The sequence below is a fragment of the Acinetobacter sp. ANC_7511 genome (genome assembly GCF_056779975.1).
Genome location: NZ_JBWYIY010000002.1, coordinates 115,343 through 173,013 on the forward strand (window position 1 = coordinate 115,343; position 57,671 = coordinate 173,013).

Here is a 57,671-nt window from a genome sequence, read left to right on the forward strand (position 1 = left end):
ACCGAGCTTTCAAGCAAGAGCGTGTGCTTTTGAAATTGGTATCCATAACAGTACTTTGGCCATGGCGATTGCAATCACGATAATGAATAGCAGCGAAATTGCGATGCCAGCAGCTGTTTATTCAATCTTTATGTATATCTTCGCTGCTATTTTCGGCATGTTGCTGAATCGTTTTGCACCATTAGACCATCCGGCTGAGTTAACTCGAAACCACTCATAAATTAACTGATATTAGTTGAGTTAACCAACTCATCTTAAAGGCACTGTAATCGTGCCTTTATTTATGCTTCAGGTTTTATCTGCATTCTTAAAGCGAATACAGTACAATGCTAACTCTCGTATTGCATATTTAGGTTTTTTTACTGTGAAGTGGTTACAAATCCATATTACTGTCGATCAAGCACAAGTTGATTTTACTGAAACATTATTATTATCTCTTGGTGCAGTCAGTGTGACGCTAGATGATGCAGAGGATCAAGCGTTATTAGAACCACTTCCAGGTGAGACTCCACTTTGGAACAAAGTCATCGTAACGGGTATTTACGCTCAAGAAGATGATGAAGAAATCGATGTCGTCGCACTAGAAACTTTCATTAAAGACCAGATGCCTGAAGCGCCTTTACGTTCTGAGTTTATCGAAGATCAAGAGTGGGAACGCACTTGGATGGATGCATATGAGCCAATTCAAATTGGTGAAAAATATTGGATCGTTCCTGAATGGATGGAAGCACCTGAAGCGGATGCGGTCAATATTAAATTAGATCCAGGCTTAGCTTTTGGTACGGGTAATCATGCTTCAACATTCCTCTGCCTACAATGGTTAGGTAAAACCGATGTAAAAGACAAAATCGTCATCGATTACGGCTGTGGTTCTGGCATTCTAGGTGTTGCTGCCCTATTGCTTGGTGCAAAAAAAGTATATGCGACGGATATTGATCCTCAAGCTGTACTCGCTACACAACAAAATGCTGAATTAAATGGCGTGCTCGAAAATTTATATGTCGGCCTACCTGAAGAATTTAATCAAGCACTCGGTGAGGAAAAGGCAGATGTATTTGTCGCAAATATTCTTGCTGGCCCACTGATGGCACTTGCTGAGGAGTTTTCAACACTCATTCAACCTGAGGGTGAATTCGCACTAGCCGGTATTATTGAAGAGCAAGTTGATGATGTTTCTCGTGTTTATGCTGAATTTTTTGATATATTAGACAAAGAAAAGCGTGATGAAAATTGGTACCGTCTTTCTGGGAAACGCCATAAATAAGTAGAGCTTAATTTAAGATATGAGTGATAAACAAACCCGCTGCCCAAATTGCTCCACAATTTACAAGGTATCAGTCACCCAGTTAACTGTTGCCGAGGGTATGGTTTGTTGTCCTAAATGTTCTGCTGAGTTTAATGCGCTTCTACATCTATTCAATCCTCAACCGAAAGTGATTGAACCTTTAATCACAGAAGTCCAAGACAGTACAGCACCATCTGAAGATGTGATTGAACCCAAACAAGAACAACACCTATTGGATATTTTCGATCGTAAAGTTGCAAATTCAAACATAAACTTGCGTACCTATTTAAATAACTTAAATACTTTCAATCATGATCCGATTACCAACTACCCTTCTTTAAATCTTTCATCATCAATCCATGCCAATAGCCAATCGAAACCAAGAACTAGGCTTTATATTGCGACATGGGCGATCGTAAATACAATTTTAGCGTTATTACTGGTTTTTCAATTTTTATGGTTTAACCCAAATGTATTGCAACGCTCACCTGCGCTAAATCAGGCATTTATATCAGCATGTAATTTATTTAATTGTGACACGCTCGATGAACGCTATACCCATATAAAAGTACAAGACCTCAATATTGAGTCAACATCAGCGATATCTACTGTTTTTTCAGGTCACTTGGTGAACCAATATAGCAAAGGGTTAAAACTGCCTCTGTTGAAAATAAGCATTTATCAACAAGGGAAGCTGATTTCATCCTCTATTAAAGCACCCAATGAATATTTAGTAGAAAGTTTGCATGGAATTACACGAATTCCTCAAGACAGTCCATTTGGTTTCAAATTTAGTATAAATTTTTCCCAATCTGAGTTTGACAATTATAAATTGGAAGTTATACGACCATAAGATCAAAAAAAACGATAAAAAAATTAAAAAAAATGTAGTTTTCTTGCTCACTTTTTCATAGACAATGGTATGATACGCGCCACGAAAGCTTTGTACCGCAAACTCCTCGCAATTTCTCAAAATAAATACAGTTCTGTTCATGTGCTTAATTTTTTTATTCAGCGCATCAGGGATGTTTTTTGTTTTATGTGGAACCGTAACAAATATTAAACTATTGTTACGCTTATTTTTCACTCAATTGCTCTAGTTGTGGCAAGCTAATTGTTCTTGTTTTAGAGTCGACCGTTTTAGGACCTAAAACGGAGCTCGTTTTTTTATTTTGACCACAAAATCACTTTTACCCTAAGTGATTATTGATTCTCGGATTAACTCGCATGAATAGCAAATCTCCTATTTTTACTGCACAATCTGATGTCGCTCTTCGTATTCACGTAGATCGCGCAGTTCGCCATTATTTTGCACAATTGCAAGGCGAGCAACCATCTCAAGTTTATGACATGGTTTTAGCAGAAATGGAGAAACCTCTTTTATCTGTAGTGTTAGAATATACACGTGGCAACCAGACTCGCGCTGCTGAGATTCTAGGCCTTAACCGTGGTACTTTACGTAAAAAGTTGAAAGCTCACGGTTTAATGAGTGAATAAATGATAAAATGCTTGCGGCTTCCGCGGGCATTTTTTTTACCTGCTATTTAGCTTTTTTGTTTTAATTCTTGATAACTGTGACTAAATCATGACTATTAAACGCGCATTAATCTCTGTTTCTGATAAAACAGGCATTGTTGAATTTGCCCAAGACCTTGTTGCTCTAGGGGTAGAAATTTTATCTACTGGCGGTACTTATAAGTTGTTACGTGACAACAATATTGCTGTAGTCGAAGTTTCAGAGCACACTGGTTTCCCAGAGATGATGGACGGACGTGTAAAAACACTTCATCCGAAAATCCACGGTGGTATCTTGGCTCGTCGTGGTCTAGATGAAGCTGTGATGGCTGAACACAACATCGATGCGATCGATTTAGTTGTGGTAAACCTTTATCCATTTGCTGCAACTGTTGCAAAACCTAACTGCTCACTTGCTGATGCGATTGAAAATATCGACATCGGTGGTCCAACGATGGTTCGTGCTGCTGCGAAAAACCATGCGTCTGTAGGTATCGTTGTAAATGCATCTGACTATGCGACTGTAGTTGCTGAGCTTAAAGCTGAAGGCTCACTTTCTTATGCAACTCGTTTTGACTTAGCAGTTAAAGCATTTGAACATACTGCTCAGTACGACGGTATGATCGCATCTTACTTAGGCGCTCGCGTTGGTAAAGAAGACGGTCAAGCTGATAAATTTGCACGTACATTCAATACGCAATTAAATAAAGCTCAAGATTTACGTTACGGTGAAAACCCACATCAATCTGCTGCATTCTATGTTGACCCTGCTGCAACTGAAGCTTCTGTTTCTACTGCTAAACAGTTGCAAGGTAAAGAATTATCTTATAACAACATTGCCGATACTGATGCAGCACTTGAATGTGTTAAATCATTTGCAAAACCTGCATGTGTAATCGTAAAACACGCAAACCCATGTGGCGTTGCAGTCTCTTTAGACGGCATTAAAGCTGCATATGATTTAGCTTATGCAACTGACCCAGAATCTGCATTCGGTGGCATCATTGCATTCAACCGTGAATTAGACGTTGCAACTGCACAAGCTATTGTTGATCGTCAATTTGTTGAAGTGATCATTGCACCAAGCGTTGCTGAAGGCGTATTAGAAGTGACTGGTGCGAAGAAAAACGTACGTGTACTTGTATGTGGCGAATTACCAGCAATTGACGAACGTGCTCCACAAATGGACTACAAACGTGTAAACGGTGGTTTACTTGTTCAAGATCAAGACTTAGGTATGATTACTAAAGATGATCTTAAAGTTGTGACGAAACGTGCCCCAACTGAACAAGAAATTGATGACATGATCTTTGCTTGGAAAGTTGCGAAATACGTTAAATCAAACGCGATTGTGTATGCTAAAAACCGTCAAACGATTGGTGTGGGTGCAGGTCAAATGAGCCGCGTAAACTCTGCTCGTATTGCTGCGATCAAAGCTGAACATGCAGGCTTAGTCGTTGAAGGTGCAGTAATGGCATCTGACGCATTCTTCCCATTCCGTGATGGTATTGATAACGCCGCTAAAGCAGGTATCAAATGTATCATCCAACCGGGTGGTTCAATGCGTGATGAAGAAACGATTGCTGCTGCTGACGAAGCAGGTATTGCAATGGTGTTCACTGGCATGCGTCATTTCCGTCATTAATTAATGGTTCGTGTCATGATGACTTCTCATAAGTCACCTATAACACTGATAAGAGATTTTTAATCTTGCCTAAAGTCCTCTTCTATTCATTTAGTTGAGGACTTTATGTCATTTTCGATTCATGGAGTATGAACCGATGAATATTTTAGTTTTGGGTAATGGCGGTCGTGAACATGCGTTAGCATGGAAAATCGCTCAAGATGAAAAAGTAACTAAAGTTTTTGTTGCACCGGGTAATGCGGGCACAGCAACTGAACCAAAATGTGAAAATGTAGCACTTAACATTTTAGACAACCCTGCCATTATCGACTTTGCAAAAAATAATGCCGTGGATCTGATTGTTGTCGGTCCTGAAGCACCGCTTGTAAATGGTGTAGTCGATGCTTGTCGCGCGGCAGGTGTGAAAATATGGGGTCCTACCCAATTTGCAGCGCAATTAGAAGGCTCTAAAGCATTTGCCAAGCACTTCTTGAAACGTCACAACATCCCAACGGCTTTCTATGACGTGTTTACGGAAGTCGATGCTGCTAAGGCATTTGTTGAGAAAAATGGTGCACCGATCGTAATCAAGGCAGATGGTCTTGCTGCGGGTAAAGGCGTAATTGTTGCGATGACCAATCAAGAAGCATTTGATGCGATTGATGACATGCTTGCAGGCAACAAATTTGGTGATGCAGGTTCACGCGTTGTCATTGAAGAGTTCTTGGCAGGTGAAGAAGCATCTTTCATTTGTATGATTGATGGCGACAACATTTTACCTATGGCAACTTCACAAGATCACAAACGTATCTTTGAAGGTGATCAAGGTCCTAACACTGGTGGTATGGGTGCTTACTCTCCTGCTCCTGTTGTAACGGCTGAAGTTTTTGAAAAAACCATGAATGAAGTGATGCGTCCTACCGTTGAAGGTATGAAAAAAGACGGTCACGTTTATACAGGTTTCTTATACGCAGGTTTGATGATTGATGAACAAGGTCTGCCTAAAGTAATCGAGTTTAACTGTCGTTTTGGTGACCCTGAAACTCAACCGATCATGATGCGTTTGAAATCATCTTTAGTTGATTTAGTTGAAGCAGGTATTGAAGGTAAACTTCCTGCAGAAGCTGAATGGGATGAGCGTAAAACTGTCGGTATCGTGCTTGCCTCGAAAGGCTATCCTGAAACATCAAGCAATGGCGATGTAATTTCAGGTTTAGATACGGAAATGGCAGATGCGAAAGTGTTCCATGCAGGTACGAAAGCCAATGAGAATGGTGACATCGTAACTGCTGGTGGTCGTGTACTTTGCGTGACTGCTCTTGGTAATACCATTGGTAAAGCACAAGCAAAAGCGTTGGAACTTTGCCAAAAAGTGACTTTCGATGGCGTTCAATACCGTAAAGATATTGGCTACCGTGCGATTGCTCGTGAAAATTCTTAATATTAATTTAGATTAATAAAAACCCCGCTAAGTGCGGGGTTTTTTGATATATTCAATTAAATATCAAACAAATACTTTATAAAAATGCGCTTTAATTTATTTAATCAACCATCTGAAGAAATACAATATTTAGGGACACCTCATACGCAAGATTGCATTGAAGCAATTGCCTTAGTTCTACAATTTGAAGAACAAGTTGAACGAGCACTTGTTTTAACTAATGATCACAATCATTGTTTTTTAATTAAAGGTTATCGAACTGTTTATCTCATTAGATATGGCTTTAGATCAGATTATATCTCAGAAGGTTATAAAGGTTTTGTTAAAGCTTTAAAACTATTGCAAAGGCATAAAATTGAAATCAAAGAGCTGCTTATATCAACTAAAGAATTTGAAATCATTAGGCAAAATGCGTTAAGTGATAGTGACGTAGAGTCTTTCTTAAATAGTTCTTATAGACGGACTAACACAATTTATGATTACATTAGCAATTTAGATTTTATGCTTAATGAACCTTTAAAAATAAATGACTATTATCCTAGCGAATTGCCATTAAATTTAATTGACAAGAGAATTATAGATTTAGCTTTTAAGTTTAAATTAGATGCTGATGCATCAATAATGACTGCGTATACTCGATTAGAAGATATTATTCGAGAAAAAATAAATTCGCAAAAATTCTCTAGCTCACTAATGGAAGATGCATTCTGTTCAGACGTAAAAAAAAATAAGTTATCTCCCTTCAAATGGGAGTCAGAAAATGAAGAGTCATCTACGGCTATTGGCAGATTATTTGTGAATACTTTTAAAGCCTATCGTAATCGAAGAGCACACAGTGAAGTAGAAAAATCACTAAATCAACTACAAAGAGAATTTTTACTCATCAATGAACTTTATTTACTAGAAAGTGAAGCGGTCCAAAGATAAAGATCAATCAATATGAAAAATTATATTGAAACCCTTGCCTGATCCTCCGCCAATGGCAAGATGCTGACACCGCCCCATTTATCCAAATTTATATAGCTGCTTGAGTTATAATTTATGATCAAATCCTATCTCTTTTCACGGCACATAAAAACATCCCTCATCTAATATGAGGGATTTTGGACTATTTAGATTCTGACTTTGGATGCAGCTTTACCATCATCTTAGAATATCCACGAACAAAATTAGACTGAACAATTTCAGGTGTTTCAAGCACTTCAATTCTGTCATAACGTTTGAGAATCTCCTCCCAAAGAATAGTCAATTGCATCTCAGCCAAACGACTACCCATACAGCGATGAATTCCATAACCAAATGATAGATGTTTTTTCACATTTTCACGATCAATACGAAATTCATCCGCTTTTTCAAACACAGTTTCATCACGGTTAGCAGACGCATACCACATAACAACTTTGTCACCTTTGCGGATATACTGACCTTTATAAATTAGATCTTGAGTCGCTACACGGCGCATATACGCCAATGGTGTCTGCCAACGAATAATCTCACTAACCATATTAGGCAACAGATCAGGATTATTCTTCAGCTTGTCTAATTCCTGAGGGAACAAATGCATTGCATAAACCCCGCCCGACATCGAGTTACGAGTCGTATCATTCCCGCCTACGATTAATAATGCCAAATTCCCCAGAAACTCTAATGGCCGCTGAATCAGATCCTTTGTTTCATCACTCCGAATAAGCATACTCATCAAGTCAAAGCTTGAAGCCTCACCTGCTTCTATACGTGCAGCCTTATCATGCCAAAGTTGTGACAAATCTCTCACCATCTCTTTTAGACCATCAAAAGTATTTTCAATGGTCATCGTGCCGCCTGTCGTACCTGGGGATGAAGATGCAATTTCAGACCAATAGACCAATTTACGGCGTTCTTCGTAAGGGAAATCTAGCAATGTTGCCAACATTCTTGAGGTCAGCTCAATTGAAACTCGATCTACAAAGTCGCAAGCTTCATTTAAAGGCAAGTGATCAAGTACGTCTTGGGTACGTGTCCGAATCAAGCTTTCCATGTCTTTTAAGTTTTTAGGTACAAAAACCCCCTGCACAGCTTTACGCTGAATATCATGCTTCGGTGGATCCATCGCAATAAACATTTCAAGCTCTAAACCTTGCGGTTGCTCACCCAACATAATGATCGGTTCTGAAGAGAAGAGCTGATGATTTTTATCAACGTACATGACATCTTCGTACTGTGTTATCGACCAAAAAGGACCAAATAAACTGTTTGATTGATAATGTATCGGCGCATCTTTCCGTAATCGCTTAAAAGTATCCTTCCATACACCTTGCTTGTATAAAAAAGGGCTACTGACATCAAGCTCTTGTAAGGGGCAAACATTTGGATCTGGAAGTTGAATTTCTTCAATTTGATCAAAATCAGGATTCTTAAATAGGCTACTTTTTAATTTATGGTATACATGGGCAGCTTTGATGTGATTTTCTAAGGGAATATAGCGAGCGCTAAAATTCACCAAATCTACTCGAACAGCATTCATTTTTTTGACTAAATTATTCATGACAATGTGTCCTATGTGATCTCATCTTTAAATTTATATTCAGCCTTTATTCCATTAAGCTGATGATCTGTGTTTGAGCATAGAATTTAAAAAATACAGAATCAGGTCATTTTTTGACATTAATAAGTCATTTTTTGACATTCTTTTAATTCAAATTAGCAGCTCTAATGAGGCTAGATTTAAGAAAGATCAATATCACGCTATCTGGACTTGAGTATGATGTCTAAAGGAATAGAACATAGCAATCAGGACGATAATGCAATTCGGGCATTGATTCCCTGCGCATATGTCAGAATTATTGCGCAACAATTGGGAGGTGGGCTGCGTGTATTCCCAACTTTATTGAATGGCACATGTCTGACTGCTGAATTTATTCAACAGGAAGATTCCCGGATTTCAGCATCTGATTTTATTCGTATATTTGACAATGCATTGAACATGGCAGATGTTCCCGACTTCGGTTTAGAACTTGGACATCGCCTTAAACCAACGACTCATGGCGCAATGGGCTTTTTGATGCACAGTTGCCCAAACCTTTATGCTGCACTTGAAGCGATTCAACATTATCTACCTACTCGGATTGGATTTGCAGAAGTCATTCTCGAAATGCGTGATCAGCAGATGAATTGTAAAATTCAATTTAATATCGATTGCTCCACCCTTGTATATCAAAGCATGATCGAGTCTTGCATGGTGGTATTTAAAGAGTGTGCTGAATTTATTTTAGGTAAGCCATTAACTGAGGCGAAGTTGCTTTTTAGCTATCCTAAACCTGTTTACCATGCTGCTTATACAAAAATTTTTCAATGTGATTTCGCATTTTCACAATCTTTTGATGGCATTCAGATACCTTTATCTGTGTGTAAAATCCCGAATGCTTCAGCAAGTCAGGAGAACTATCTCATTGCAAAAAAACAATGTGAAAATGTACTTAAGGATCTTCTTACACCCCAAAATACTTACCAATTTCGTGTAAAAAAAATACTGATTGAGCATTTATCAGATCCCAAAAATGAATCTGAGATTGCCGCTTCATTATTCATGAGCAAACGAACCTTAGCTCGTCATTTAGAAAAAGAAGGTTTAACCTTTAAAGAGGTCAAAGATCAGGTGCTTGCACAGCAAAGTGCTTATTTTCTTGAGCATACGCAACTCACGATTGAAACAATTGGTATGCTTCTTAATTATCACGATGCCTCAAATTTCAGACGAGCATTCAAGCGTTGGTTTGGTATGCCCCCTAGCCAATATCGGCAGAAATACAATAATGATCTTACCAAGCAAATTTCTAAATTAAATTAAATCCATATTTTTCATATTGATATATTAAATCATTATAAGGTGTTCGGCTGATAACGGGTCTTTCTAATTTTAAACACTCAAATTATAAGTATGATATTTAAAGTTTATTTATACATTCTCATAAATTGTATATGACGCTTTATGCTAAGCTAGTTCATTAACATCACTATATTGAATAAAAAAAAATTGTTATCATCAACCAACTTTTTTGTTATCAATGCTTAAATAATTGATAGCTAAATACCGAATTATCTCTAACAGATGAATAGCTTGAAGTGCTCTTGAAACAAGGACAGTTCATTTCACTATTCACCTCACTGCATATGTAAGTTGAAGATCGTTTCAACATACTCAGGAAATATCATGAAGAAAATTCTTGGTTTAGTTTTGGGCCTATCAGTGGGTATCGCTGGATGCTCAAAACAAGATGCTCCAGAAACCGCTGCAAACAACACGAATAAAGATTCAGTTCAAACCATTACAATCGCTTCTACAGGTTCAGATGCAGATATCTGGAAGTTCATTGCAAAATTGCCAGAAACTGAAGCTGCAGGTTTAAAGTTAGATGTTAAAAACTTTACTGATTATGTTTCAATGAACACTGCGGTAGCCAATAAAGAGATTGATATCAATGCCTTCCAATCATATGCGTATATGGTTGCATACAATGATGCCAATACTCAAAAAATTGCGCCATTATCTACGACTTATCTTGAGCCAATGGGGATTTACTCAAGCAAAGTTAAAAATTTAAATGATTTCAAAACAGGTTCGACCATTGCAATTCCAAACGATGGTGCTAATGAATCACGTGCCCTTTTATTATTGCAATCTGCTGGTTTAGTAAAGTTAAAACCTCAATTTGACAATGTCAAAGGCACTACTTCTGATGTAACTGAGAATCCTAAACAAATCACCATCAAACCGATTCAAATGGCAACTGCGGTACGTGTGAAAGATGAAGTGGATGCCATTGTATTAGGCAACACCTTAGCAATGGAAGGTGGTTTGAACGTATTAAAAGATGCGATCTACTACGAGCCAATCGATCAAAGTACAAAAATGAATGTGAATGTACTGGCTGTAGCTGAAGGCCGTCAGAATGATCCTGTATTGCAAAAGGTAGGTCAGCTATATCATACAGATGCGGTTAAGCAATATGTGAAAGAGAACTTTGGTGGCACTAAAGTTAATGTTGATAAACCAACGACATATCTCACAGAAGCTCAATAACTCTAGACTTCTGTATTTTTAACAGGCAAATTTAATTTGCCTGTTTTTCATTTTTAATAGTTCTTGACGTTATGATTGAATTTAAAAATATTAGTAAACATTATCAGCTTAAAGGCCAAACTATTCACGCCTTAGACAATATTAATCTGACGATTCCAGATGGAAGTATCTTCGGAATTATAGGCTATAGTGGTGCAGGTAAAAGTACACTGATCCGTTTGATCAATTTACTAGAAAGACCCAATCAAGGTCAAATGATCATCCACGGTCAAGATTTCACTGCTTTGAGCGCTTCAAAATTACGTCAAGAACGCGCCAATATTGGTATGATTTTCCAGCATTTCAATTTACTACAAACCAAAACCGTTGCAGCCAATATTGAAATGCCAATGAAACTCCTTGGCTGGAGTAAAGCTGAGCGTCTAAAACGCTTAGATGAGCTACTTGAGTTTATCGATTTAAAACATAAACGCGATGCTTTTCCAGATGAGCTTTCTGGTGGTCAAAAACAGCGTGTAGGTATCGCTCGGGCACTTGCCAATCATCCAAAAATTCTACTCTGTGACGAAGCAACATCAGCGCTTGATCCTCAAACGACAAAGTCTGTACTTGCCCTTTTGAAAAAAATTAATCAAGAGCAAGGAATCACCATTGTTATGGTTACGCATGAAATGGATGTTATTGAGTCGATTTGCGACTTTGTTGCAGTTATGGAGCAAGGCAAAGTGATTGAACACGGCAGTACTCTCGATATCTTTAGTCAACCTCAACACCCGACGACCAAAACATTTATTCAAACTGTTTTACAGCAGCAGTTACCTATCAATATTTTAAATAACTTAGAAAATCAAAATCACCACAGTATTTATAGCTTGCAGTTCTTAGGTACTTCAGCACAAGAAACTGTTGTACAAGCTGCCATCAAACGATTTGATATTAGTCTCAATATTTTATTTGCCAACATGACCGAAATTAATGGCGCTGTGATTGGACAAATGTTTGTGCAATTACTGGGTGATCCAGACATTATTCAAGAAACCATCAGCTTTTTCCAACAACATGGCGTTAAAGTTGAGCAATCAGGAGTACGTGCATGAGAGATATGATTGTTCAATGGCTAACAGAAATTACTGAACCTTTTTGGAAAAGCTCACTTTCAATTGATCAATTTGTGACAGCCCTGCAAGAAACTTTTCATATGGTTTTCTTTGCAATGCTATTCGGTACGATTTGGGGTTTAATTCAAGGGATAACCCTACTTGTTACACGACCAAACGGGATTTTAGCCAATCGTGTGATTTACTATGGATTAAACCCTATTGTGAATGCATTACGTTCCCTCCCGTTTATTATCCTCCTGATCGCGGTTATTCCACTGACAAAAATGATTGTGGGTACTTCTATTGGGACATGGGCAGCTATTGTTCCTTTAACCATTTATGTAGGACCTTATATTGGTCGTCTGGTTGAAACTTCACTCCTTGAAGTCAATGAAGGTATCGTGGAGTCAGCGCAAGCTATGGGCGCAACACCCCTGCAAATTATTTTCAAATTTATTCTGCCTGAGGCACGTAGCTCTCTCATTCTCAATTTAACTACAGCTGCAATCAGCTTAATTGGTGCAACAGCCATGGCTGGCGCTGTCGGTGCAGGTGGCATTGGTGATCTTGCGATCTCCTATGGTTATCAACGCTTTGATACCAGTGTCGTTATACTCACCGTTATTGTGCTTTTAGTATTAGTTCAATTGGTGCAAATGTCAGGTGAAAAACTCGCCAAAATGCGATAGTAAATTTAAAAAAAGATCTCAACTGAGATCTTTTTTAATATCAATCCATCCAGAGTGAAGCGATTTTTTCCATTAATTGCGCACGTAACGGCGCAGTTGGATTGCATGGATTACGCTTTGCTTCATGCTTATAAAACGCTTGCCATTCGCGTATCATTTCCAAACTAACACCTTGAGCTTTAAACTGATGGATGTCTTGCTTAGATACACTTTCTAAGCGTGCTTGAGCACCTTCTGGCCCTGTTGCCCAACCAATAACTCCTTGCCCAAAACTCGGAAGGCTCATTTGGTTGGGTGTTTGAGGAACCGCTTTACGTTCGATTGTCTCATTGACCTTACAGCTGCTTGGACGCTCGTATAATTGAGACTTTTGCAGTTGACCAACTTGAGAGTTCTGCATACAACCAAAAAGAACAATCGAACTCATCACTGCGCTGATGCAAGCACTCAATCTCACTTTTATCATCATTTACTTTTTACTCGAAATTAGTTCATCAGATCAGACAATCTTAAGCTAACAACAATGCACCTCATCAAATTCGAAATCAATATTTACAATACATCGCTGTTTAAAATTTGGGTGAATTTTACAATTTGATAAGCTTGATCTAGGATGAGATCAAATAAGTCACATGCTTTAGGATCGTTTAGGATGCGTTATCAAGTTCGCGTAATTGATGTTAACAATGCACTACAAAACTATATATGGATTATTGAAGATACTGAAACCCAAGAAATTGCAGTGGTAGACCCTACAGAAGCCAATTTGGTGGTCAACTATTGTGACTCGAATGGTTTAACACTTAAGCAAATATGGCTTACCCACTGGCATAAAGACCATATTGGTGGTGTACCAGAGTTAATCGCGGAAAAAAATATTGAAGTTTATGGTCCACGCGAAGAATTATCTAAAATTCCATTTATCAGCTGTCCACTTAATCATGATGATGAATTTTATTTTAATGACTTAAAGCTTGACGTCATCGCTGTTCCTGGCCACACCTTAGGTCATATCGCAATATTTGCAGATGAAATCGACAGTTTATTCTGCGGAGATACCTTATTTGCAATGGGATGCGGACGCCTTTTTGAAGGAACGGCTGAACAAATGTATCAATCACTTAACCGACTGTCAGCACTCCCTCCAAGAACTCAAGTCTACTGTACCCATGAATACACGCTCTCAAATGCTCAATTCGCTTTACAAGTAGAACCTGAGAATAAGGCACTGCAAGAACGATTTGAGCAAGTTCAGAAACTTCGAGATCAAAATCAAATAACCTTACCTTCCACCATTGAAATTGAACTTGAGACCAATCCTTTCTTGCGCGTCAACAGTGCTGAAGAATTTAAACGTATTCGAGAAATGAAAGATAATTTCTAAATTTAGCATTATCTATTCAAATTACAGGTGTTTATTACTGAGCGACATTCGCTCAGTTTTTTTATCCCTTTCAGATAAAATTTTCTATTCTTTACTTCAACACTTCATAAAAAATTGATCAAATTTCTTCTTTCAATCGCATGAAATATATACATTTTTATTAAATTACAATAAATTTACATTAATTTATGGTCAAGCCCTTTAAAAAGACCATCATTAACCTTATTAATATTTCATTAGTCAAAGGAGTTGTCTCATGAAGAAAGTGGTCAAAGCAAAAAATTTAATTGCATTCAGAATTTGGTTAGAAAAATTAGGTTATTCCGTTCGAAATTTAAAGGATAACCAAGGCTTCACTTTCAGCTTTAAAAAAGAATATGGTTTAGTGACATGTGACTTATCTGGAAATACTCTTGCAATGCAATTAGGTGAAGAATTCGAGGATCACTTAAAAGCTTAATCTCACCTTAATTCAACGGAATGAATACTAAATAGATCATCTAAATATTAACATCGCCTCTTTGTAGGCGATTTTTTTATATTTATATATTTCAGTCTGTTTTTATATAAAAATATAGGCAATAAAAAAGCAAGGTATCAAACCTTGCCTTAATATGGTGGGGACGGAGAGACTCGAACTCTCACACCTTGCGGCGCTGGAACCTAAATCCAGTGCGTCTACCAATTTCGCCACGTCCCCTTTGAATACTCAATCATATTACTGAGCTTCATAAAACTTGGCAGAGGATCAAGGATTCGAACCTTGACGAACGGTTTTGGAGACCGTCATGCTACCATTACACCAATCCTCTATTTCACCTACTTCGGTCGTTCCACCTAGTAAATTACTTGGTGGGGACGGAGAGACTCGAACTCTCACACCTTGCGGCGCTGGAACCTAAATCCAGTGCGTCTACCAATTTCGCCACGTCCCCGATGGCTGTGTATATTATAGAGATCATTATCTCATGACAAGCCCTTTTTTTGAAAAACCTTATTGTTTGACTAAATATAAAACAATTATCCATTTTACTGGTTTTTCTTTAAACAAATTCGCTTAATATCTGTTTTAATTGATAAATATTGTCCAATCTTTGTGATTTATTTTTCATCAACATCTGCTGGAGTACTGGTGTTAAGTCAGAAAAAGGCCTAATAATTTCAACTTTTAATTGCTGACAATGCCATTTTGCCCAATCTATATAGCTTTTTTTACGGATTGAGTACTGATTTAACCATTCTAACCAAATAATACCGAGTGCATATATATCTGATGCTTGTGATTTTGACTCACCATGAAACAACTCAGGCGCCATATACCTCGGTGTTCCATGCGTAGAAACTTGAGGATGGCACTCAAAGTGAAACATCTGTTCAAAATCAATTAATTTGGGTTGACCATTCAATATTCTAAAATGTTCTCTTTTGAGATCTGCATGGACCAATCCTTGCTCATGAATCGATAGTAATGCATCTAGACTATGTAATAATAAATTGACCACATTTGAAAACTCATTGTGTGGGAAGGTCTGCATTTGAATATAGACAGAATTTTCTACTTCAAATAACGGCGCCGCATTTTCTATCAGAATCAATGATGAAGAATCATGTTTTGATATACGTGTATTGAATCTTCTGTTTTCGTCATACACGATCTCAAACGGCACTAAGATCTTTGAAGAGCGAGTACTGAGTGATTGGTAGTGTTTTATCTCATTGTCAAACCACTGCTCATGCTGTGAACTGATACCCTGCTGTTGTCGCTTAACCCAATACGTTTGGTCGTCTATTTCGATACAATAAATTAGACGACCATACTGCTGACTTTGTTCAGAATTAACTGGTTGCCTGAGCAGAGGCTGAATGGTTTGCCACTGTAGATTTTTTTTCAAGAGATTCATTTTGCTGTTTCAGTTGCGTCAGCATATCCAAACAGTGTTCAATGGTTTTTCCTATACGCGCATGTGTTTCAATACTGGACAGTTTTGACCAAGTTGCCCGTTCCCCTTCTCTTTGAAGGACTTTAAACAAATGAGGTCGCGGATTTTGTAACATATAATGATAATGTCGCAGACTATAATTACCTACAATATTTAAATCACCATAATAACGCTGATCAACAATACCATAACCGTGATCCAATAGTCGTCTAATCGTCGGCACACTGCCCATTCGGTCACGAGTGAAATTCATGACATCCATCGCAATCGTTTTACCATGTTTACGCACTAAACGTTGCGGCCAGCTGAGCAGATCTGTTCTAAAACGCTCCGCATCACTTTGCATGAATGGCACAATATGTGGATTCACCTGACTGGCAATGGTGTAATTAATATTGTAGAGGCGAGCCATTTTCTCTTGTGGGAAATCACTTCTTACACTGCCATCCACCCAACGAATACTTGCCAAGTATGGTGTATGCACCCCATCATAACGCTTACTGGTCAGTCGAACTGGAGGAAATAAGATAGGAACGGCGCATGATGCCAATACTGCACTCCATACCAGTAAATCTGGCGCAGTATATTTATTCATGATACGAGCATCTTCCTGAGCGACATCATAAGGTGCGACACTGATATTAATATCAAGTCCAGACTTTTCATACGCTTCTTGAAATGTTAAGTCCCCTAAATTTTCCACTAGAAATTTCTTAAGATATCGCACATCAGCAATACCACCATTTCCTCTAAGCAACTCTTTTAAACTTCTGAAATGGAATGCCTCGCTATAAAAGCTCTCTCCTGTCAGCAGCTGATCAATATCTTTTTGATCAGAAACGCCTAACATCGCCGTCATTAACGCACCAGCACTCGAACCTGATAAAACTTTCGGCATCAAATCTTGTTCCATCAGCGCCTTACACACGCCTGTATGAAACAAACCTAATGAGGCCCCACCCGAAAACATCATTGCTGGTTGACCATAGGTCAGTTGACAATTTTTAAAAAAATCAAATTTTTCTTGATGTGTCAAACCTGAACATTCATCCGAAGCGATATAAATTAAACTCTGTGAAACCTCTTCGATATAGTCCTCAATAAGTTTTTTAGTGCCAATATATGTTTGTGTGAACAGCATAGGATGACCAATATTGGCGACATCATGACTCAAGCCTTCTCGCAAAATATAGATAAGATCAAACACACGATGATTCAGCTTGTAACGGCGTAAGAGATTTAAACGATGCGATATAATTTCAGCATCAAAATAGGGTGAAGTATTATCAAACTTCCATTCCTGAGCGCCCGTCTCCTCATCCAGCTTTAAGGCAATGTCTCTCCACTCTTCATAGCTCTCCACACGTTCAAGCTCATGTTGCATTTTTTTAATTCGATACGCTTGATGCGGATTAATTTGACTACGAGTGCCTAAAATCATTGAGCTAGTCCTTTGATTTTTATTAATTCAATTAGTTTTGTTCAGTTTTTAAACTATGCAAAAAAAGCAGAAAATAATCAACTTAATAAAATTTATTTCTTGTATCGACCAGTCACCATAGATTTATCCCTTAGATCAGTTCACTTCGCTGTCGTCATCATGTAGATTAAACTTGATTTTATTGAATTGTATTTCACAAACAACTATGGCGACTCTAGAACTACCAGATCAACTGTTAACAAAAATTTCTCAACTTATTGACCAACTTAATCACACATTATCTGAACCGAGTCAGGAAATTGATTTCTCAGCACTAGGATACAAATGGCAAAATAAACGGCTGATCCCCATTCAAAAACCTAAAATAATTCATCTTGATGATTTAAAAGGTATCGAAAAACAAAAAGAAAAAATATTGCAAAACACTGAACAATTTTTACAAGGTTTACCTGCAAACGATATTTTATTGACTGGATCTCGTGGAACCGGAAAATCATCTATCGTAAGATCTTTACTGTCAAAATATGCTGACCGTGGTTTACGCATCATTGAAATTGAGCGTGATAATCTGTCAGACCTACCAGAAATACAAAAAATTATTGAAGGTCGTCCCGAAAAATTCATCGTGTATTGTGATGACTTAGCCTTTAATGCTGAAGACGAAAATTATCGTAGTTTAAAAAGTGTGTTAGATGGTTCACTAGAGTCAGGTTCTGGCAACTTTATTATTTATGCGACCAGTAACCGCCGCCACCTACTCCCAGAATTTATGCATGAAAACACCCCGATCACTAAAGTGGACGTGCCTCAATATACTGAATTACATCCGCAAGAAGCGATCGAAGAAAAAATCTCATTGTCTGATCGTTTTGGTCTTTGGCTTTCATTCTACCCGATGGATCAAAATCTTTATTTAGAGATTGTAGAGCACTATTTAAAAAAATCTGGTATTGAAATGACACCTGAAGTACGTGCTGAAGCGCTACGTTGGTGCCAAGCCAGAGGTCAACGCTCAGGTCGTTCTGCATTCCAATTTTCAAAACATTGGATCGGCTCTACTCAATTAAAGCGTGATTAAGCATTTACATCAGCTTCTGCAATAAGAAACTAAGATGGAATAACGTCTTAGTTTCTCGACTTTCACTCTTTAAGCTAATTTATTAGCTTTTATTACGATAAAAGTTAATAAATTATTCATGAATAATTATAAAGATAAAATTAATAATTTAACTCAGTGCTCTCTATCAACATCAAAAAATCTTAAATAAAAAAATCTCAAATATTACTTTAAATTATTGTTTTAAATAAAATTTATTAACCAAATAAGAATTAAAAAAATAATTTAAATTTAATACAATATAACATAACAACAATTTCTTGTTTTTCAAAGAAATTAATGTAATCCAAACTTAACAATTCAAAAATAGTATGAGGGACGCAAATAATTATAGAAAAAGGCTGCATCCATGCTTCAAATTAAAAAATATAGTAACCAACATACACAATTCCCAGAAGTTCAAAATATATTAAAAACGCTTCATCAAGCGATCTTCATGACACCAGAGGGTTGTGATTTGAATGACATTGCTCAAGCCTATGCCCCTGATGATGCTGCAAGCAAACGGGTTTTGATCTATTTTGATGAAGAAAAACCTGTTGGATTTTTATGTATGCAACGTTATGAAGTCAAAAAGAATGACAAGACAATGAATGTTTTTCGTGGTCAAGCAGGTCTTCTTAGCGCCTATCGAAAATCAAATCTGTTAAAATTCCAATACATTTATTTCATTATTTCTCAAATGCTCCGCCACCCAGCACCATCGTATTTTTTTGCTGTGTGTTTACATCCCTCAAGTTATCGTGCAATTACACGATATGCTTTCAAAAAAAATACATGGCCTACTCGCTTAAACCTCGATAACAATACAGAAATGCAAGACCTTTGCACCCTATTCTCTCAGCAATTCAATTATCAACTTTCAAAATCTGGCCATGTTTTTATTTATAACGATGGCCTTGGAGGAACACGCGGTTGTAAGCATGAACACGATAACATGAATGAGGATGCTGCATTTTTTTTGAATCACAATGCCGGATATATCAATGGTGATGGTATGTTAGTGATTGCTAAAATTACTGTCTTTGAGGTGTTTTACCGTTTAACTTGTCACACTTTGGGTAAAATGAATCGCAATAAATATATTCAATGGACAAAACAGCGACAACAATAGTCCCGCTTTAAACGCATCTAGCACATATTGCTCACCACAATGTTGCTTAATCATCGGTAAGAATGCATCACAGGACAGTACACCTGTGGTGCTAATTGCTGCTTGTGGTTGATGTCTTCCAAAAAGCTGTAGAAAAATGATGGAAAACATCCCTCGAATCATATCCACAATTAAAGCTTGAACTGCCAATAAGGGATTTAGTTTTTGTGAAATCATCGCAGCAGACAGACTTGCCCAACCGAATCCAGAAAGCAATACAGCACTTTCCTTCCAAATTATCAGCATAAAGCAGGCAAATATTGTATTTGCCAAAACCATTATGATTGGGAGTTTTAAATCATGCCATTGCAATGTTTTGATATTAAAGGCTGATATAAAAACTCCGATCAAAAATAGAATAATGTAGATAAGAACGTTTTGAATACTTAAAGCTATTTGCTCATCTATTAAATCCATTCGATAAGTGAAGATTCCTCCCACAAAAACCAAACTAAGCAAAAGATACACTGTCAATATTTTAATGATATCCTTAATTTGGATTGTTTTACGTTTGCTGTTTTCCTGCTGTTTCTTCTTATAAAATAGTGAACTAAACCAGTAAGTAAATGTGCATACCCCGAGTGCGAGAATAACTAGCTTGCTCAAAACAGCTCTAGGATTTTCTAATGCGAGTAGGTTTGGCGCTGCGTAAACAGTGCAAAAAAATATAAATAAAATCAGGGCTAAAAAAAATACTTGTTCAATGTACTTGTTGGGATGAAATTTACGACCATATAGATAGCCAAAAATGATGATGATAAGATCCAATCAGACTTCCAAAATTATTTTTATACGTATCGCTTAGATTAATTCATAGATATAAAACTTATATGACAAAATGTTTCTTATAGAGCATCGTCATGTCTAATCATTTGTGTCTGCTAGATTTTAAGTCTAAAACTTAATTTCGCCCCGCTATCGTCCATAGTCTAATTCGTTGTTTTGATTTCTAATACAGTTCAATTTCAATCTTTCACGTGTTTAGCACATCTCTTTAAAACAACTAATCACATTTTTAAAATATCACTCACAATTCTATAATCGTTTTTCATTTGAGATCACCTAATATATTTTTAAAACTACAAAAGAGAATGTGATGGCTTACAATCATAAAGACCTCGATAACATCCCACGTAGAAGCTCTCGTGTTAACTCTCAAAGTTTTGATTACTCTTTGGACTTTAAAAAAATTAATTTCAGAGAGAGACCGGAACTCTATCGAATTGGTCGTGGTGAACAGGGTGTATTACTCGTCGAACCCTACAAATCTGAAATTCTACCTTTTTGGAAATTTGCAGATGAAGATAAAGCTAGAGAGAGTTCTAATAAGATTTATCAACTCTTTCTTGAATATTTAGCAGTCGATGATTTTGTCGGTGCAGATATGGCTCGTAAATTTTTACAAATGGGTTATACCCGAGCGAGACGTTATGCCAACCATAAAGGTGGAAAAAAATATAAAGGTCCTGTACCTAATGACAAAAAAGGTTTAAGTGGTGCTCACGGGCGTGAAGAACTACCTCGCCAACAAGAAGACGCTATTAAGGCTGCAGCAGCACGAATTTTTAAAGTGAAATGGGATGAAGCTAAACAGCATTCCCACTATATTGCATTAAAAGAACGATTTAAAAACTCAATTGCGAGTCAATAAATACATTCTCACACCATTTATAATACAAATAAAATTATTTGTTTAGTTTTTATTTACAATAATAAAATAGACAGTACAATAAAGTTTGCCAAAAAATGATCGCCATTTTTAGCATTTAATGATAAATAAATCACAAATAATGAGCATGCGCCATGATAACTAAATTTTTAAAATTGAGTTTAATCCTCTCGATGACCACTTTAACAACGACAACTTTTGCCCAACAACACACCGTTTCATTGGGTTATGCTCAGTCTGAAATTGAAAATGCGTTTGATATTCGTGGTGTTCACGCTCAATATCGCTATGAACTCGAGACTCCTTTAAGCGTTATGGCAACAATGTCGTATCAAACTGGTGATGAAACTTGGATTGAACCAGGTGAACGCCAAGATACAGATGTAAAGCATTTTTCTTTGCTAGCAGGCCCTGCATATCGTCTTAATGAGAATTTCAGTGTTTATGGTGTTGTCGGGATCGCGCATTCAAAAGTTGAAAGCTCATATCGCGCCTTGAACATATACGAAAACATGGATCTAAGTGAAACAGCGTTTGCATATGGTGTTGGTATTAATATTAATCCTGCTCCGCAATATGCGATCAATATCGGTTATGAAGGTACTAAAGTTGATGGGGCTAAATTTGATGGGTTCAACATCAGCGCAGGTTATCGTTTCTGATTCTGCTTGAATACATAGAGAATTAATAAGAGGCTTTTTGCCTCTTTTTTGTCAAAATCATTGGATAATGTTTATACATTATTTGGATAGCGATAAATAGACAAATCCTATATAGCTAGAGTAAGTCTTATTATTCTACTTAGGATGTTTCATGCAAAAAAGAAAACTTGGACAAACTGATTTATTCATCGCACCCATCGTATTCGGAGGAAATGTATTCGGTTGGACGGTTGATGAAAAACAAAGTTTCAAAATTTTAGATGCACTGTATGAGCGTGGATTTAACACCATTGATACAGCAGACTTCTATTCCATTTGGGCACCAGGCAATCATGGTGGCGAGTCAGAAACAATCATTGGTAATTGGTTAAAACAAAATCCAAGTAAACGTGAAGACATCGTGCTATTTACTAAAGTCGGTTTAGATATGGGGATTCCCGGCCATCAAGGTTTATCTGAACGATGGATTATGCAAGCAGTTGAAGACTCACTTAGTCGTTTAAAAACAGATTATCTTGATCTTTATTTTGCACACTGGCCTGATGAAAACACACCTCATGAGGAAACATTATCAGTATTTTCAAAGCTCAAAGATCAAGGAAAAATTCGCGCCTATGGCACTTCTAATTTTTCAGCTGATCAATTAGACGCTTCTATTCAAGCTGCACAAAAGATTGGTGTGCAACATTATCAGGTTCTTCAACCTGAATATAATCTTTACGATCGCGATGTATTCGAACAAACACTGCAACCCATTTGTGAACGCCATCAAATTGGTGTAGTAAGTTTTTATAGTCTGGCTAGTGGATTTCTATCTGGGAAATATTCGTCATTAGACAATATTCAAGGGCGTCAACGTGCAGATACGCTTGTAAAATATTTTGATGAGCGAGGCTTAAACCTTTTAGATAAGCTCAGAGAAGTGGCATCGCGCCACAATGCGGCACCTGCTGAGGTAGCTTTGGCTTGGTTACTTGCGCAAAAGCATATTTCAGCACCAATCGCCAGTGCAACAAACCTTGAACAAATTACCCAATTTTCAAATGCAGTTAATCTTCAACTCTCACCAGAAGACATGCAAATTCTTTCAATAGTGTAAATATAAAAAAAGAGGCTATAAGCCTCTTTTTTCTCGTGACCAAACATCTATGCTTCAGTAGGTTTTTTGAGTTCCGTCATCGGCCAACGTGGCGTCGTTGTCACGGCTAAGCCATCATGCTGTCCTGCTTTTAAGCGTTGATATCCAGCAAAAGCAATCATGGCGCCATTATCCGTACATAAAGCTGGTTCAGCATAATATACTTGAGCTTTTATTTTAGCTAAATCTGCTTCAAGACGTTCACGAAGACGCTTATTGGCACTCACACCACCAGCAATGACCAAACGCTTAAGACCAGTTTGCTTTAATGCTTTAACTGATTTTTTGACCAATGTATCAACAATAGCCTCTTGAAAACTCGCAGCAATATCAGCGTCTCGGTTTTCATCACCTAATTTTTTCATTTGGACAGAAACTGCTGTTTTTAAGCCACTAAATGAAAACTCCAAACCTTGATGCAACATAGGACGTGGAAATTCAAAAGCAGTGGCATCACCATGTTCAGCAAGTTTAGAGATATTTGGACCGCCTGGATAAGGCAACCCCATCATCTTAGCAACCTTATCGAATGCTTCACCCGCTGCATCATCGATCGACTCACCTAAGATTTCATAATGACCAATATCATATGCCGCCATTAATTGTGTATGCCCACCCGAGACCAACAAAGCGACAAACGGAAATTCCGGTGGAGTAGCTGATAAAAGAGGCGCCAACATATGCCCTTCCATATGATGCACACCAATCGCTGGTTTATTTAACGCAAATGCAAGCGTACGACCAAATAATGCTCCAGTCATGAGTGCACCCATTAGGCCTGGACCACGTGTATAAGCCACCGCATCAATCTCAGATTTTTTGATTTGACTTTCTTCAAGCAATTGATTGATTAAAGGAATTAATTTACGAACATGATCGCGGGATGCCAATTCAGGTACCACTCCACCATATTCAGCATGCAATTTAATCTGACTATATAACACCTGTCCTCTTAAGCCGACTTCGCTGTCATAGAGTGCGAGACCAGTTTCATCACACGACGTTTCTAAGCCTAAAACGATCATTAAATTGCCTTTAACCCATTTCAAAATATTGCTAAAGCTATTATAGACTTGTGATATGAGATGTAAATGAGTAAAATACTGACCTTCACTTGTGACTCAGCGCAATTCGGCGCTTAGTCTTATCCATAAACTAGAGGATTCTTCATGCCACAAGTTAAATTGAAAGAAGGCGAACCAGTAGACGTAGCTATCCGTCGTTTCAAACGTTCATGCGAAAAAGCGGGTGTTTTAGCTGACGTTCGTAAACGTGAATTCTACGAGAAACCAACTCAAGAACGTAAGCGCAAAAAAGCTGCTGCTGTTAAACGCTACCAAAAGAAATTGGCGCGTGAATCAGTACGTACTACTCGCCTTTACTAAGATTAATTTGTGATTGACTGCTCGGATATATAAATGACTACTTTAAAAAACCAAATTACTGACGTTTTGAAAGCAACAATGCGTGCTAAAGAAATGGATAAGTTAACGGTGATTCGTAGTCTCCAAGCAGCAATTAAGCAAATCGAAGTCGATGAACGCGTAGAACTAGATGATAGTCGAGTTCTCGCGGTCATTGAAAAACAAATCAAGCAACGTAAAGAATCGATTAAAGCTTTTGAAAGCGCTAATCGACAAGACTTAGCTAGTAAGGAACAAGCCGAAGTTGAGGTTTTATCTCAATTTCTACCAGCAGCTATGACTGAGGAAGAACTTGATTCAATTATTGCGCAAACGATTGCTGCGCAACAAGCTACTAGCATGAAAGATATGGGTAAGGTGATGAATTCTCTACGTCCGATCATAGCCGGACGTGCCGATCCTGCACAAGTTTCGAGTAAAATTAAAGCTCAACTTTCTTAACTTTTCGTATTATGTTTGATTTGGTCTATTTAATAATGTCATTAAATAGTCCAGTCTAAATCACGTATCCCCGATTTTATTACAACAATACTTTTAGTTTTTCACTTTCTGATTATTTAAATTCACATTGAATATTATATCTTTGTAAAATCTGCATTTCTTTAGATCGCTTAACTTTCTCAACAACATCCTGTTTACTCATTCTAGAGTAGGAAAATGGTAAATCCTTTCGATATTTATCCACCACCTGATAAAAACCATCGACATAAGTTCCAACAATGACACAATATCTTTGAGTCTGATCAAGGCTAAAATGTGTTGTATTTGGTGCTAGCATTTTTAGAAAATGCCTCATATCGGCATTATATTTTTGTGATACAACTTCAATTTCTTGTGTAAATTTAACAGGAAGTGTTTCCGCATGAGTGAACACACCTGCTCCAAACAACATCATAAAAAATAGTGGCAATTTCATTATTAGATTCAATCACATAATTTAAAATATTTACTCATTCATCATTCTAAAAGAATCTAATCACTAAGAATGAATAGTTTCAATAAAGTTAGGTTTGTATTCCTGGAAAAACTCTTCATAAGGTGGCGGTATTTTCCCTTCAACCACAGAACCGAGCCTTAAACGTATAATTCCTGGTAAATCAAGTCGATGTGAATATAAAGGACTTCCACATTCACCACAAAATACTCTTGCCTTTAACTCGGTATGAAAATAAGACTTAAGCACATCTTCACCAGAAATTAACTCGAAGTTTTCAAGCGGGATCGGGCTATTCCATGCAGTAAAACCGCCTTGAGCCAACTGACAGTGCTTGCAATAGCACAAGATACTTTTCTCAAGATCACCATGATAAATATATTGCACCTTTTCACATAAGCATTGACCTTTTATCATTTAAACCTCTTATAATTTTTGTTGACGCTCATCCTGCATCATCCGTAGTCTTTGATTGATGACTGCACTCATAGAGTTATTTTCCTTGGCTAAACGCTGAGCATGAATGAGTGAGCGAATCGCATTCTCTTCCGCCCCCTTCCAATATTCAACTTCAGCCCGATATCGCAATACATTTACAGTACGTAAAGGATTTTTAATATCTAAATTTGCCGCTTGTTGTCGAATGAACCATGCTTGCGTATCACGATTATTGATTTGGATAAATTTATTCGCCAACCTTTCAGCAGCAACAAAATTTCCCTGTCGAATATAAATTTCAGCTAATTTATAACTTAAAGCACGATTTTCAGGTGTTATTCGTTGACGCACCAATATCGTTTCCTGCGCAGAATCAAATTGATTGGTCGCCAAGTAGATATCTGCTTGAATAAGCGCGATAAGTTGATGATTTGGCTGGATTTTCTTAGCAAGTTCAATTTCTTTTTGTGCTAGATCAAAATCACCACGCTTTAAATAAAAAGCAGACAGTGCAATTCTTCCAGCCAATGCATTTGCTCTCACCACTCCCTTTAACTGTTCCTCATTGGTTTGATTGGTCACAACTGCGGTATACCACTTGATCTGATCAAACTCAGAGAGTGTGTTGCTATACGGAACTTTAGGAAGTTGATCTGCTCGTAAACGTGCCTCACTCATGCGCTGAGTAGTCAAAGGATGTGTTAACCAAAAATCAGGAAGATAACTAATTTTTGGAGTCGCACGATTCATGGTTTCAAAAAACTCAGACATACTGTACGGGTTATATCCGGCACGATACATCAATTGCATTCCAATACGGTCTGCTTCACGCTCTTGATTACGACTATAACTTAACTGTCGATCCACCAATGCAGCCTGCGTTCCCATCATCAGTGCAGCACCTGCATTACCATCAGCTTGTGATGCAATTGCAGCACCCACAATGATACCAGCGAGTGCAAGCAATCCTTGCCCTTTAAAAGCCTCTTGAGAACGGCTGTAGTGTCTTTGCGAGACGTGTGCCACCTCATGAGCAACCACACCCGCAACTTCATCCATATTCTTTGCCGACGTAATTAACCCACTATTCAATGCAAATAAACCACCAGGTACAGCAAAGGCATTAATTTGTGGATCATTTACAATCACCAAAGCAATTGGTTGACCCAACTGTGTTTGCGCAATAATTTTTCGGAATACAGCCATAAATTGATCTTCCAACCAAACATTGTTTAACACTGGAAGTTGTTGCTGTACTTGACGATAGACTTTTTCACCGATCATTTTTTCTTTTTGTTGATCGATAAATCCAACACCACTATTAATATCAGGCACTTCAAATTGAATTTTATTGGCACTGTAGAGTTCATCAGCCACCGCTGAAAAACTCGAACTCGCTATCAATAAAGCCAAAATGATCTTCTTCAAACCTGTATTCCTAAACGTGTACTCCATCGACTATAACATTGAATAATGTGAAGATTAATGATGAACTGTTACGTTTATTATCATTCTCAAAAGACTTTACTTATTCACAATATATTGAGGCTCATCCCCATCTAAGGCTTTTACCAGATTATCATAAGCAAGATTTGCCATTTTCATTCTGGTTTCTGCTGTCGCCGAACCTACGTGCGGCAATGTCACTACATTTTCCAATTGAAACAATGGTGATTCTTGGAGCGGCTCTTTCTGATAAACATCTAAACCAGCACCAAAAATTTTGTGATTTACAAGCGCCTCAATCAAGGCCGACTCATCCACAACTGATCCTCTGGCAATATTCACAAACACAGCATGTTTTTGCATTTTCTCAAATTGAGCTTGACCGATTAGCGCTTTCGATTGCTCATTTAAATCGACTGCAATGACGATAAAATCAGACGTTGAAAGTAAAGTATCAAGATCACAATATTTCGCCTTTAAAGGCTCAGCTCGCTCTATACATGGCTTCCGGTTATGGTATTGAATATTCATATTAAACCCGTAAAAACCACGTCTAGCTATCGCAGCACCGATATGACCTAAACCAATGATACCGAGCGTTTTCCCATAAATATCTTGACCAAATTGTGCTACACCGGCGGTACGTGTCCAATTCCCCTGCTTTGTCCAAGAATCTAAATGTGTCACTTTACGAGCCGCTGTCATCAATAAGGTAAAAGCCAAATCAGCGGTCGTCTCTGTCAACACATGAGGCGTATTGGTCAACCAAATACCCTGTTGTTTTAGATATTCAACGTCGTAATTATCGTAACCCACACTGACCGACGAAATAATTTTAAGTTTTTTTGCAGTCTTCAAGTTGTCTTGATTTAAACGACGCCCAGCGCCTATCATCCCATCTGCATCCGCAACTTCTCTTAAAAGTTGCTCATTAATGTCACCCTGTTTCGGATTAAGTTGAACGACCTGATATTTCGATTCTAATTGATTTAATATTTTCGGATCTATCTGACTAAATACCACAACCTTTTTTTTCATAAAACTCCCTCTTTAGATCCAGTATCGATTTAATTTTTAATTAAGTTCCACAAGCGACGTTTTAACAATGGCTGCTCAATCATGTCTTGTAAACTTGCAATCTGCATATGCTGCGTCGTTGATATATGCGGCAAATACCCTAAGCTCAATATTTTTTTATCAACAGATAATGCATCGATAAAACCCTGTATAAATACTTCAGCACCTCTTCCATCTTGGAATTGTGCGAAATTAAATGGCCATTTTAAATCGTAAAACTGTGAACTCACACTACGCTGGATATTCACCCATAAGTTTTCTTGTTCTGTGGTGAGCACTGTAGCATCTAGCAGAATAGTATGTGTTTTAGTGATCATCGCTTGAATTTCAAAAGCATCGATTACAAGCGGTTGACGCTCAACAACCTCATCTTGAGACTGTTTGTCATTTTCCACAAACTCTCGAGGAAGCTGCACACCGTCTGGATTACTTTTTAACTGAGGCGAAGAATCATGTTTATTTAGCTGTTCAGCTTGTGAAGCTGGTTTTGTGATGAACTGTTCTGATTGAGCTTGCGCAAATTCAGGAAAAGATACATCTGTTGGATGATTTTCTTCAACTTGATCGCGATATAAGGAAGGTTTGTAATGACGTGTTTGTGCCGTATTTTGTGGAATCCATATATCGATTCCCATCACAGCTAAGAGGCTTCTTTGATGCTCTAACATATTCACATTCATTACAGATGGACTGGCATGAGGGCTGGGTATTCTACCCACTTTTTTAATCTTTTACTGAACTTTTAATCCGCAAACAATCATAACTTAATTTCATTTCTTACGCATTAATATCCTTGCAGCTTTTAAATTCAGAATGCATCGATAGCTAAACAATAATGACGCTATTTTTCTTATGCATTTGATCCACAATTTCATCACTTTCAAATCCAAGTCGCCAATATAATAATTCAAGTACATCTAACTCATCTTGTGTAATGATTCGATCATTCCATAAACATAATTCAGCAACACCCAAAATACTCAACCGATCTCTCAGCAACAATCCAGCAATATCATTAAGAATTTCACCTAAGTCGATAGGTTCATCTGAAATTTCTTCATAAAACTCAATTTCATCACGAGTTAAAATTCGTTCTAAGATTTGGGTTCTAACTTCAAGCTGATTAGCAGTATTTAACTGCTGAACATGTAATAACGCATCTATTAGCCTAACAATTTGCGGCTTAGCATCCTCAATTGAGGTTGGACGATGTATTGGCAATAAATCCAGTTGAGACTTCACCCTTTCAATCAGCAAAGCATCCAAAAGTCCAATTTCACCATCTTCTTGAATAATTTTAGCCAATTTAGTAATAAACTGACGCGCACTTGTAGCAGGCATATTTCCCAACTGCTTACATGCCTCATGAAAAATTTGAATATGCACTCGTCCATCTATATTTAACAGTGAGTCGACAATTGCACGACTCACAGGTGCATCAGAAGGAATAAATTCACGGTATTGCCGAATCATTAAAATCGCAACCATCACTTCACGCGCACCAGTCGAAGTTTGCAAAGCCCTTTGAATGAGTTCTGGACGTTTCATCTGCTGTCTAACTTCACTATTTAAGGGTTTGATGGCATCCTTAATTGCAAAGCTGATCGGTGATAATCTTAATAATGGAAGTGGCTGTGGTGACATCCATGGATTATATTCTTCAGCAATAGATTCCTCTAAAGAACGCATTAAACTAAATAGTGGTTGATTGCGTAATTTTTGTAAATTTTCTAATTGAATATCCTCAAGTAAATTCGGATTTAATTCATATATACGATCTTGAATACAAGGTTGGATATTCAACCAACTTTGAGGACTAAGTGAGTTAGCAAAGCACATATGAGAAATAGCTTCAGAATATTCACTATGAATCTGTGATCCTGCGTGATGAACATAGATTCTCAATAAGGTTTGAATATTAGCATTACTACTCAATAATCGTCTTGTCATTGCATCGTTATACAATGTTCGACTACCCAAAGTGATATATTTCATCAGACGCGTAATAAAGACGCCTAAACTACCAATTAACCATATGACTCCACCGATCGCCACAAAAGTTGTTTCCAAACTATCTCTCAATTGATCCCGATTACGTCGAAATCCCTGCTTCGCGATTTTGCTGCCCCATTGGCTAAAGGTAATTAACCCACTGTATAAAATTTTAAGACGAGTATTTTCTCGAGTTTCACCCGATAAAATTTTATGGAATTCATGACCCAACAATCCATAAAGCTCTAACTCATCAAGATTTTGTAGCGCCCCCCAAGTCAGAATAATCACAGTATCTTTGGGATGAAAACCCGCAGTCAGTGCATTAACCCCTATTTCATCGGGTAAGACATAGAGTGTAGGTGTATCAATTGAGAAACGATGTGCTAATTTTTCAGCAAGCCTAAGCGCTGTACTTTCTTCTGGAGTACTTTCAATAAAAGTGAGTTGTCGTGCTTTCAATTGTTTTGCGAGCGTATGACCACCAGAGCGGAAGACATAAAACTCATAAACGACAGAACCACCAATAATGCTAATCAATAGCACCATCATATATGGACTGAGAAAATGCCACCAAATGGACTCAGAAGGATCAATATAATGAACCAACAATCCGAGCGTCGTGTTTAAAATGATAATTGCGAGCACAATAACAATTAAACATACGCTTAATGACCACAGCATATTTTTGTTTTTAATTAAGTAACCACTCACATCTTTCAATGTAAAATTTCCTCATTACATTGTCTTGTGATCATAAATTAAAAAAGCGGGAAATACCCGCTTTTTCAAATAGAAAACTATAAATTAATTTTCTTTAATACCACTCAGATCAACTGAGGCTGCATCAATATTTAGATCGATATAACCATCTTTGATTTTCTTGGCAGAGTCATTACGCTTGCGCTCTAAACCATCGAGATACGACTCATCAATGTTACCCGCAACGTAAATACCGTCAAATACTGAGCAGTCAAAGTCAGTTAACTCAGGTACTTTTTTCGTACGAACAGCTTGCTTTAAATCTTCCAAATCTTGGAAAATCAAACGATCAGCACCAATCATTTCACGAATTTCTTCAACATCACGATTTGAAGCAATTAATTCGTTTTTAACTGGCATATCAATACCGTAGACATTCGGGTATTTCACCATTGGTGCAGCAGATGCAAAGAAAACTTTTTTAGCACCGGCGTCACGCGCCATTTGAATAATCTCATTACACGTTGTGCCACGCACAATTGAGTCATCTACAAGCAATACGTTCTTATCTTTAAACTCTAATTCAACTGGATTGAGCTTTTGACGTACAGACTTTTTACGCAACTGCTGACCCGGCATAATGAAGGTACGACCGATATAACGGTTTTTCATGAAACCTTCACGGAATTTCACACCGAGTGTATTGGCAAGTTCTAAAGCGGATGTACGCGAAGTATCTGGAATAGGAATGACAACATCAATGTCATGGTCCTCACTCCATTCACGCAGGATTTTCTGCGCCAACTTCTCACCCATTTTCAAACGTGCTTTGTATACCGAAATTCCATCAATGATGGCATCTGGACGAGCAAAATAAACATACTCAAAAATACATGGGCTATGGTGTGGGTTAGCCGCACATTGCTTCGTGAATAGATTACCGGCATCATCAATAAAAATTGCTTCACCTGGCATCACATCACGTTCAACTTTAAAACCAAGCGCTGTTAAAGCAACTGATTCGGAAGCAAGAATATATTCAACACCATCATCGGTATCACGCGATCCCAAAATTAAAGGTCGAATACCATTTGGATCACGGAAGCCAACTAAACCATGACCTGTGATCATCGCAACAACAGCATAACCACCTTTACAACGCTCATGCACACGAGTGACTACATGGAAAATATCATCCGCAGTTGGTGTAAGTTTGCCGCGTTTTTGTAATTCATGTGCAAAAACGTTTAATAACACTTCTGAATCTGAATCAGTATTCATGTGACGTAAATCTGTTTTAAACAGATCATCATGAATCTCGTCAGCATTGGTTAAATTACCATTGTGCGCTAAAGTAATACCATAAGGAGAGTTTACGTAAAATGGTTGTGCTTCAGCGCTACTCGATGAGCCAGCTGTTGGATATCGCACATGACCAATTCCGTAATTACCTAACAATGCACGCATATGACGTGTATGAAATACGTCACGCACCATGCCATTGTCTTTTCTCAAAAAGAGACGACCATTATGGCATGTCACAATCCCTGCAGCATCTTGTCCACGATGTTGTAACATCGTTAATGCATCAAACAACATTTGGTTAACAGGTGATTTACCAGCTATACCAACAACTCCACACATAGCAACCTCGCAGACAAGCTAGGATTAATAAAAAGGATTATTCGTTGAATGAGATGACGAATCATCTTGTTCAGAAGATGATTGACGAGAAGAATCTGATGATTGATTCGACTCTTCTGATTTCATATGACTTAAAGCTTTTGACGCTGTCTCTTTGGTGTACTCAGTCGCTAAAGGCGCGTAAGGCAATAAAGTTTGAATAAACTTAGATTGTTTCCAATGTGGAGAGCTCTCTACAAATGAACCAATCCCTTGCATAGTAATGAGGACGATTAAGAGACCTTTAAAGGTGCCAAATGCACCACCTGCCAATCGATTTAATGGACCAAGCTTTAAGCTTTTCAGCAACCGATTTAATATTGCAGTGACGATCCAAGTCAACACAACAATAATCAGAACAATAAAAGCAAATGCCGCTATTTTTTGAACCACAGGATCTTGACTGAGTGCGGACATTGAAGGCGCAATTTGACCCGCAAATTTTGCACCCATAATGAGTGCAAAAATCCATCCTACCAAGTTCGCAAAGGCTTTAACGAATCCTTGACGCAAACCGTTAAGCCCTCCAATGAGCAGAATAATCAGTATAAAGATATCGATGGTATTCATAGATTAGGTCATAGCTTGTACGCAATCTTTAATCAGTTTTGGCCCTGTATAAATTAGACCACTGTAAATTTGAACCAATTGCGCACCCGTTTGCTGTTTAGTCGCGGCTTGATCACCACTAAGAATACCACCAACACCAATCAATGGGATTTGACCTTGAAGTAATTTTGAAAATGCAGATAGACATTGTGTACTTTTTTCAAATACAGGCGCACCAGATAAACCACCTGCTTCATCACCATGCGCTAAATTTTCTACACCCTCACGTGACAAAGTCGTATTGGTCACAATCAGACCATCAATTTTAAATTGAATTAATTGAGATGCAATAAATTCAATATCTGACTCAGTTAAATCTGGGGCAACCTTTAATACCAGTGGAACATAGTGTTGATATTGTTCAGCAAGTTCAAGTTGACGATTTTTTAAAGTTTCAAGAAGTTCTGTTAATGCATGTCCACTTTGTAAACTACGTAAGTTCTTGGTATTCGGAGATGAAATATTAACAGTAATATAAGATGCATAATTATAAACTTTTTCTAAACAAATTAGATAATCAGTTACAGCATCTTCAACTGCTGTATCGGCGTTCTTACCGATATTGATGCCTAATACACCTTTATAATTTGCTGCTTTAACATTCTCAATCAGCTGATCTACACCATCATTATTAAAACCCATACGATTAATAATCGCTTGAGCCTCTGGAAGGCGGAATAAACGCGGTTGAGGATTACCAGACTGAGGTCGAGGGGTAATGGTTCCAATTTCGATAAAACCAAAACCTAAACTCGCAAGTGCATCAATATATGCACCATTTTTATCTAAACCTGCAGCCAAACCAACTGGGTTTGGAAATTGAATACCCATACAAGTCACTGGCTTTGGGTCTATTTTTTGACGCATTATGCCAAACTTGTATGTCGATTTAAGCATTGATAATGTCAAATCATGTGCACGCTCAGGCGCCAATGAAAATAGAAATGGACGAGCAAGCGAATATAACATATCTCAAAAACTGCGGTTTTTTAAGTTGCCACATTATAGGCTGAGTATGCCCAAAACGCTATGCCTGTCATAGGTTTATTTTCACCACTTACTGTACTGATGCTGTTAATTTAATCGCAGCTCCAGACTTAATAAGTTCCAATTTTTCAACACTTAAACCCATTTGAACCAATTGGGTAAGAAAATTTGCGAGGATCGCGTAGTTTTCATGCTCAGCACTGATCATTAATTTATTATCGCTTGGTTGTGTGACCACAGATAATCCTGCTTGTTGTGCCACACGCTGAATTTTATCCGAAGGTGTTAGGCTCAAATCTGTTGAAGATTTCATTGTCATCACATTGGATTGCATCCACACCAATGTGTCTTTCAGTTCATTCAATCTTTTTTGCTGATTATCTGCTGCTTCGTGCATTTTCCACAAAGCAGATCCAATCAATGCGACGACAACGATAATCGTTGCAGCGATGACAAGTACACGCTCACGCACACTCAATGACGATAAATAGTCATCAATCTTTTCAAATAATTGATCAAATTGATTTTGAAATTTTTCTAAAGTTTTCATTATTGTACTTTCACCAAACCAACGACCATTTTATCCTGAGTTTGCACATTCCCAAGTTCAGCTTTGAAGCCTTGCTGATTCATTTGCTGAATTAGATTTTGTAATTTTTCGGATGAGTCCGCCACCAAATCCATACTTAAACCAGATGCTTCATAAGAAACACGATTTGCGATAATTTGATGTTGCATTAAAATCGGACCTACACGGCTGATTAACTGTAAGACCTCAGTATTTGCAGGTTTACTCATCCGCAAATTACTTTCAAATTGGCTTCGCAAATTTTGCTCATTGAGACGACTATTGGGTCCAAACCAAGATTGATATTGCTCTACCGCAACCAAAGCCGTTTGATCAGATACTTTTTTTAACTTTACCCAACGCACTAAATCATAACTGAATTGCACTACAAGCAAGCCCACAAGCAGTGCTGCACATGCTTTCCAATAGCCTGAGATTCCACCCTCTGTGTTTTTTGCTTTAGGCAAAACATTGAATGGATGATTCTTTAATTTTTTTTCAGCTTTAAATACATAATTAAAGCTTTCCCGCTCATTTTGTTCCGTTGCATGAATCAAACTCATCATCTGATCATCATTTAACCGATCATGCAAAATATGTATAGGCTTTGGCAATAGATCCAAAAACAATGCTAAATCATCAATCGCAAAACCTTGATTTGATCCTGTTCTCGCCAATAAATGCCCATGAATATTAGCTAAAATAGTTTGCCCCTGTTCTGGCACTGGTAAGACCAAAAAATCGGGTAATAGCGCAACCACTTTCACCGGAATCAAGTTCAGAGCATGTTGCATTGTTTGGACTTGGTATTGACTGATCCCCATTACTGACAATTGGTCTGGTGCCTCAAATTGAGTAAGCACTTTCATCTGATCAATGGAGTGAATGGTATATTCTTCAAGTAAATATTTAGCGCCTTCGCTTCCAATTTGCTTGAATTGAGCTTTGGGCATATTTTGTTGAATAATTTGTACATCATGGCTTGAAAAGAATACAACAGCTTCTTGTCCATGATACGGTTGAGTATCTTGAATCAACTCTTCTAGCGTTGTTGATGAATTCCAATTTTCACCATTTGACCAGAGCCAAACCCCATTCGACACTGGCATCCATAAATACAACATTAATTTTATTCTGCCGTTTTATTCATTAAACACTTATGGTTATTAAGCTGACGGTACAAAATGTTTTAATTTTGTGGAAAGTCCCGCAGCAATGACTGTCTGATCATAAATCCGCGCTTCAGCAAGCGAAAAAGGATTAAAAAATTCAGACGTAATAATTTCTTCAATATATGCCACAACATTCATATGACATACAACCACAATATTCTCAAAAGGTAGTTGAGATAACCACTCAACTGCAACTTTAGCATCATCGTCAGGTTTAATTTTATCACATACTAAAACTTCAACATTTGGAAAGAGTTGCTGTATATGTTTTAAAGTTTCCTGCGCCCTGAGCAAAGTACTCACTACAAATATATCAGGTGCTACTACGTCTTTTAAAAAGTGCGCAGTTTGTTCAGCTTGAATATGACCCCGCTCAGTCAGTGGTCGTTTCGAGTCATTACCATTAATTGGTGGAGCGGCTTCACCATGACGAACTAAAGTGAGTTGCATTTGTTTTCCCTAAACCATGTGTCATCCATCATATCTAAACATTATGACAATGATGATAAACCATTCATTAATCTTAAACTTTATGATGCGGCAATACGAATTCAACATCACTTCGATGACCATTCTTCATCAAAGATAATGCAATATGTAATGGTGGTGCACCTTCATAAATCACTTCATAAAGTGCTGTGGTGATTGGCATATAGACATCAAGCTCTTTGGCTCTTGCATTCACTTGCACAATGGTATTAATCCCTTCAGCCGTTTGCCCCAGTTCCGTCGTTGCCTGCTCTAAGGTTTTACCTGAACCTAAAGCAAATCCAACTTGATAATTTCGACTTAAAGGACTATTACACGTTGCGAATAAATCGCCAACACCAGACAAACCTAAGAATGTCAGTGGATTTGCGCCTAGCTGTACAGCAAAGCGACTCATTTCCGCCAACGCACGTGTCAAAATCATACTTTTGGTATTTTCGCCAACGTTGTAGGCTGCAGCCATCCCCATTGCGACAGCATAGATATTTTTAAGTGCGCCTCCAAGCTCCACGCCATGTACATCATCGCTTCCAAATACACGAAATAGTGCACTGTGTAATGCTTGCTGCACTGCATATCTCACCAATTCAGAATGGCTGGCAATCACTGTTCCAGCAGGCATTCCTGACATAATTTCTTTCGCTAAATTTGGGCCCGAAAGGACGCCATAAGGCACTTCTGGAAGCTCTTCACGAATAATATCACTCATGAAACTAAAGGTTTTAGCTTCGATCCCTTTTGTGAGTGATACAACCGCCTGAGCAGTGATAAAGGGCTTGATCTGTTTGAGTACATCTCGGAATGAATGGCTCGGAATAGCGACCAAAATAATGTCTCGATCTCGAACAGCCTTTTCAAGATTGGATTCTGCTTTTAATGCTGGCTCAAGGTTGTAATCCGGCAAATATCTTGAATTAACATGTGTTCGATTGATTTCATTCGCAATTTCCTCATCACGAATCCAAATCATGGTGTCACAACCATTTCGCACTGCCGTATTCGCCATGGCTGTACCAAAACTACCACCACCAAGAATCGTAACACGCAAGGCTGTTTTATGATCAATTGCAACTGGCTCGACCAAATCTGAAAACTTTAATTCCGACATTCTTTTAAATCCTAAACATTCTTTTTCTAATCGTTAAATTTGCAATGTTGCAATTACGGCTGCCAAAAACTGACGAATGCATCTGTTTCAATCTCAGCGCGTGGTGCAATCGCCTTAAAAGCAGTCCCTACATAAATGATACCTGAAATTAAATCATGCGTTTGTAGCCCTAACTTTCTTTTAAATAGATCCGACTCCACAACAGCACCACTGCGCCACATGGTATTGAAACCCTGAGCTTGTAAACTGAGCAAAAGATTTTGTATTGCAGCACCTGAACTTAAAGTTTGTTCAAAATATGGAACTTTCGCATGATCATGAAATCGTGTTACAGCGATAATCAGCATAGGTGCACGCATAGGATGCTGACGTGCGCGTTCAATTTGAATTGAATCAGTTTCACCAAGGTCTGCTACTGCTTCACTGAGTAAAACTCCAAATGCTTCTCGTTGCTCTCCTTTCACAATAATAAATTGTGTCGGTTTCAGACGATGATGATCAGGCGCGGTTAAAGCGGCTTTAAAAGCTAATTCTAATTGTTCTGCGTTAGGATGAGGTTCTACCAAATGACCAACGGATTGACGCTGATGAATATTGTCATGCACTACTTGAGAAAATTGATCTGACATTTGAAGACTAATCTTTAAACTAACACTATGTACTTAAGCTTAGCATAAACATTGAAAACTACTCTACAGTTATACTTATACACGAGACATCCAGCATGATTACAATCAAACAGAAATCAGGTATTTCACTTCAAAATCGATACAAAACATGCTTAATTCTTTGGAATTTAAGCCCTAGCATACATGACTGAGCTCCAAACTTAATATTGCAACGCTAGAGGAAAAATAAAATGAAAAAATTAATGACATTGGCTTCTGTAGCTACTGCAACAATTCTCCTGAGTGCTTGTGCATCAACACCTACTGAAACACTTGCTATTCAAAAACCAAACAATCAATATGAAGTGTCAGGATTAGGCAAAACCCAAGTTCTTGCAAAAAATAATGCAATTTCTGCCGCGAACAAAACTTGTGGTAAGAATTCTGCGCCTGTCTTAATTGACGAAAAAACTGAATATAACGGCGCACTAAAAGGTGTTGTGGATGAACAGACTGGTAAACTCATTACTGCAGCTTCATCAGTTCTTGGCTCTGTGATCGGCACTAAAAATACAATCGAAAAAGACACTGACTACCAAACAACAATCACCTTCAGCTGTAATTCATCCCGCTAAAATTTCCTATAAAAAAAGTCCCTTTGATGGGACTTTTTTTTATTGAGCAATTAGCAATAACCATCTAAACGTGTCAATGGAATCTTTTGACCAATCGCTTTTTCTATCTCAGGTAAATAAAAAGCATCATCTTCTGACAAGAAACTGATACTCACCCCTCTTGTTCCTGCTCGACCTGTACGACCTATACGGTGTACATAATCATCAGACTGCTCAGGCAGAGTAAAATTAATCACGTGTGACACACCATCCACATGAATACCTCGACCAGCCACATCAGTTGCGATCATAATGTTGTGTTTGCCATTTTTAAACTGATCCAACATCTTTAAACGTTTATCTTGCGCGATTTCACCAGATAACATCACTACTTTGTAACCATCATGCTTAAGATGATCATACAGCTTACGGACCTGATCACGGCGGTTTGCAAATATCATGACTTTTTCAATTGGCTCATCACGCAATATTTCTTGAAGCAATTTGTATTTATCTGATTTCCCAACCACATAAACACGTTGCTCTACGTCAGCATTGGTTTTTTTCTCAGGCTCAATTTCGACAGTAACAGGTTCAAATAACCATTGTTGAGCAAGATTGAGTACATCATAACTAAACGTAGCAGAGAACATTAAAGTTTGACGTTGTTCTTTGCGTGGAGAGAATCGCACAATGCGTTTAACAGAAGGAATAAATCCCATATCCAGTAAACGATCTGCCTCATCAATGACTAAAAATTCAATTTGATCCAACCAAATTTCTTTTTGTTCAGTAAAATCAATCAAACGACCTGGTGTCGCGACAAGAATATCTACGAAATTTTCATCCAGTTGTTTTTTTTGCTTATCGAAGTCTACACCACCCACCAAAGTCACAACATTTAAGTCGGTAAACTTAGTCAGATCACGTGCATCGTTTTCAATTTGAATCGCAAGCTCACGCGTTGGTGCCATAATTAGAGCACGGGGTTCACCACGATAACGCTGTGTTTGTATCGGATTGTTCAATAAATCATTAATAACACTAATTAAGAATGCTGCGGTTTTTCCTGTGCCTGTTTGTGCACGTCCAATTGCATCATGCCCTACCAACGTATATTTCAATACTTTCTGTTGAATGGGGGTCATTTCATTAAACCCTAAAGCATCAATCGCTTGCTTAAGTTGCGGATGTAAATTAAGGGTTTCGAAACCTGATGACATATAAGGGGCTCTACAATCAATATTTGATAATGGTCTATAGTATAAACAAAAAACGCCCCAATTTATCAAAATTGGAGCGCAACCTAATTTTCAGTGAAAAGTAGGATTAGTCTAAAGGCTGAACTTCTTCAGCTTGAAAACCTTTTTGACCTTGTACAACGCTGAATTCTACGCGTTGACCGTCACGAAGTGAACGGTGGCCTTCACCTTGAATAGCACGGAAATGAACGAATACGTCATCACCGCCTGCGCGTTGAATAAAGCCAAAACCTTTAGTATCGTTAAACCACTTAACAACGCCTTGTTCGCGAGCTGTCATAAGTTAATCCTCAGTTGGTAAGAAAAGGGACCACCCGGTGTTGCAAACAGCAGAGCAAACAAATTTTAAAACATTTTTTATTTCAAAGCTTGTAATCATTCTGTAAAACTATTAACAAAATCCCGGTTATATCCATTATAAATAAGGCTTAGAGAACAAATTTCTCTACGCAATCCTTAAGTACGCATTGAGCTTAACATGGGTACAACACAATTAATAGAAAAATTTTAGCTAATTATCTAACTAAAACTTGTATATTAATCACACAAATTTAGTGCAAAAATTGCACTTTATTTGAACAGTTCATCTAAATCATTTAATTTTATTCTTAAGTCACACTTTTGCTAGAATAATGACCAACTTTATTATTCAATCTCGTGTTTTACTATGTCTCAAGTGTTAATCGATGCGATGGGTAAACCTTGCCCTTTACCTTTACTGCTACTTAAGAAATCGATGAAACAAAATAGTGCACCTCAGCAATTTTTATTAAAAGCTTCAGATCCGAACAGTCAAATCGATATTCAACGTTATTGTCAGCTACATAAATTGACATGCGCATTTAAACAAGTTTCGGATTCTGAATTTCATTACGTGATTGAATCTTAGGTGTTTTCATCTAAATTAATCATGGATAAATATTGTATTTAAATTTACATTTCACTACCCAAATTCGCTTAATTCTGTATGCTATAAGGATTAAGATGAATGTAATTGGTTTTTTAAACTATTTTCCTATAAGGAGTACTCATGACTGACAGCAGCAATCAATTGATGCCCCTGTCATTGTCTGCGCCCGGGGTCAATTTAGGTGCTTACATTAGTACTGTAAACCAGATCCCTATTTTGACAGCTGAACAAGAAAAAGAGTTAGCTGAACGTTATTTTTATGACCAAGATCTAGACGCAGCTAAAATGCTGGTGATGTCCCACCTTCGTTTTGTTGTGCATATTGCCCGCAGTTACGCAGGTTACGGCTTACCTCAAGGCGATTTAATCCAAGAAGGTAATTTAGGCTTGATGAAAGCCGTAAAACGCTTCGATCCCAATATGGGAGTACGCTTAGTTTCTTTTGCAGTACATTGGATTAAAGCTGAAATCCACGAATATGTGATTCGTAACTGGCGTATTGTTAAAATTGCGACAACTAAAGCTCAACGTAAACTGTTCTTCAACTTAAGAAGCTTAAAAAAATCGAGCAAGAAATTAACGCTCGAGGAAGCACAATCTATTGCGGCTGATTTAAATGTAACAGCTGAACAAGTTCTTGAAATGGAAGGTCGTTTAACAGCTTATGACGCAGCCTTCGAAGCTCAATCCGATGAAGATGATGAAAGCTCAGTTCATGTCGCTCCTGCGCTTTACTTAGAGGATAATCGTTATGACCCTGCTCGTTTAGCAGAGGAAGAAGATTATGAATCACAGAGCACCTCTGCTTTACATGAAGCAATGGATCAGCTGGATGATCGTTCACGCAATATTTTACAGCGCCGCTGGTTAGATGATGATAAGTCTACGTTGCATGAACTAGCAGCCGAATATAATGTTTCCGCTGAACGTATTCGCCAGCTTGAAAAAAATGCCATGGACAAGATCAAGATCGCCATGTCATCAAATTAATACGATTACAAAAAAAGAGCTATAAGCTCTTTTTTTGTATTTACGCTATGCAAGTTTAAAAAAATCGTACGTCATGTATGCTATCGTATGACGCAATTTTCGATTGGGAATAACCTGATGTGGATCTCAATATCAGCCATTAATTTAGCGCTTGCCGTAATGCTAGGTGCTTTCGGCGCTCATGGCCTTAAAGCTCGTGCAACCGAAGCCCAACTGACATGGTGGCAGACTGCAACTGATTATTTCTTTTATCATGCAATTGGATTATTAATACTCGCACTCATACCAAAAATAATTCCAAACTTTTCAACTCAATTCAGCTTTATCTTCATCCAGTTCGGTATCATTTTATTTTGTGGATCTCTATATCTCATGGCTTTAGGGCTCCCGCGCGGGTTAGGGGCAATTACACCTCTTGGTGGAGCATTGATGATTATTGGCTGGCTACTTTTAGCATGGCAAGCATTCAAAATTCAACATTAATTTGAAGGTCATCTGATGAATATTTTTTTAAATGGCGAGTCGATTCAAACGCAATGCCAAAACTTATTAGAACTGGTTCAAGAATTATCGCTAGAAGGTAAACGATTTGCTGTTGAAAAAAATGAAATGATCATTTCAAAAAGTAAACTAGCAGATACCCCTATTTCAGATGCTGACCGTATAGAAATAATTCATGCTGTTGGCGGTGGTTAACTCGGAGTAAATATGGAAGATAGTCCGTTGATCATAGGATCACGTTCATTTAGTTCACGACTATTAGTGGGCACTGGAAAATATAAGGATATGCAGGAAACTGACTTAGCAATCCAAGCCAGTGGTGCTGAGATCGTTACTGTTGCAATCCGTCGCGTAAACATTGGTCAAAATCCAGATCAACCTAACCTACTCTCAGTGATTCCACCGGAAAAATACACCATTCTTCCCAATACAGCTGGTTGCTTTGATGCCAATAGTGCCATTCGCACTTGTATGCTCGCACGTGAACTTTTAGATGGTCACAATTTAGTCAAGCTTGAAGTATTAGGTGATGAAAAAACGCTTTATCCTAATATTACTGAAACCTTAAAAGCTGCAAGAACATTGATCGATGATGGTTTTGAAATCATGGTTTATACCTCTGATGATCCTATCGTCGCGCAAGAACTTGAGAGTATGGGCTGTGTCGCTATTATGCCTTTGGGAAGTTTAATTGGTTCTGGTTTAGGTATTCTTAATCCACATACCATTTCTATCATCAAAGAAAATGCCAAAGTCCCTGTATTGGTGGATGCTGGGGTTGGTACAGCTAGTGATGCTGCTATTGCGATGGAATTAGGTTGTGATGGCGTACTCATGAACACTGCAATTGCTGCTGCACAGAATCCGATTCTAATGGCTTCTGCTATGAAAAAAGCCGTTGAAGCTGGACGCGAGGCTTATCTTGCTGGTCGTATGCCACGCAAACGTATGGCAAATGCAAGCTCTCCAGAAACTGGATACTTTTTTAAATAAAAAAAAACCCACTTTTTAAAGTGGGTTTTTTCTTAACTCACTCGACGATACAAAGGATCATCCAATCCATCAATTTTGATAAAGTTAGGTAAATTTTTTATTCTTTCAATCCAAGCGCGTACATTTGGATAAGGCTCTAGAGAAATATCACCCATAGGTGCTAACGCGACATAGACAAACACTGCGATATCCGCAATAGTTGGTCTATTATTCGCTAACCATTCACGGTCTTTGAGCACACCATCTAAAATAGCCAAAGATTTGTGACCACGTATTTTCGCCTCTTTAAGTGTTTGCTCAGTACTTTCTAATCCCAAACCATTGTATGGACCTTTGAAAGACAATATCGCGCGTGCCGTGAAAACCCCGTATTGAACCCAACTGGCAGCAAAAGCAAGCCAATCTACAATTTTAGCTTGTTCTACTAAATCCTCAGACCACCATGTGTTTTTATCTGAATATTTACCTGCTAAATACACCAAAATTGCGGCAGAATCAGTTAAAACAATATCGCCATCTACTAATGCTGGCACTTCGCCTTTTGGATTAATTTTTAAAAATTTCTCACTATGCTGTTCATCACTGAAATAATCTAGTTCTACAATTTCAAGATCAACTTTCAATAATGCTGCTAACAGACGTACTTTATAACTGTTACCTGATTCGTTGTAAGAATATAATTTCAAACTCATTTTTTAGTCCAACGATTTAAATACAAAATATAAATATCATATTTAAATCAGCGACTTAAATAATGTTTAGTTCAAAAAATATCATGAATAACGATATCTTATTTAATGGATTACCACTGAATCTGAAACGAATTATGATGAAAAATTTGTCTTTTTAATGCTCTCTATTTCTAAATAATCTTTGTGAAATTACTCTGAAAATTTTAGAGTAAAAAAAGAGCCTTTCGGCTCTTTCTCGAAACAAACGGAACGAAACCTTACCTGTTAAGGAATCAATCCTTCATCTCGCATCGCAATCTGTACAGACTGACGCTCTGCAACTTTATTGCGTATATGAATAATATTTTTATAAGGACTCAAGTCATGTTCAATATGATTAGACCAATTGGTGAGTACAAATAAGTACGCATCTGCAGGTCCAAAATTATCATCTACCAAATAATCATTATTAGATTCACCAATTGTTTTATCAATGAATGTCAGTAAACGATCAACTTCGGCATACGCTTTTTGTTTAGCATCGTCCGTGAGCGGTGCACCGAAAAACACTGCATAAGCATCGTGTAATTCAGAATTTAGATAACCAAGCCACTCTAATACTTTTGCTCGACCTAATCCAGAAGGTGGGATTAAATCTTGAGCAGGATCATGCTGTGCCAAAAATGGTAAAATTGCGACATTTTCCGTTAAAATTAAGCCAGGATTAATTTCTAGCGCCGGCACATAGCCTTTAGGATTAATTGCGAAGTAATCTTCGCCTTTTTCAGTGGTATGAGTTTTAAGATCAACACGAACCAAATCAAAATCAACATTAATTTCATTTAAAATAATATGCGCTGCGAGTGAACATGCACCTGGCGAATAATACAACTTCATACTTTTTCCTTGTTATCTAACTACTATCATTTTTAAATTGCTTCACGCTTTTTTTCAATAAGAACTGTTTTTTAAATTGCAAGCAAGCGTAAACATCGATGATCTCCTTATGAATATTGTGCAGATTGAATTAATTTTCAAGCTTTTTTCAGCTTTTATTTGTGTGATGTTTTACCATAGCGCTGCTACATCTTTGTGAAAGGCAAATTGTGATTTATTTAAAGAAAGATCAGTGGTTTTCTAACATTCGAACTGACGTACTTGCAGGCTTAGTCGTAGGCTTAGCTTTGATTCCAGAGTCTATCGCATTTTCGGCGATAGCTGGCGTTGATCCTCAGGTAGGTCTGTATGCCTCATTCTGTATAGCTGTTACGATCGCCTTCTTTGGTGGTAGGACTGCTATGATTTCGGCTGCTACAGGTGCGATGGCGCTGCTGATGATCACTCTTGTTAAAGAACACGGATTACAATATTTATTGGCAGCTACGATTCTGACAGGTGTAATTCAAATTATCGCTGGATATCTCAAAGTCGCAAAACTCATGCGTTTTGTTTCCCAGTCAGTGGTCTATGGTTTCTTAAATGCTTTAGCGATTCTCATTTTTATCGCTCAATTTCCAGAAATTGCTCAAATGAAAAGCTTAGGCTATATATTTTTAGCGATTGGTTTATTGGTCATTTACGCATTTCCCTATTTACCCAAAATCGGAAAAATCATACCATCGCCATTAGTGTGTATTATTGTACTCAGTGTATTGGCACTTCTACTTGGCGCTGACATGAGAACAGTTAGTGATTTAGGTGCATTCCCAGATACCTTGCCTGTATTTTTAGTTCCTGAAATTCCATTCAATCTCGACACTTTACTTATTATTTTACCGTACTCTCTCACGCTCGCCACAGTTGGTTTGCTTGAGACCATGATGACTACGACTGTGATTGATGAAATGACTGAGTCTGAAGGAGATCGTCATCAAGAATGTCGCGGTCAAGGGATCGCGAACATGGTAAGTGGCTTTATGGGGGGTATGGCTGGATGTGCAATGATCGGTCAATCCATCATCAATGTCAGCTCAGGTGCAAGAACAAGATTATCGACATTAGTGGCTGGTGTTTTTTTGCTATGTCTCGTGGTCTTCTTTAAAGATTGGTTGGCTTATATTCCTATGGCTGCTTTAGTCGCCATTATGATCATGGTCGCGTTCACGACATTTAATTGGGATTCAGTAAAAAATTTCCGCAAACATCCCGTGCAAAGTAATGTTGTCATGCTTACTGTCGTGGTGATTGTTCTTGCAACACATAACCTTGCTCTAGGCGTATTGATTGGTGTAGTTCTGTCAGCCTTATTTCTCATTAATAAACTCGAGAGTGAAGTAAAAGTTCAATCTGAATTAGAAAATCACGTGCGCTACTATACGGTGAAAGGTCAAATATTTTTCAGTAGCGCAGAAATTTTTTATGCATTTTTTGATTTCAAAGAAGATATCAAGCAAGTAGAAATAGATCTCAGCTATGCTCATATTTGGGACATCACTTCTGTCAATATGTTAGCGAATGTCGTGGCTAAATTTGAAGCCCAAGGGACTCAGGTACGTGTGATTGGTCTAAACCAAGCGAGCGTAACATTGATAGAACGTATCTCAAATACTTAAAAAAAGAGCCAAATGGCTCTTTTTTACTGTTAAGTTTTAGGAATGGTTTCTGCGTCTCCAACCAACCAAGGCTAACAGGCTTAATCCTAAAATGGATAGCCAGTTCAACGAACCACCACCTGACTTAGTGTCACGCTGTGGCTGCTCAGCATTTGTTGAGCTATTGAGCTCTAAGTCGACAATCACTGGATCATGATCAGATGATCTAAATGCATGATCAGCATAAAAGAGCGACTTCTGCTCTGTAGTCTTAAATTCTTCGTTATAATCTAGATTCGTTGGCTCATCAGCGTTGATGTGCCATACAAATGCACGCTTAACCGCAGGAAATAGCGAAGCATCAGCTAAAGCATGATCCAAATTACCTGCTCCACCAAATCCAGCTTTGTTACTGTCGACACCAAATACATAGGTATATGCCTGTTCACCGAGCCCTACAACCTTGTCCGCCAGTACATTCGTATAATTAGCACGCTCTAAAGCCAAAATTGGATCTTCTTTTGCATAACTATTTAAATCACCAATCAAGAGCGTATTCGTATGACCTGTAATTTGCGTTGGATTCTTTGCAATCCACTGCATGAGTTGTTGTACCGCTTTAACCCGTGTCGCATTCCAACACCCCTGACCATCACCTTGATCCGCATCAGCAGATTGATCATTTGAAGGACAACTTCCTTTAGACTTCAAATGATTCGGAATAACCGTAAAGATTTTACCGCCACTCACTGGTTGAAAACTTTGAGCAAGGGTCACTCGATTTCTTTGTGACTGGTCATCAAACACTGCAGCAGCGTTAACAGGTTTTACACGCTTACTGTTGTAAATAATCGCAACAGCAATCGCATCATCACCTAATCGATTTGAATTTGGCGGAGTGATATATTTCCACTCCGATCCAAGTGCTCGTGTTAAATATGCAATGGCACTATTTTCACCATAACCATTATTCGCAATTTCCATTAAACCAAATACATCAGCATCGATTTCTTTCATTGCACTGACTATTTTGGTATGTTGCTTCTCAAACTCAGCTTTGCTGCTAGCACCTCGCTCAGTTGGAAAACCATTTAAACCATTATCATAGTTCAAAACATTGAAAGCCACGACACGGGTTTGGTTTGAATTTTTCTGAATCATTGGTGGCCGCGGGTTATTGGCTTTAATTTGGATTTGAGTACGACCTTGTACAGGTTGAATACGCCAAGAATTAAATCGATATTCTAGAATACCCTCAACAGCATTTAACTGATCACCTGCACGTAGGGTATTTAAAGCACTAAACTGACTTGGCAGTGTAGGCGTTAAATTTTGTGCATTATATCCATCATCAAGTTCAATTTTGGACAAAAGATTTTTTTGCGCCAATGCCGTTGCTTCTGCTGATTTAGCTGGATAAATATTGGTCGGCATAAACAAACGTCCTAGACTTAATGACAGTTGTCCGTAGCGACCATAATTGTAATTTTCACTTACCGTTAATGTTTGAGGGATTTTAACCAACATACCTTGATAACGCTTTGGCGCATGCCCTGACGCGTTAGTTAAACTCTCAAATGGTAACTCGATTGATAATGGCGTTATCCAAGCGCTTGCCGCTTGATTACAAGTTAAAATATTTTCGGATAAATTATCAATCTGTAACTGATTTTGATATTCAGTTAATCGACCTTTAAGAACGACTTCTTCTCCGACTTTTCCTCCTTTTATAGGACTTGAAGCAGGAGCATATACAAAAATCGCGTTAGTTAGATCGGGTTTTGCTTTGGCATCAGGGGTTTGGATATAGAAACCTGAGAATCCATTCGCATAACGATAATCCGCAGTAATCACCCCCTTCACAGTATAGTTTTGATTCTTAGCTGCTTGTGAGAGTTCAGCGATAGGTGTATTCGCAGAGTTACAACTTAGAGTCGTCGGAGATGGCTCTATTGGTTCATTTGTACTAATCGCTAAATACTGGTTAAAAGCATTGCGATCCGACCATTTAGCCCACTCTTTTTGAATTTCAAAGGGTGCAGATGGATCTATCGAAACGACATCATGTGTTTTCTTTGTACGTTCAAAGCTTAAACCGGTTGCCCAGTTTTGCTGTATTCCAATCGCACCAAAACGGTCGACAGCCACATTGTTTTTATAGAGAACAATTGCATCATCGCCATTAAATGATAGGTTAGCAGTTTGCTGAACTGCTTCACCCAATTCAGTTTTTAAATTTGAATGTCCAATTAAAAAGTGCTGCTGAGCTGTTAAAGTTCCTTGCAGCTTAACCGTCAAATTCGCGGTGGTTAGACCATTCGGAAATATTTTTAATTGATACGCGGATAAATCAACAACACCTCCATCTGGATTGTATAGTTCAATACCTTTCTTGTTGTTATTACCATCCACATACTGGCTGATCATGAGTTCAGCATACGGCGTTGAACTAAATCCGATCAAACATAAAGATAATGTGAGTTTATTGAACACCCATTTATTTAGCGTTATTTTATTCATTTTAAGTCTTATTCATTGTTCATATTATTTTCCAAGCCTAGTGTACAGGCATGACAAGTAGATGAACAATTCATGACATTTTGAAAAAGTCCATGAATAGATCGACAAATCATTGATAGCTACGTAGTGCTTTCAGGTAGAAAAAGGTTTGACTTAGGAGACTCAGGTCTTAAAATACCGCATTCGAATTTTTTCTCATTTGCCAAAGTTATGTCGAACGATCAATTAGACCCGCAAGTTGTAGAATTAGACAACTTGAACGAGCATCGCGAAATTGTCACATTTATGCGCCGTTCATCTCCGTTGAATACTTCTCAACGAACTGCGCTTGAACAATATGGTCACTTAATTTTGGAATATCCTGTTGGTGATTTACGTCAGCAATTTGAGCATCCTGAACGTCCATTGACGGTTGAAATCGGTTTCGGTATGGGGCGCTCTCTTGTACTTATGGCAAAAGCCAATCCTGAACGCAATTATGTCGGCATCGAAGTACATGTTCCCGGCATTGCACAATGTGTATATGAAGCGGGTATGGCTGGTTTGACAAACTTACGTTTACTTGATGCGGATGCAATTCAAGTTTTGCGTGAAATGCCAGATAACAGTATCAATGCAATTCAACTTTATTTCCCCGATCCTTGGCAGAAAAAACGTCACCATAAACGTCGCTTCGTCTCACACGATCGTATGCCTTTAGTTGAAGAAAAACTTGAAATGGGTGGAACATTCCATGCTGCGACCGATTGGGAACCCTATGCAGAATGGATGTTAGATGTATTAGATAACCGCCCTCGTTTAGAAAATATGGCGGGTAAAGGTAACAGTTATCCTCGTCCTGACTGGCGTCCTCAAACTAAGTTTGAACGTCGTGGAATTGAAGAAGGCCATAAAATTAACGACTTCTTATTTAAAAAGATTCAATAATAAAAAAACAGGACTTAAGTCCTGTTTTTTTATTCTGATTGTCTTTTATAAATTTGATCACTCACCACACTATACACTTGGCTTAAATCCGTACGTCCAGCCTGCGCCAGCATCTCTTGATGCATATGGATAATGTTTTGATCACCACGCATCGCTGGACCAGTTTGCACCTGTTTTGGGGGATTTAAAGTCGCTTTTTTCGCAGTTTCCAAAATCAATGGGTACAATAAATTAAAATCGACTTTTTGTGCATCTACGAGCTGCTTAGCGACGTCATAGCAGTAGTTGGTAAAGTTACACGCGAAGACAGCTGCTAAATGCAAACTCAAGCGCTGTGTTGAGTCATATTGATAAACCTTTTGACTCAACTCTTTTGCCATTTGAGTCAAGGATGCTAAATCCTGGTCGCTCATCGCTTCAACAAATATTGGCGTACTCAACCAATCAATTTGACTTTCAAAGCTAAAGGTTTGTAGTGGATAGAACACACCTGCACGCTCATGATATTGCGTGATTTTAGAGATATGGGTACTGCCAGACGTATGTACAATTAAAGCCTGAGGAAGCTGTTTTGCAACTTTTTCAGCAACTTCTTCAATTGCCTTATCACTCACCACCAATAATGCAATATCAACAGTGTCTTCGAGATCTTCAATTGCATTGCATGGTCTAGCTCTTACTAAAGCCGCCAACAAATTGGCTTTAGATTGCTCTCGACTAAACACTTGGACAATCTCATGATGCTGACTCAATACCTGAGCCAAATGATGAGCTACGCGCCCTGCTCCAATCACACTAATACGCATATCGCTTCCACATATATTCTGTATACCTAAGCATGCCGATAAAAAAAGAGCGAATCAATTCGCCCTTTTGCTATATTGTAATGAATTAATTAAACACATTGTTTAGGTACACAATTCTCTCATTGGTCTTTTGAATGAAACATTTAGAATATTGCATCTCAACATTCATTTGATTCATTTCATTGTCCCAATATTGATAATGTTGCTGATAAGTTTCGCGTTCTTTTTCTGGGATACTTTCAATTGACTTTTGAGAGACCACTTTACAGTCCACGTCACGACGTTCGAACCATTCAGTTTGATCGCTCTTTAGCTGCTCTTTTTGTTCGCCGCTCAAATTATCCCAAGTTAAATTAAGTCGCTCGACAGCTCTTGCTTGCTCTTTATCTAAATCAGATTTTCTCAATTGCATAGCTTTGAGTGCCAAGGCCTTTTGTTTTTGTTGAACAGCCTCATACTCTTCGTAAGCTTTTGATTCATTCTGATTTGCTTTACGAAATGCTTCAAATTGAACAGCATATCTCGTCATACTTGCAGCAATATCTAACAATGCATTATCAGGTTGCACACTCAGCATTAAACCTTCTTTATCCGTCTTGGTAATCTCATAATTCAAAGTGCCTGTGAGCTTATCTTGCCCATAACTGATATTGCCATGAACATCATTAATCCAATGTTGGAGCGTATAACTACCTTCGTCATGTTCACATTCGTATTCGCAAGGTTTTTCAAGGTATGCATTTTCAGCACGACGTTGAAGCCCCTTCGGCAGGTGGATAACCAACTGGCTTGAACACGTCAATTTGTTTGTTGCATTTGAAGGATCACTCGTTGTTGTAATCGACTTGAGTTCAAATCTAAGCGATGAGTTGATTTGGGAAAGTAATTTTAAATCTGACTCATACTGATCTGTTGCTTTTAAACGACGATCTAAAATGTTGTTATATTCCTGTTGCGCAAAGCGTTCAATTTCTTTGACATTCGTAGGAGAAGTACAACTCCAATCAGCAATTTCTACATTCTGTGAGGTGTCTTTGCTTTTCTTATTCAGATCACAACCTGCAACGAAGATGGTAGAGATAATCAAAGCCAATTTAATCTTATACGTCATTTTTTATACCGCATATTTATAATTTTGACATATTTAATCAAATAAAAAACAACAACTCCATCACATTTTTATTTTTTAAAATTTGATGCGTAAAAGCTAACGCTCAACAACCCTGTTTAATCAATGCCTAACTTAGAGTGAAAATTTTTTGCTGTAATTCAGATGTTCGACTAATCGCCATATTTGTTTCGCAATTCAATCGAAAAACTTCAGGATTATCGGCGCCTTCACTATTTAATTTACATTCTAAATTACGCTTTTTTGCCCACAGTTCTTGCTCGTATTGTATTTTTTGGCGTGCTTGAAGTGAAGCTCTACTCCATACAGAATTTAGATCTTCATTGGCTTGATCTAATTTAAGTTGTGCTTCAGCAATAAGAATGGATTGATAATCATCTGATGTTTTATTTTGCTGATTTAAAAGTGCTTGTTTCTTTTGACGATCTAACACTAAAGCCGTCAAACGTGATGGTTTTAAATGGGCATCTATTAGAACTTTTTGCATAAAACTGGTGAAATGTAGTGCATTCACCAATTGTACAGTTACTTCATGCTCTGAAATTCGTACACTATAATTTAACTCAGTAGAAATCTGATTGTTCTCAAAGTTTAATTGAGAAAGTGCAGCTGATTCTAAAACATTTGACTCTCGATTTAATGCGCGCGATACATCAGCATCCGTCAGATAATTTGATGGTAGTTCAGCAGTGACTCTTGCTGTACACATCGTCTGATCAGAGGATCTCATTTTCTTTATTTTATCAATGTTTTCAATTTTAAATTGAGCTGGTTTCAAACTACGCTGTAAGAGTTGACCATCTATAATAACTTGATCATTTTCTATAATACTTTTGAGTTGAGTCGCTGAGATATTCGCGATGTCTTTATGGATGACTTGTTCGAGTTTTAATTGCACTTCAGGTTGATCACAACGATTAAAAGCATACATGATTGAATACACTTGTTGGCATCCTGACAATGCACCAACCATGCACAATGTGGTCAATGTTTTCATCCGAAGTTTCATGCTACTCCCCCAATCAAACTCAAGCTCTTGATACCAAACCTCATTGGTTTTGTTTTGATTCTTATTAAAGCTCTCAGTTAAATTTTATTAAAAAATACAGATCTTCATAAAATATACTGAATCATGAATTATTCAATCATCCAAAATAAAAAAGGCCGATATTAATCGACCTTTAAATGATTGAATTCACATTATTTTATGAAAGTACGAATTACCTTACCTTTGACTTTTTGATTAATCAACGGTGTATTTTTACCTTGAGAAATAATAGAAGATTTATCAAGTGTCCATTCCAAATCTGGATCAACCAGCACCCATCCAGCCTGTGCTTTCCATGTCTCAGTCATTTGTGCAACAGCAGCTGGCGCACTCGTTACTTTTTCAACCCACTCTAATGGACTAAATAAACCTTCTTCAATCAATTTGATTCCAAAAGGAACATATGAATCAAAAGCAGTAAAACCTGGCAAAGTCTCTGCAAAAGGTGCCATTTTTGCAGAACTACTAAGTGGTTCATGATGCGTACAAATCGCGTCAATTACTCCAGATTTCACTCCCTGACGAAGTAACTCTTTATCAGATTCTGAACGCAAAGGTGGACGTACATGTGCCAAGGAATTGAATCCATCAATTAAAGATTCCGTAAGATGTAACTGATGCATTGCAACATCACACGTGACTGGCAATCCTTTTTCCTTCGCGATACGTATTAACTCAACCGAAGCACCACAAGACAGTAATCCGAAGTGTGCGCGGACTTTTGTCGCCTCTATCATTAATAGATATTTTGCGATCGCGACCGTTTCTGCCAAAGCAGGAATCATTGGTAAACCTTGGCGTGAAGCAATAAAGCCTTCATGCACACAGCCATCTTTCGCAATTTGAGGCTCTTCAGCATAGAATACGACAGTTAAATTCAAACCTGCAGCATATTCAAGCGTACGAAGCACCACATCGTCATTCGCAAAAGGTGCATTTGCATTTGATACAGCAGTACAACCACCCTTTTTTAAACCTGCCATGTTGGCTGGTTGATTTCCTTGAAGCCCTTGTGTTTGTGCACCTATCACTTCAAGGTAAATCCCGCCATCTAACATTGCCTTTTCAACAAGACCATGAATTAAAGCACCATTGTCCTGAACGATAGGTTTTGAATCTGGTGGGGTAAATACATGTAAAATGCCATTTTCACGTGCTGCTTTACCTTCAGATTTCAACGTTCCATGTTGTTGTTGACCTGGCTCTCGTAAACGTGCACACAAATCAACCATCGTTGGCATCAACCATTTGCCTTGCCCATCGATGCTTTCATGCACATCTGAAGTCGCTTCGATGCGTTTTCCATCTTGAATAAAAATAGTTTGTATTTGATCAGTTTGAGCAATTGGATCTAGGACGCGTACATTTTCGACTTTAACAATAGACATGACTGATTCCTTATACCGCAACTGCTTCAATTAAACCTTGTTCTTGTAACTGACCCTGCATCGCCAGCGCGAGAACTGCCATACGCACCGCAATACCATTGGTCACCTGATTCAAAATCACTGATTGAGGACCATCTGCAATACTTGAATCAATCTCAACACCACGATTCATCGGCCCTGGATGCATCACGATACAATCAGGTTTGGCCAAAGCCAAACGCTCTTTGTTCAAACCATACATTTTGTAAAATTCAGCTTGTGAAGATAATGCAGGTGAATCGATACGTTCATTTTGAATACGTAAAGTAATGATGACATCACAATCCTTAATCCCAGCTTCCATATTGTTAAATAGGCGAACACCTTCACCATATTCATCGAAGCCATAAGGAAGTAACGTATTCGGCGCAATCACACGAATATCTTTACAACCTAATGTTTGCAATGCAGCCACATCAGAACGTGCAACTCGTGAATGTTTAATATCCCCAATGATTGCAATGGAAATATCTTCAAATTTTTTATTGGTTTCACGGCGAATCGTAAGCATATCCAACATTGCTTGTGTTGGATGCGCATGACGTCCATCACCCGCGTTGATAATCGCAACAGTTGGACAAACATCCTTCGCAATAAAATGTGCAGCACCCGATGAAGAATGTCGAACCACAAAGATATCAGCCGCCATTGCTTCTAAATTCCACAGTGTATCTCTCAGTGTTTCGCCTTTAGAAGTACTTGAGCGAGCAATATCAATATTGAGCACGTTGGCAGAAAGACGTTTTGCCGCTGCTTCAAATGTCGTTCGTGTACGTGTCGAATTTTCGAAAAACAGGTTCATTACCGTTTTGCCTTCAAGCATATTATTGGTAATGAGCTGATTTTGGTCATTAAAAAAGGACTGTGCAGTGTCCAATATTTTTGTAAGAGTTTCTTTTGAAAGGCCTTCGATGGTGAGGAAGTGTTTGAGATTCCCATCTTGGTTGAGTTGAATCTGGCTCGGTGTATGCAATGCAGCGAAGTGCATGAGAGATTCCTTATACGTTAAGTCAACGTATTATACAGATTCTAAAATGATTTGGCAGTGACCCACACTGCAGCTGATCAATATCTAACTTAATCACGACTTATGATGTTTCATAAAATTTTTCAAAAACTTAATTTAACCAAAAGCATCCCATTGAAATCTTCTAATTCCCTCAAAATTAGGCTCCAAACTCCTACATAAAATCTTGTTTATCTTTATTTTGATACATCTGTTCAATCAAATTTCCCTGAAATAGTGAGTTAGATTATAAAAATAGAAATTTTTAATAAATGATCCACTCATAGTTTTATGGATATGTTAAAAAATGAGTGAGACACATCTGTATAGCAATCACGATTAAAAGACTTCCCATCACCCTATTCAAAATTCTTGCTCGATTTCCCACATTAAGAAACTGAGCCAATTTTTCCCCTGCATATCCCCAAAGCCATAAAGAGACATAGCAGACCATAAAATAAATCAAAACAAAAAGCGCTAAATAAACACTATTCTCTGAAGCTGAAAATAGAGCTGTACCTGAAACAGCGGCAATCCAAGCTTTTGGATTCAGCCACTGCATTAAAGCACCTTGCGTAAAATTTGGAATTTTCTCTAGATCTTGTTGATCCGTTTGAATTTTCTCGCCTTTAGCGCTTAAAATATTCCAGCCAATCCAAACCAATAGAGCCGTTCCTAACAGCGCAATAGCATCCAAAAGAACAGGATACGATAAAATAATCTGATATAGACCAACGCATACTGCTGCAAGTAAAGCAGTAAATCCAATGGTTGCACCTGAAATAAAAGCAAAAGTTTTTCGAACACCAAAGTTCATACTGCTACTGAGAATAGTTAAATTAACAGGTCCAGGAGAGATAGACATCGATAATGAAAAAGTAAACATAGAGAAAATTAAAGCCAACATATTTTTTATCTTTTAGTGTTTTTTAGTTTTATGGGGCTATATCAACCAGTTTCAATCAATCTTTAAATTTAAATTATTTTTAAAATGGTTGTATCAGCGCATTAAAGCAGTTTTAAAATCAAAAATAAGTTAAAATACGCGATTGCTTTATTTGTCTTTGGGAATGTTCATGAATTCTAAACCTCGTCTTTCTACATATTGGGTTACCTGTGCAGATGGGCTTGAAACCTTACTTCAAGAAGAAATTGAAGGTTTAGGAGTACAAAACGTTGAACGTTTCCCTGGGCGATTGGTTTTCAAAGGTCAATTGGCTGATGCCTACCGCATTTGTATGTGGTCTCGTCTTGCATCACGTGTTTTGACGCCCATCCATACATTTGAAGTAGAATTTACTCACGATGCACGCGATGTAGCTGAAGAACTCTATGAAGGTGCAAATAGTTTTGACTGGTCGCTTATTTTTGCACCTCAAAGTACATTTGCTGTGCGTTTACATGTTGAACGTGAGATCAAGGTCAATAGCCAATTCGCCACATTACGTGTAAAAGACGGTATCGTAGATTCCTTCATGGAGGCTGTCGGTAAACGTCCAAGCATCGATATCAAACAACCAGAAATTACCATTTATGCTTTGGCTGGTAAGAAAGAACATACTTTTTGTTTAGATTTGTCTGGTGATTCATTGCATAAACGTGGCTATCGCCACTATATGACTGATGCACCCATCAAAGAAAACTTGGCTGCAGCCATCCTTCAACATGCAAAATTAATTGAAAAGAATCCAGATATTGTTCTTGATCCAATGTGTGGTTCAGGAACATTCATTATTGAAGCTTTGATGATGTTAACTGACCGTGCTCCTGGTTTGGTTCGTCGTTTCGGCTTTAATGGCTGGAATGGTCATGATCATGATCTTTGGATGCAAATTAAAGGTGAAGCTGCGGAACGTCACAAAGTTGCCTTAGAAAAACCGCT

Annotated in this window: 60 protein-coding genes and 3 tRNA genes (2 of these 63 running past the window's edge); 29 read left to right on the forward strand and 34 right to left on the reverse strand. The window is 38.0% G+C overall.

All coding sequences use genetic code 11. The features are described 5' to 3' along the window. The 7 genes from AC1M9L_RS01995 to AC1M9L_RS02025 form a co-directional block, all read left to right on the forward strand. A protein-coding gene (locus tag AC1M9L_RS01995; protein ID WP_481591191.1) for a bile acid:sodium symporter family protein crosses the window boundary here: on the forward strand, positions 1 to 220 show its 3' portion. 671 nt of this gene lie to the left of the window's left edge; only the last 220 of its 891 coding nucleotides appear in the window; its start codon lies off the left edge, out of view; its stop codon occupies positions 218 to 220. Positions 221 to 364: 144 nt separating this feature from the next. Beyond that, entirely contained in the window at positions 365 to 1,264 is a 900-nt protein-coding gene (gene prmA, locus AC1M9L_RS02000) for a 50S ribosomal protein L11 methyltransferase (protein WP_481591249.1), read from the forward strand. Between the two features lie 19 nt (positions 1,265 to 1,283). Beyond that, positions 1,284 to 2,138, forward strand: a complete 855-nt coding sequence (locus AC1M9L_RS02005) for a DUF3426 domain-containing protein (RefSeq protein WP_481591192.1) — start codon at positions 1,284 to 1,286, stop codon at positions 2,136 to 2,138. A 374-nt stretch (positions 2,139 to 2,512) separates the two neighbouring features. After that, positions 2,513 to 2,782 carry a DNA-binding transcriptional regulator Fis gene (gene fis, locus AC1M9L_RS02010; protein WP_001086304.1) on the forward strand — a complete coding sequence of 90 codons (270 nt, stop codon included), beginning with the start codon at positions 2,513 to 2,515 and terminating at the stop codon, positions 2,780 to 2,782. Positions 2,783 to 2,870: 88 nt separating this feature from the next. Further along, the gene (gene purH / locus AC1M9L_RS02015) at positions 2,871 to 4,445 is read left to right on the forward strand and encodes a bifunctional phosphoribosylaminoimidazolecarboxamide formyltransferase/IMP cyclohydrolase (protein WP_481591193.1); all 1,575 of its coding nucleotides are present in this window, start codon (positions 2,871 to 2,873) and stop codon (positions 4,443 to 4,445) included. Between the two features lie 136 nt (positions 4,446 to 4,581). Then, a complete protein-coding gene (gene purD / locus AC1M9L_RS02020) occupies positions 4,582 to 5,865 on the forward strand; it encodes a phosphoribosylamine--glycine ligase (RefSeq protein ID WP_481591194.1) in 1,284 nt (427 codons plus the stop codon). 84 nt (positions 5,866 to 5,949) lie between these two features. Further along, positions 5,950 to 6,792, forward strand: a complete 843-nt coding sequence (locus tag AC1M9L_RS02025) for a TIGR02391 family protein (protein WP_051586575.1) — start codon at positions 5,950 to 5,952, stop codon at positions 6,790 to 6,792. A 181-nt stretch (positions 6,793 to 6,973) separates the two neighbouring features. On the opposite strand, the gene AC1M9L_RS02030 is transcribed toward AC1M9L_RS02025, so the two are convergent. After that, a complete protein-coding gene (locus AC1M9L_RS02030) occupies positions 6,974 to 8,389 on the reverse strand; it encodes a cytochrome P450 (protein WP_481591195.1) in 1,416 nt (471 codons plus the stop codon). 219 nt (positions 8,390 to 8,608) lie between these two features. Between AC1M9L_RS02030 and AC1M9L_RS02035 the strand changes: the two genes are divergently transcribed. The 4 genes from AC1M9L_RS02035 to AC1M9L_RS02050 all read left to right on the forward strand — a co-directional run bounded on the left by AC1M9L_RS02035 (position 8,609) and on the right by AC1M9L_RS02050 (position 12,713). After that, the gene (locus AC1M9L_RS02035; protein ID WP_481591196.1) at positions 8,609 to 9,691 is read left to right on the forward strand and encodes an AraC family transcriptional regulator; all 1,083 of its coding nucleotides are present in this window, start codon (positions 8,609 to 8,611) and stop codon (positions 9,689 to 9,691) included. Positions 9,692 to 10,054: 363 nt separating this feature from the next. After that, positions 10,055 to 10,924 (forward strand): MetQ/NlpA family ABC transporter substrate-binding protein, encoded by an 870-nt coding sequence (locus AC1M9L_RS02040; protein ID WP_035267639.1) that lies wholly within the window; start codon positions 10,055 to 10,057, stop codon positions 10,922 to 10,924. Positions 10,925 to 10,995: 71 nt separating this feature from the next. Continuing rightward, positions 10,996 to 12,021 (forward strand): methionine ABC transporter ATP-binding protein, encoded by a 1,026-nt coding sequence (locus AC1M9L_RS02045; RefSeq protein WP_179998301.1) that lies wholly within the window; start codon positions 10,996 to 10,998, stop codon positions 12,019 to 12,021. Further along, positions 12,018 to 12,713, forward strand: a complete 696-nt coding sequence (locus tag AC1M9L_RS02050) for a methionine ABC transporter permease (RefSeq protein WP_481591197.1) — start codon at positions 12,018 to 12,020, stop codon at positions 12,711 to 12,713. The genes AC1M9L_RS02045 and AC1M9L_RS02050 overlap by 4 nt, the downstream gene beginning before the upstream one ends. A gap of 40 nt (positions 12,714 to 12,753) precedes the next feature. On the opposite strand, the gene AC1M9L_RS02055 is transcribed toward AC1M9L_RS02050, so the two are convergent. Further along, a complete protein-coding gene (locus AC1M9L_RS02055) occupies positions 12,754 to 13,140 on the reverse strand; it encodes a DUF4951 domain-containing protein (RefSeq protein ID WP_481591198.1) in 387 nt (128 codons plus the stop codon). 225 nt (positions 13,141 to 13,365) lie between these two features. Here AC1M9L_RS02055 and gloB point away from each other — a divergent pair, with 225 nt between their 5' ends. Together gloB and AC1M9L_RS02065 are read left to right on the forward strand one after the other, a co-directional pair. Next, on the forward strand, positions 13,366 to 14,097 hold the full coding sequence (gene gloB / locus AC1M9L_RS02060; RefSeq protein ID WP_481591199.1) for a hydroxyacylglutathione hydrolase: 732 nt from the start codon (positions 13,366 to 13,368) through the stop codon (positions 14,095 to 14,097). A 256-nt stretch (positions 14,098 to 14,353) separates the two neighbouring features. Further along, positions 14,354 to 14,557 carry a hypothetical protein gene (locus AC1M9L_RS02065; RefSeq protein WP_035267651.1) on the forward strand — a complete coding sequence of 68 codons (204 nt, stop codon included), beginning with the start codon at positions 14,354 to 14,356 and terminating at the stop codon, positions 14,555 to 14,557. Between the two features lie 155 nt (positions 14,558 to 14,712). Here the strand turns inward: AC1M9L_RS02065 and AC1M9L_RS02070 are convergent. The 5 genes from AC1M9L_RS02070 to AC1M9L_RS02090 form a co-directional block, all read right to left on the reverse strand. Then, positions 14,713 to 14,797: transfer RNA gene (locus AC1M9L_RS02070), tRNA-Leu, on the reverse strand. Between the two features lie 38 nt (positions 14,798 to 14,835). Then, positions 14,836 to 14,909, reverse strand: a tRNA-Trp gene (locus AC1M9L_RS02075). 38 nt (positions 14,910 to 14,947) lie between these two features. Beyond that, positions 14,948 to 15,032, reverse strand: a tRNA-Leu gene (locus AC1M9L_RS02080). A gap of 108 nt (positions 15,033 to 15,140) precedes the next feature. After that, a complete protein-coding gene (locus tag AC1M9L_RS02085) occupies positions 15,141 to 15,989 on the reverse strand; it encodes a protein kinase domain-containing protein (protein WP_481591200.1) in 849 nt (282 codons plus the stop codon). Beyond that, the gene (locus tag AC1M9L_RS02090; protein WP_481591201.1) at positions 15,934 to 17,478 is read right to left on the reverse strand and encodes a DUF3336 domain-containing protein; all 1,545 of its coding nucleotides are present in this window, start codon (positions 17,476 to 17,478) and stop codon (positions 15,934 to 15,936) included. The genes AC1M9L_RS02085 and AC1M9L_RS02090 overlap by 56 nt, the downstream gene beginning before the upstream one ends. Before the next feature lie 205 nt (positions 17,479 to 17,683). Between AC1M9L_RS02090 and AC1M9L_RS02095 the strand changes: the two genes are divergently transcribed. After that, positions 17,684 to 18,556: an ATP-binding protein gene (locus AC1M9L_RS02095; protein ID WP_481591202.1), complete on the forward strand. Its 873-nt coding sequence runs from the start codon at positions 17,684 to 17,686 to the stop codon at positions 18,554 to 18,556. A gap of 388 nt (positions 18,557 to 18,944) precedes the next feature. Continuing rightward, entirely contained in the window at positions 18,945 to 19,709 is a 765-nt protein-coding gene (locus tag AC1M9L_RS02100) for a hypothetical protein (protein WP_481591203.1), read from the forward strand. On the opposite strand, the gene AC1M9L_RS02105 is transcribed toward AC1M9L_RS02100, so the two are convergent. Then, positions 19,638 to 20,516 carry a LysO family transporter gene (locus AC1M9L_RS02105; RefSeq protein ID WP_481591204.1) on the reverse strand — a complete coding sequence of 293 codons (879 nt, stop codon included), beginning with the start codon at positions 20,514 to 20,516 and terminating at the stop codon, positions 19,638 to 19,640. The two genes, AC1M9L_RS02100 and AC1M9L_RS02105, sit on opposite strands and share 72 nt — an antisense overlap. Positions 20,517 to 20,844: 328 nt before the next feature. On the opposite strand from AC1M9L_RS02105, the gene AC1M9L_RS02110 reads away from it, so the two are divergent. The 3 genes from AC1M9L_RS02110 (at position 20,845) to AC1M9L_RS02120 (ending at position 23,178) form a co-directional block, all read left to right on the forward strand. Beyond that, a complete protein-coding gene (locus AC1M9L_RS02110; RefSeq protein WP_481589804.1) occupies positions 20,845 to 21,399 on the forward strand; it encodes a DUF4385 domain-containing protein in 555 nt (184 codons plus the stop codon). Positions 21,400 to 21,551: 152 nt separating this feature from the next. Next, entirely contained in the window at positions 21,552 to 22,079 is a 528-nt protein-coding gene (locus AC1M9L_RS02115; protein ID WP_481591205.1) for an Ail/Lom family outer membrane beta-barrel protein, read from the forward strand. Between the two features lie 151 nt (positions 22,080 to 22,230). After that, positions 22,231 to 23,178, forward strand: a complete 948-nt coding sequence (locus AC1M9L_RS02120; RefSeq protein ID WP_035268736.1) for an aldo/keto reductase — start codon at positions 22,231 to 22,233, stop codon at positions 23,176 to 23,178. 47 nt (positions 23,179 to 23,225) lie between these two features. On the opposite strand, the gene tsaD is transcribed toward AC1M9L_RS02120, so the two are convergent. Further along, the gene (gene tsaD / locus AC1M9L_RS02125; RefSeq protein WP_035268741.1) at positions 23,226 to 24,242 is read right to left on the reverse strand and encodes a tRNA (adenosine(37)-N6)-threonylcarbamoyltransferase complex transferase subunit TsaD; all 1,017 of its coding nucleotides are present in this window, start codon (positions 24,240 to 24,242) and stop codon (positions 23,226 to 23,228) included. Positions 24,243 to 24,386: 144 nt separating this feature from the next. Between tsaD and rpsU the strand changes: the two genes are divergently transcribed. Together rpsU and AC1M9L_RS02135 are read left to right on the forward strand one after the other, a co-directional pair. Next, positions 24,387 to 24,602, forward strand: a complete 216-nt coding sequence (gene rpsU / locus AC1M9L_RS02130) for a 30S ribosomal protein S21 (RefSeq protein WP_001136722.1) — start codon at positions 24,387 to 24,389, stop codon at positions 24,600 to 24,602. A 33-nt stretch (positions 24,603 to 24,635) separates the two neighbouring features. Continuing rightward, entirely contained in the window at positions 24,636 to 25,082 is a 447-nt protein-coding gene (locus AC1M9L_RS02135; RefSeq protein ID WP_035268744.1) for a GatB/YqeY domain-containing protein, read from the forward strand. Between the two features lie 112 nt (positions 25,083 to 25,194). On the opposite strand, the gene AC1M9L_RS02140 is transcribed toward AC1M9L_RS02135, so the two are convergent. From AC1M9L_RS02140 to AC1M9L_RS02205, 14 genes are all read right to left on the reverse strand, one after another. Next, complete coding sequence (locus tag AC1M9L_RS02140) at positions 25,195 to 25,557, reverse strand: hypothetical protein (protein WP_481591206.1); 363 nt, start codon at positions 25,555 to 25,557, stop codon at positions 25,195 to 25,197. 63 nt (positions 25,558 to 25,620) lie between these two features. Continuing rightward, positions 25,621 to 25,992 carry a GFA family protein gene (locus tag AC1M9L_RS02145; protein WP_481591207.1) on the reverse strand — a complete coding sequence of 124 codons (372 nt, stop codon included), beginning with the start codon at positions 25,990 to 25,992 and terminating at the stop codon, positions 25,621 to 25,623. A gap of 9 nt (positions 25,993 to 26,001) precedes the next feature. Further along, positions 26,002 to 27,441 carry a M48 family metalloprotease gene (locus AC1M9L_RS02150; protein ID WP_481591208.1) on the reverse strand — a complete coding sequence of 480 codons (1,440 nt, stop codon included), beginning with the start codon at positions 27,439 to 27,441 and terminating at the stop codon, positions 26,002 to 26,004. 96 nt (positions 27,442 to 27,537) lie between these two features. Beyond that, the gene (locus AC1M9L_RS02155; RefSeq protein ID WP_481591209.1) at positions 27,538 to 28,497 is read right to left on the reverse strand and encodes a 2-hydroxyacid dehydrogenase; all 960 of its coding nucleotides are present in this window, start codon (positions 28,495 to 28,497) and stop codon (positions 27,538 to 27,540) included. A gap of 29 nt (positions 28,498 to 28,526) precedes the next feature. After that, entirely contained in the window at positions 28,527 to 29,255 is a 729-nt protein-coding gene (locus tag AC1M9L_RS02160) for a hypothetical protein (RefSeq protein WP_481591210.1), read from the reverse strand. 106 nt (positions 29,256 to 29,361) lie between these two features. Further along, positions 29,362 to 31,251 carry a M48 family metalloprotease gene (locus AC1M9L_RS02165; protein WP_481591211.1) on the reverse strand — a complete coding sequence of 630 codons (1,890 nt, stop codon included), beginning with the start codon at positions 31,249 to 31,251 and terminating at the stop codon, positions 29,362 to 29,364. Between the two features lie 84 nt (positions 31,252 to 31,335). Continuing rightward, positions 31,336 to 32,874 (reverse strand): amidophosphoribosyltransferase, encoded by a 1,539-nt coding sequence (gene purF, locus AC1M9L_RS02170; protein WP_481591212.1) that lies wholly within the window; start codon positions 32,872 to 32,874, stop codon positions 31,336 to 31,338. Positions 32,875 to 32,898: 24 nt separating this feature from the next. Next, positions 32,899 to 33,483 carry a CvpA family protein gene (locus AC1M9L_RS02175; protein WP_481591213.1) on the reverse strand — a complete coding sequence of 195 codons (585 nt, stop codon included), beginning with the start codon at positions 33,481 to 33,483 and terminating at the stop codon, positions 32,899 to 32,901. Between the two features lie 3 nt (positions 33,484 to 33,486). Next, the gene (locus AC1M9L_RS02180; RefSeq protein ID WP_035268767.1) at positions 33,487 to 34,491 is read right to left on the reverse strand and encodes a quinone-dependent dihydroorotate dehydrogenase; all 1,005 of its coding nucleotides are present in this window, start codon (positions 34,489 to 34,491) and stop codon (positions 33,487 to 33,489) included. A gap of 88 nt (positions 34,492 to 34,579) precedes the next feature. Continuing rightward, a complete protein-coding gene (gene gspM, locus AC1M9L_RS02185) occupies positions 34,580 to 35,059 on the reverse strand; it encodes a type II secretion system protein GspM (RefSeq protein ID WP_481591214.1) in 480 nt (159 codons plus the stop codon). Then, positions 35,059 to 36,201, reverse strand: coding sequence for a type II secretion system protein GspL (gene gspL, locus AC1M9L_RS02190; protein ID WP_481591215.1), 1,143 nt, complete (start codon positions 36,199 to 36,201; stop codon positions 35,059 to 35,061). The genes gspM and gspL overlap by 1 nt, the downstream gene beginning before the upstream one ends. A 42-nt stretch (positions 36,202 to 36,243) precedes the next feature. Further along, a complete protein-coding gene (locus AC1M9L_RS02195) occupies positions 36,244 to 36,699 on the reverse strand; it encodes a phosphoglycerate mutase family protein (protein ID WP_035268776.1) in 456 nt (151 codons plus the stop codon). 73 nt (positions 36,700 to 36,772) lie between these two features. Then, on the reverse strand, positions 36,773 to 37,846 hold the full coding sequence (locus AC1M9L_RS02200; RefSeq protein WP_092766141.1) for an NAD(P)H-dependent glycerol-3-phosphate dehydrogenase: 1,074 nt from the start codon (positions 37,844 to 37,846) through the stop codon (positions 36,773 to 36,775). Between the two features lie 53 nt (positions 37,847 to 37,899). Next, the gene (locus tag AC1M9L_RS02205; RefSeq protein ID WP_481591216.1) at positions 37,900 to 38,475 is read right to left on the reverse strand and encodes a nitroreductase family protein; all 576 of its coding nucleotides are present in this window, start codon (positions 38,473 to 38,475) and stop codon (positions 37,900 to 37,902) included. 230 nt (positions 38,476 to 38,705) lie between these two features. On the opposite strand from AC1M9L_RS02205, the gene AC1M9L_RS02210 reads away from it, so the two are divergent. Then, complete coding sequence (locus AC1M9L_RS02210) at positions 38,706 to 39,089, forward strand: hypothetical protein (RefSeq protein WP_481591217.1); 384 nt, start codon at positions 38,706 to 38,708, stop codon at positions 39,087 to 39,089. 50 nt (positions 39,090 to 39,139) lie between these two features. Here AC1M9L_RS02210 and rhlB read toward each other — a convergent pair whose 3' ends face one another. Both rhlB and AC1M9L_RS02220 read right to left on the reverse strand, forming a co-directional pair. Then, positions 39,140 to 40,291 carry an ATP-dependent RNA helicase RhlB gene (rhlB, locus tag AC1M9L_RS02215; RefSeq protein WP_481591218.1) on the reverse strand — a complete coding sequence of 384 codons (1,152 nt, stop codon included), beginning with the start codon at positions 40,289 to 40,291 and terminating at the stop codon, positions 39,140 to 39,142. Positions 40,292 to 40,397: 106 nt separating this feature from the next. Then, entirely contained in the window at positions 40,398 to 40,610 is a 213-nt protein-coding gene (locus AC1M9L_RS02220; RefSeq protein ID WP_004824348.1) for a cold-shock protein, read from the reverse strand. Between the two features lie 387 nt (positions 40,611 to 40,997). Between AC1M9L_RS02220 and AC1M9L_RS02225 the strand changes: the two genes are divergently transcribed. The 5 genes from AC1M9L_RS02225 (at position 40,998) to AC1M9L_RS02245 (ending at position 43,724) form a co-directional block, all read left to right on the forward strand. After that, entirely contained in the window at positions 40,998 to 41,219 is a 222-nt protein-coding gene (locus tag AC1M9L_RS02225; RefSeq protein ID WP_035265917.1) for a sulfurtransferase TusA family protein, read from the forward strand. 141 nt (positions 41,220 to 41,360) lie between these two features. Further along, entirely contained in the window at positions 41,361 to 42,230 is an 870-nt protein-coding gene (gene rpoH / locus AC1M9L_RS02230) for an RNA polymerase sigma factor RpoH (RefSeq protein ID WP_035265916.1), read from the forward strand. Positions 42,231 to 42,347: 117 nt separating this feature from the next. Beyond that, a complete protein-coding gene (locus tag AC1M9L_RS02235) occupies positions 42,348 to 42,713 on the forward strand; it encodes a DUF423 domain-containing protein (protein WP_035265913.1) in 366 nt (121 codons plus the stop codon). 15 nt (positions 42,714 to 42,728) lie between these two features. Continuing rightward, positions 42,729 to 42,926, forward strand: coding sequence for a sulfur carrier protein ThiS (gene thiS / locus AC1M9L_RS02240; protein WP_035265912.1), 198 nt, complete (start codon positions 42,729 to 42,731; stop codon positions 42,924 to 42,926). A 12-nt stretch (positions 42,927 to 42,938) separates the two neighbouring features. Beyond that, positions 42,939 to 43,724 carry a thiazole synthase gene (locus AC1M9L_RS02245; RefSeq protein WP_092766137.1) on the forward strand — a complete coding sequence of 262 codons (786 nt, stop codon included), beginning with the start codon at positions 42,939 to 42,941 and terminating at the stop codon, positions 43,722 to 43,724. A 32-nt stretch (positions 43,725 to 43,756) separates the two neighbouring features. On the opposite strand, the gene AC1M9L_RS02250 is transcribed toward AC1M9L_RS02245, so the two are convergent. Both AC1M9L_RS02250 and AC1M9L_RS02255 read right to left on the reverse strand, forming a co-directional pair. Further along, positions 43,757 to 44,416 carry a glutathione S-transferase family protein gene (locus tag AC1M9L_RS02250; RefSeq protein WP_481591219.1) on the reverse strand — a complete coding sequence of 220 codons (660 nt, stop codon included), beginning with the start codon at positions 44,414 to 44,416 and terminating at the stop codon, positions 43,757 to 43,759. Between the two features lie 264 nt (positions 44,417 to 44,680). Beyond that, the gene (locus AC1M9L_RS02255; RefSeq protein ID WP_092766135.1) at positions 44,681 to 45,292 is read right to left on the reverse strand and encodes a glutathione binding-like protein; all 612 of its coding nucleotides are present in this window, start codon (positions 45,290 to 45,292) and stop codon (positions 44,681 to 44,683) included. 209 nt (positions 45,293 to 45,501) lie between these two features. Between AC1M9L_RS02255 and AC1M9L_RS02260 the strand changes: the two genes are divergently transcribed. Then, positions 45,502 to 46,947 (forward strand): SulP family inorganic anion transporter, encoded by a 1,446-nt coding sequence (locus AC1M9L_RS02260; protein WP_481591220.1) that lies wholly within the window; start codon positions 45,502 to 45,504, stop codon positions 46,945 to 46,947. Between the two features lie 36 nt (positions 46,948 to 46,983). Here AC1M9L_RS02260 and AC1M9L_RS02265 read toward each other — a convergent pair whose 3' ends face one another. Next, complete coding sequence (locus tag AC1M9L_RS02265) at positions 46,984 to 49,446, reverse strand: ExeM/NucH family extracellular endonuclease (protein ID WP_481591221.1); 2,463 nt, start codon at positions 49,444 to 49,446, stop codon at positions 46,984 to 46,986. 210 nt (positions 49,447 to 49,656) lie between these two features. On the opposite strand from AC1M9L_RS02265, the gene trmB reads away from it, so the two are divergent. Further along, positions 49,657 to 50,373 (forward strand): tRNA (guanosine(46)-N7)-methyltransferase TrmB, encoded by a 717-nt coding sequence (trmB, locus tag AC1M9L_RS02270; RefSeq protein WP_035265903.1) that lies wholly within the window; start codon positions 49,657 to 49,659, stop codon positions 50,371 to 50,373. A 29-nt stretch (positions 50,374 to 50,402) separates the two neighbouring features. Here trmB and AC1M9L_RS02275 read toward each other — a convergent pair whose 3' ends face one another. The 6 genes from AC1M9L_RS02275 to AC1M9L_RS02300 all read right to left on the reverse strand — a co-directional run bounded on the left by AC1M9L_RS02275 (position 50,403) and on the right by AC1M9L_RS02300 (position 56,696). Then, positions 50,403 to 51,179 (reverse strand): Rossmann-like and DUF2520 domain-containing protein, encoded by a 777-nt coding sequence (locus AC1M9L_RS02275; protein ID WP_092766132.1) that lies wholly within the window; start codon positions 51,177 to 51,179, stop codon positions 50,403 to 50,405. 85 nt (positions 51,180 to 51,264) lie between these two features. Beyond that, a complete protein-coding gene (locus AC1M9L_RS02280; protein ID WP_035265899.1) occupies positions 51,265 to 52,290 on the reverse strand; it encodes a lysozyme inhibitor LprI family protein in 1,026 nt (341 codons plus the stop codon). A 127-nt stretch (positions 52,291 to 52,417) separates the two neighbouring features. Then, the gene (locus AC1M9L_RS02285) at positions 52,418 to 53,317 is read right to left on the reverse strand and encodes a lysozyme inhibitor LprI family protein (protein ID WP_481591222.1); all 900 of its coding nucleotides are present in this window, start codon (positions 53,315 to 53,317) and stop codon (positions 52,418 to 52,420) included. A gap of 191 nt (positions 53,318 to 53,508) precedes the next feature. Next, positions 53,509 to 54,744, reverse strand: a complete 1,236-nt coding sequence (locus AC1M9L_RS02290) for a dihydroorotase (protein ID WP_481586674.1) — start codon at positions 54,742 to 54,744, stop codon at positions 53,509 to 53,511. Positions 54,745 to 54,754: 10 nt separating this feature from the next. Continuing rightward, positions 54,755 to 55,771, reverse strand: a complete 1,017-nt coding sequence (locus AC1M9L_RS02295) for an aspartate carbamoyltransferase catalytic subunit (RefSeq protein ID WP_092766128.1) — start codon at positions 55,769 to 55,771, stop codon at positions 54,755 to 54,757. Between the two features lie 307 nt (positions 55,772 to 56,078). Beyond that, entirely contained in the window at positions 56,079 to 56,696 is a 618-nt protein-coding gene (locus AC1M9L_RS02300; RefSeq protein ID WP_481591223.1) for a LysE family translocator, read from the reverse strand. 169 nt (positions 56,697 to 56,865) lie between these two features. Between AC1M9L_RS02300 and rlmKL the strand changes: the two genes are divergently transcribed. Then, positions 56,866 to 57,671 carry the beginning of a bifunctional 23S rRNA (guanine(2069)-N(7))-methyltransferase RlmK/23S rRNA (guanine(2445)-N(2))-methyltransferase RlmL gene (gene rlmKL, locus AC1M9L_RS02305; RefSeq protein ID WP_481591224.1) on the forward strand. 1,399 nt of this gene lie beyond the right edge of the window, so 806 of the gene's 2,205 nt are visible here — the first part of the coding sequence; it begins with the start codon at positions 56,866 to 56,868; the stop codon falls past the right edge of the window.

Coding starts and splice junctions, on each gene's coding strand:
- AC1M9L_RS02005 (WP_481591192.1), top strand. CDS start 1,284: ATGAGTGATAAACAAACCCGCTGCCCAAATTGCTCCACAATTTACAAG.
- fis (WP_001086304.1), top strand. CDS start 2,513: ATGAATAGCAAATCTCCTATTTTTACTGCACAATCTGATGTCGCTCTT.
- purH (WP_481591193.1), top strand. CDS start 2,871: ATGACTATTAAACGCGCATTAATCTCTGTTTCTGATAAAACAGGCATT.
- purD (WP_481591194.1), top strand. CDS start 4,582: ATGAATATTTTAGTTTTGGGTAATGGCGGTCGTGAACATGCGTTAGCA.
- AC1M9L_RS02025 (WP_051586575.1), top strand. CDS start 5,950: ATGCGCTTTAATTTATTTAATCAACCATCTGAAGAAATACAATATTTA.
- AC1M9L_RS02030 (WP_481591195.1), bottom strand. CDS start 8,389: ATGAATAATTTAGTCAAAAAAATGAATGCTGTTCGAGTAGATTTGGTG.
- AC1M9L_RS02035 (WP_481591196.1), top strand. CDS start 8,609: ATGTCTAAAGGAATAGAACATAGCAATCAGGACGATAATGCAATTCGG.
- AC1M9L_RS02040 (WP_035267639.1), top strand. CDS start 10,055: ATGAAGAAAATTCTTGGTTTAGTTTTGGGCCTATCAGTGGGTATCGCT.
- AC1M9L_RS02045 (WP_179998301.1), top strand. CDS start 10,996: ATGATTGAATTTAAAAATATTAGTAAACATTATCAGCTTAAAGGCCAA.
- AC1M9L_RS02050 (WP_481591197.1), top strand. CDS start 12,018: ATGAGAGATATGATTGTTCAATGGCTAACAGAAATTACTGAACCTTTT.
- AC1M9L_RS02055 (WP_481591198.1), bottom strand. CDS start 13,140: ATGAGTTCGATTGTTCTTTTTGGTTGTATGCAGAACTCTCAAGTTGGT.
- gloB (WP_481591199.1), top strand. CDS start 13,366: ATGCGTTATCAAGTTCGCGTAATTGATGTTAACAATGCACTACAAAAC.
- AC1M9L_RS02065 (WP_035267651.1), top strand. CDS start 14,354: ATGAAGAAAGTGGTCAAAGCAAAAAATTTAATTGCATTCAGAATTTGG.
- AC1M9L_RS02090 (WP_481591201.1), bottom strand. CDS start 17,478: ATGATTTTAGGCACTCGTAGTCAAATTAATCCGCATCAAGCGTATCGA.
- AC1M9L_RS02095 (WP_481591202.1), top strand. CDS start 17,684: ATGGCGACTCTAGAACTACCAGATCAACTGTTAACAAAAATTTCTCAA.
- AC1M9L_RS02100 (WP_481591203.1), top strand. CDS start 18,945: ATGCTTCAAATTAAAAAATATAGTAACCAACATACACAATTCCCAGAA.
- AC1M9L_RS02110 (WP_481589804.1), top strand. CDS start 20,845: ATGGCTTACAATCATAAAGACCTCGATAACATCCCACGTAGAAGCTCT.
- AC1M9L_RS02115 (WP_481591205.1), top strand. CDS start 21,552: ATGATAACTAAATTTTTAAAATTGAGTTTAATCCTCTCGATGACCACT.
- AC1M9L_RS02120 (WP_035268736.1), top strand. CDS start 22,231: ATGCAAAAAAGAAAACTTGGACAAACTGATTTATTCATCGCACCCATC.
- tsaD (WP_035268741.1), bottom strand. CDS start 24,242: ATGATCGTTTTAGGCTTAGAAACGTCGTGTGATGAAACTGGTCTCGCA.
- rpsU (WP_001136722.1), top strand. CDS start 24,387: ATGCCACAAGTTAAATTGAAAGAAGGCGAACCAGTAGACGTAGCTATC.
- AC1M9L_RS02135 (WP_035268744.1), top strand. CDS start 24,636: ATGACTACTTTAAAAAACCAAATTACTGACGTTTTGAAAGCAACAATG.
- AC1M9L_RS02140 (WP_481591206.1), bottom strand. CDS start 25,557: ATGAAATTGCCACTATTTTTTATGATGTTGTTTGGAGCAGGTGTGTTC.
- AC1M9L_RS02145 (WP_481591207.1), bottom strand. CDS start 25,992: ATGATAAAAGGTCAATGCTTATGTGAAAAGGTGCAATATATTTATCAT.
- AC1M9L_RS02155 (WP_481591209.1), bottom strand. CDS start 28,497: ATGAAAAAAAAGGTTGTGGTATTTAGTCAGATAGATCCGAAAATATTA.
- purF (WP_481591212.1), bottom strand. CDS start 32,874: ATGTGTGGAGTTGTTGGTATAGCTGGTAAATCACCTGTTAACCAAATG.
- AC1M9L_RS02175 (WP_481591213.1), bottom strand. CDS start 33,483: ATGAATACCATCGATATCTTTATACTGATTATTCTGCTCATTGGAGGG.
- AC1M9L_RS02180 (WP_035268767.1), bottom strand. CDS start 34,491: ATGTTATATTCGCTTGCTCGTCCATTTCTATTTTCATTGGCGCCTGAG.
- gspM (WP_481591214.1), bottom strand. CDS start 35,059: ATGAAAACTTTAGAAAAATTTCAAAATCAATTTGATCAATTATTTGAA.
- gspL (WP_481591215.1), bottom strand. CDS start 36,201: ATGTTGTATTTATGGATGCCAGTGTCGAATGGGGTTTGGCTCTGGTCA.
- AC1M9L_RS02195 (WP_035268776.1), bottom strand. CDS start 36,699: ATGCAACTCACTTTAGTTCGTCATGGTGAAGCCGCTCCACCAATTAAT.
- AC1M9L_RS02200 (WP_092766141.1), bottom strand. CDS start 37,846: ATGTCGGAATTAAAGTTTTCAGATTTGGTCGAGCCAGTTGCAATTGAT.
- AC1M9L_RS02205 (WP_481591216.1), bottom strand. CDS start 38,475: ATGTCAGATCAATTTTCTCAAGTAGTGCATGACAATATTCATCAGCGT.
- AC1M9L_RS02210 (WP_481591217.1), top strand. CDS start 38,706: ATGAAAAAATTAATGACATTGGCTTCTGTAGCTACTGCAACAATTCTC.
- rhlB (WP_481591218.1), bottom strand. CDS start 40,291: ATGTCATCAGGTTTCGAAACCCTTAATTTACATCCGCAACTTAAGCAA.
- AC1M9L_RS02220 (WP_004824348.1), bottom strand. CDS start 40,610: ATGACAGCTCGCGAACAAGGCGTTGTTAAGTGGTTTAACGATACTAAA.
- AC1M9L_RS02225 (WP_035265917.1), top strand. CDS start 40,998: ATGTCTCAAGTGTTAATCGATGCGATGGGTAAACCTTGCCCTTTACCT.
- rpoH (WP_035265916.1), top strand. CDS start 41,361: ATGACTGACAGCAGCAATCAATTGATGCCCCTGTCATTGTCTGCGCCC.
- AC1M9L_RS02235 (WP_035265913.1), top strand. CDS start 42,348: ATGTGGATCTCAATATCAGCCATTAATTTAGCGCTTGCCGTAATGCTA.
- thiS (WP_035265912.1), top strand. CDS start 42,729: ATGAATATTTTTTTAAATGGCGAGTCGATTCAAACGCAATGCCAAAAC.
- AC1M9L_RS02245 (WP_092766137.1), top strand. CDS start 42,939: ATGGAAGATAGTCCGTTGATCATAGGATCACGTTCATTTAGTTCACGA.
- AC1M9L_RS02250 (WP_481591219.1), bottom strand. CDS start 44,416: ATGAGTTTGAAATTATATTCTTACAACGAATCAGGTAACAGTTATAAA.
- AC1M9L_RS02255 (WP_092766135.1), bottom strand. CDS start 45,292: ATGAAGTTGTATTATTCGCCAGGTGCATGTTCACTCGCAGCGCATATT.
- AC1M9L_RS02265 (WP_481591221.1), bottom strand. CDS start 49,446: ATGAATAAAATAACGCTAAATAAATGGGTGTTCAATAAACTCACATTA.
- trmB (WP_035265903.1), top strand. CDS start 49,657: ATGTCGAACGATCAATTAGACCCGCAAGTTGTAGAATTAGACAACTTG.
- AC1M9L_RS02275 (WP_092766132.1), bottom strand. CDS start 51,179: ATGCGTATTAGTGTGATTGGAGCAGGGCGCGTAGCTCATCATTTGGCT.
- AC1M9L_RS02280 (WP_035265899.1), bottom strand. CDS start 52,290: ATGACGTATAAGATTAAATTGGCTTTGATTATCTCTACCATCTTCGTT.
- AC1M9L_RS02285 (WP_481591222.1), bottom strand. CDS start 53,317: ATGAAACTTCGGATGAAAACATTGACCACATTGTGCATGGTTGGTGCA.
- AC1M9L_RS02290 (WP_481586674.1), bottom strand. CDS start 54,744: ATGTCTATTGTTAAAGTCGAAAATGTACGCGTCCTAGATCCAATTGCT.
- AC1M9L_RS02295 (WP_092766128.1), bottom strand. CDS start 55,771: ATGCACTTCGCTGCATTGCATACACCGAGCCAGATTCAACTCAACCAA.
- AC1M9L_RS02300 (WP_481591223.1), bottom strand. CDS start 56,696: ATGTTGGCTTTAATTTTCTCTATGTTTACTTTTTCATTATCGATGTCT.